At 74.8% G+C, this 40,901-nt stretch carries 38 protein-coding genes and 2 pseudogenes; 20 read left to right on the top strand and 20 right to left on the bottom strand.

Annotated elements, in window-relative coordinates:
* Positions 1-2,030 (top strand): acyl-CoA dehydrogenase family protein (locus FHL80_RS15430; protein WP_216870759.1); only part of this gene is annotated, 2,030 nt, incomplete at its 5' end.
* Between the two features lie 69 nt (positions 2,031-2,099).
* Here the strand turns inward: FHL80_RS15430 and FHL80_RS15425 are convergent.
* Positions 2,100-3,629: an amidase gene (locus tag FHL80_RS15425; protein WP_138734273.1), complete on the bottom strand. Its 1,530-nt coding sequence runs from the start codon at positions 3,627-3,629 to the stop codon at positions 2,100-2,102.
* 103 nt (positions 3,630-3,732) lie between these two features.
* Complete coding sequence (locus tag FHL80_RS15420) at positions 3,733-4,509, bottom strand: alpha/beta fold hydrolase (protein WP_138734272.1); 777 nt, start codon at positions 4,507-4,509, stop codon at positions 3,733-3,735.
* 72 nt (positions 4,510-4,581) lie between these two features.
* Between FHL80_RS15420 and FHL80_RS15415 the strand changes: the two genes are divergently transcribed.
* Positions 4,582-5,295: a trimeric intracellular cation channel family protein gene (locus tag FHL80_RS15415; RefSeq protein WP_246078708.1), complete on the top strand. Its 714-nt coding sequence runs from the start codon at positions 4,582-4,584 to the stop codon at positions 5,293-5,295.
* A 6-nt stretch (positions 5,296-5,301) separates the two neighbouring features.
* Here the strand turns inward: FHL80_RS15415 and FHL80_RS15410 are convergent, their stop codons facing one another.
* The gene (locus tag FHL80_RS15410) at positions 5,302-8,145 is read right to left on the bottom strand and encodes a SpoIIE family protein phosphatase (RefSeq protein ID WP_246078707.1); all 2,844 of its coding nucleotides are present in this window, start codon (positions 8,143-8,145) and stop codon (positions 5,302-5,304) included.
* Positions 8,146-8,327: 182 nt separating this feature from the next.
* On the opposite strand from FHL80_RS15410, the gene FHL80_RS15405 reads away from it, so the two are divergent.
* Positions 8,328-9,419, top strand: coding sequence for an EAL domain-containing protein (locus FHL80_RS15405; protein ID WP_138734271.1), 1,092 nt, complete (start codon positions 8,328-8,330; stop codon positions 9,417-9,419).
* A gap of 89 nt (positions 9,420-9,508) precedes the next feature.
* On the top strand, positions 9,509-9,733 hold the full coding sequence (locus FHL80_RS15400; protein ID WP_138734270.1) for a DUF1059 domain-containing protein: 225 nt from the start codon (positions 9,509-9,511) through the stop codon (positions 9,731-9,733).
* 18 nt (positions 9,734-9,751) lie between these two features.
* On the opposite strand, the gene FHL80_RS15395 is transcribed toward FHL80_RS15400, so the two are convergent.
* A complete protein-coding gene (locus FHL80_RS15395) occupies positions 9,752-10,675 on the bottom strand; it encodes an aldo/keto reductase (RefSeq protein ID WP_138734269.1) in 924 nt (307 codons plus the stop codon).
* A gap of 360 nt (positions 10,676-11,035) precedes the next feature.
* Between FHL80_RS15395 and FHL80_RS15390 the strand changes: the two genes are divergently transcribed.
* From FHL80_RS15390 to FHL80_RS15380, 3 genes are all read left to right on the top strand, one after another.
* The gene (locus FHL80_RS15390; RefSeq protein ID WP_138734268.1) at positions 11,036-11,323 is read left to right on the top strand and encodes an HU family DNA-binding protein; all 288 of its coding nucleotides are present in this window, start codon (positions 11,036-11,038) and stop codon (positions 11,321-11,323) included.
* Positions 11,324-11,487: 164 nt separating this feature from the next.
* The gene (locus FHL80_RS15385; protein WP_246078706.1) at positions 11,488-12,726 is read left to right on the top strand and encodes a serine hydrolase domain-containing protein; all 1,239 of its coding nucleotides are present in this window, start codon (positions 11,488-11,490) and stop codon (positions 12,724-12,726) included.
* 53 nt (positions 12,727-12,779) lie between these two features.
* A complete protein-coding gene (locus FHL80_RS15380) occupies positions 12,780-13,733 on the top strand; it encodes an acetamidase/formamidase family protein (RefSeq protein ID WP_138734267.1) in 954 nt (317 codons plus the stop codon).
* Between the two features lie 59 nt (positions 13,734-13,792).
* Here the strand turns inward: FHL80_RS15380 and FHL80_RS15375 are convergent, their stop codons facing one another.
* Complete coding sequence (locus FHL80_RS15375; RefSeq protein ID WP_138734266.1) at positions 13,793-14,341, bottom strand: DinB family protein; 549 nt, start codon at positions 14,339-14,341, stop codon at positions 13,793-13,795.
* A gap of 13 nt (positions 14,342-14,354) precedes the next feature.
* On the opposite strand from FHL80_RS15375, the gene folP reads away from it, so the two are divergent.
* Positions 14,355-15,227: a dihydropteroate synthase gene (gene folP, locus FHL80_RS15370; RefSeq protein WP_246078705.1), complete on the top strand. Its 873-nt coding sequence runs from the start codon at positions 14,355-14,357 to the stop codon at positions 15,225-15,227.
* On the opposite strand, the pseudogene FHL80_RS26940 reads toward folP, so the two are convergent.
* Positions 15,224-15,630, bottom strand: a pseudogene (locus tag FHL80_RS26940) (mycothiol transferase). The gene folP and the pseudogene FHL80_RS26940 sit on opposite strands and share 4 nt — an antisense overlap.
* A 266-nt stretch (positions 15,631-15,896) precedes the next feature.
* Between FHL80_RS26940 and FHL80_RS15360 the strand changes: the two are divergent.
* The 4 genes from FHL80_RS15360 to FHL80_RS15345 all read left to right on the top strand — a co-directional run bounded on the left by FHL80_RS15360 (position 15,897) and on the right by FHL80_RS15345 (position 19,383).
* The gene (locus FHL80_RS15360; protein ID WP_138734265.1) at positions 15,897-16,277 is read left to right on the top strand and encodes a VOC family protein; all 381 of its coding nucleotides are present in this window, start codon (positions 15,897-15,899) and stop codon (positions 16,275-16,277) included.
* A 24-nt stretch (positions 16,278-16,301) separates the two neighbouring features.
* Positions 16,302-16,727, top strand: coding sequence for a PaaI family thioesterase (locus FHL80_RS15355; RefSeq protein WP_138734264.1), 426 nt, complete (start codon positions 16,302-16,304; stop codon positions 16,725-16,727).
* A 102-nt stretch (positions 16,728-16,829) separates the two neighbouring features.
* Positions 16,830-18,425 carry a 4-coumarate--CoA ligase family protein gene (locus FHL80_RS15350; RefSeq protein WP_138734263.1) on the top strand — a complete coding sequence of 532 codons (1,596 nt, stop codon included), beginning with the start codon at positions 16,830-16,832 and terminating at the stop codon, positions 18,423-18,425.
* Positions 18,418-19,383, top strand: coding sequence for an alpha/beta hydrolase (locus tag FHL80_RS15345; protein WP_138734262.1), 966 nt, complete (start codon positions 18,418-18,420; stop codon positions 19,381-19,383). The genes FHL80_RS15350 and FHL80_RS15345 overlap by 8 nt, the downstream gene beginning before the upstream one ends.
* A gap of 12 nt (positions 19,384-19,395) precedes the next feature.
* Here the strand turns inward: FHL80_RS15345 and FHL80_RS15340 are convergent, their stop codons facing one another.
* Positions 19,396-20,235 carry a hypothetical protein gene (locus FHL80_RS15340; RefSeq protein WP_138734261.1) on the bottom strand — a complete coding sequence of 280 codons (840 nt, stop codon included), beginning with the start codon at positions 20,233-20,235 and terminating at the stop codon, positions 19,396-19,398.
* A 128-nt stretch (positions 20,236-20,363) separates the two neighbouring features.
* Between FHL80_RS15340 and FHL80_RS15335 the strand changes: the two genes are divergently transcribed.
* Positions 20,364-21,353, top strand: coding sequence for an NAD(P)H-quinone oxidoreductase (locus FHL80_RS15335; RefSeq protein ID WP_138734260.1), 990 nt, complete (start codon positions 20,364-20,366; stop codon positions 21,351-21,353).
* Between the two features lie 71 nt (positions 21,354-21,424).
* Here the strand turns inward: FHL80_RS15335 and FHL80_RS15330 are convergent, their stop codons facing one another.
* The gene (locus FHL80_RS15330) at positions 21,425-22,642 is read right to left on the bottom strand and encodes a cysteine desulfurase-like protein (RefSeq protein WP_138734259.1); all 1,218 of its coding nucleotides are present in this window, start codon (positions 22,640-22,642) and stop codon (positions 21,425-21,427) included.
* A gap of 97 nt (positions 22,643-22,739) precedes the next feature.
* Between FHL80_RS15330 and FHL80_RS15325 the strand changes: the two genes are divergently transcribed.
* Positions 22,740-23,285 (top strand): bacterial proteasome activator family protein, encoded by a 546-nt coding sequence (locus FHL80_RS15325; protein ID WP_138734258.1) that lies wholly within the window; start codon positions 22,740-22,742, stop codon positions 23,283-23,285.
* A 7-nt stretch (positions 23,286-23,292) separates the two neighbouring features.
* On the opposite strand, the gene FHL80_RS15320 is transcribed toward FHL80_RS15325, so the two are convergent.
* The 5 genes from FHL80_RS15320 to FHL80_RS15300 are packed head-to-tail and all read right to left on the bottom strand — an operon-like array spanning position 23,293 to position 28,292.
* Positions 23,293-23,640, bottom strand: a complete 348-nt coding sequence (locus FHL80_RS15320) for a glycerol dehydratase reactivase beta/small subunit family protein (RefSeq protein ID WP_138734257.1) — start codon at positions 23,638-23,640, stop codon at positions 23,293-23,295.
* A complete protein-coding gene (locus tag FHL80_RS15315) occupies positions 23,637-25,535 on the bottom strand; it encodes a diol dehydratase reactivase subunit alpha (protein ID WP_138734256.1) in 1,899 nt (632 codons plus the stop codon). Before FHL80_RS15315 ends, FHL80_RS15320 begins: the two co-directional genes overlap by 4 nt.
* Before the next feature lies 1 nt (position 25,536).
* The gene (locus FHL80_RS15310; RefSeq protein WP_138734255.1) at positions 25,537-26,133 is read right to left on the bottom strand and encodes a propanediol/glycerol family dehydratase medium subunit; all 597 of its coding nucleotides are present in this window, start codon (positions 26,131-26,133) and stop codon (positions 25,537-25,539) included.
* A 3-nt stretch (positions 26,134-26,136) separates the two neighbouring features.
* Positions 26,137-27,849 carry a propanediol/glycerol family dehydratase large subunit gene (locus tag FHL80_RS15305; RefSeq protein WP_138734254.1) on the bottom strand — a complete coding sequence of 571 codons (1,713 nt, stop codon included), beginning with the start codon at positions 27,847-27,849 and terminating at the stop codon, positions 26,137-26,139.
* A gap of 11 nt (positions 27,850-27,860) precedes the next feature.
* A complete protein-coding gene (locus FHL80_RS15300) occupies positions 27,861-28,292 on the bottom strand; it encodes a diol dehydratase small subunit (protein ID WP_138734253.1) in 432 nt (143 codons plus the stop codon).
* Between the two features lie 151 nt (positions 28,293-28,443).
* On the opposite strand from FHL80_RS15300, the pseudogene FHL80_RS27095 reads away from it, so the two are divergent.
* Positions 28,444-28,829, top strand: a pseudogene (locus FHL80_RS27095) (GlcG/HbpS family heme-binding protein).
* An 87-nt stretch (positions 28,830-28,916) separates the two neighbouring features.
* Positions 28,917-30,428, top strand: a complete 1,512-nt coding sequence (locus FHL80_RS15290) for a GAF domain-containing protein (protein ID WP_138734252.1) — start codon at positions 28,917-28,919, stop codon at positions 30,426-30,428.
* A 43-nt stretch (positions 30,429-30,471) separates the two neighbouring features.
* Here FHL80_RS15290 and FHL80_RS15285 read toward each other — a convergent pair whose 3' ends face one another.
* Genes FHL80_RS15285 through FHL80_RS15265 form a run of 5 tightly spaced genes read right to left on the bottom strand, consistent with a single transcriptional unit; the run spans position 30,472 to position 34,383 of the window.
* Positions 30,472-31,281 carry an HAD family hydrolase gene (locus FHL80_RS15285; protein WP_138734251.1) on the bottom strand — a complete coding sequence of 270 codons (810 nt, stop codon included), beginning with the start codon at positions 31,279-31,281 and terminating at the stop codon, positions 30,472-30,474.
* Positions 31,274-32,206: an HAD family hydrolase gene (locus FHL80_RS15280; protein ID WP_246078702.1), complete on the bottom strand. Its 933-nt coding sequence runs from the start codon at positions 32,204-32,206 to the stop codon at positions 31,274-31,276. The genes FHL80_RS15285 and FHL80_RS15280 overlap by 8 nt, the downstream gene beginning before the upstream one ends.
* Positions 32,203-33,501: a serine--tRNA ligase gene (serS, locus tag FHL80_RS15275; RefSeq protein ID WP_138734250.1), complete on the bottom strand. Its 1,299-nt coding sequence runs from the start codon at positions 33,499-33,501 to the stop codon at positions 32,203-32,205. The genes FHL80_RS15280 and serS overlap by 4 nt, the downstream gene beginning before the upstream one ends.
* A gap of 49 nt (positions 33,502-33,550) precedes the next feature.
* Positions 33,551-34,012 (bottom strand): MarR family winged helix-turn-helix transcriptional regulator, encoded by a 462-nt coding sequence (locus tag FHL80_RS15270; protein WP_216870757.1) that lies wholly within the window; start codon positions 34,010-34,012, stop codon positions 33,551-33,553.
* Entirely contained in the window at positions 34,009-34,383 is a 375-nt protein-coding gene (locus FHL80_RS15265) for a cupin domain-containing protein (RefSeq protein WP_138734248.1), read from the bottom strand. Before FHL80_RS15265 ends, FHL80_RS15270 begins: the two co-directional genes overlap by 4 nt.
* Positions 34,384-34,526: 143 nt before the next feature.
* Here FHL80_RS15265 and FHL80_RS15260 point away from each other — a divergent pair, with 143 nt between their 5' ends.
* The 3 genes from FHL80_RS15260 to FHL80_RS15250 all read left to right on the top strand — a co-directional run bounded on the left by FHL80_RS15260 (position 34,527) and on the right by FHL80_RS15250 (position 36,700).
* On the top strand, positions 34,527-35,957 hold the full coding sequence (locus FHL80_RS15260) for a GuaB1 family IMP dehydrogenase-related protein (RefSeq protein WP_138734247.1): 1,431 nt from the start codon (positions 34,527-34,529) through the stop codon (positions 35,955-35,957).
* Positions 35,954-36,301 (top strand): metallopeptidase family protein, encoded by a 348-nt coding sequence (locus FHL80_RS15255; RefSeq protein ID WP_138734246.1) that lies wholly within the window; start codon positions 35,954-35,956, stop codon positions 36,299-36,301. Before FHL80_RS15260 ends, FHL80_RS15255 begins: the two co-directional genes overlap by 4 nt.
* A gap of 63 nt (positions 36,302-36,364) precedes the next feature.
* Positions 36,365-36,700 (top strand): GroES family chaperonin, encoded by a 336-nt coding sequence (locus FHL80_RS15250; protein WP_014738361.1) that lies wholly within the window; start codon positions 36,365-36,367, stop codon positions 36,698-36,700.
* A 28-nt stretch (positions 36,701-36,728) separates the two neighbouring features.
* Here FHL80_RS15250 and FHL80_RS15245 read toward each other — a convergent pair whose 3' ends face one another.
* Positions 36,729-37,664, bottom strand: a complete 936-nt coding sequence (locus tag FHL80_RS15245; RefSeq protein ID WP_138734245.1) for a quinone oxidoreductase family protein — start codon at positions 37,662-37,664, stop codon at positions 36,729-36,731.
* A 190-nt stretch (positions 37,665-37,854) separates the two neighbouring features.
* The gene (pheA, locus tag FHL80_RS15240) at positions 37,855-38,814 is read right to left on the bottom strand and encodes a prephenate dehydratase (protein ID WP_138734244.1); all 960 of its coding nucleotides are present in this window, start codon (positions 38,812-38,814) and stop codon (positions 37,855-37,857) included.
* 125 nt (positions 38,815-38,939) lie between these two features.
* Here pheA and FHL80_RS15235 point away from each other — a divergent pair, with 125 nt between their 5' ends.
* The gene (locus tag FHL80_RS15235) at positions 38,940-40,691 is read left to right on the top strand and encodes a GGDEF domain-containing protein (protein ID WP_138734243.1); all 1,752 of its coding nucleotides are present in this window, start codon (positions 38,940-38,942) and stop codon (positions 40,689-40,691) included.
* The last annotated feature ends 210 nt before the right edge of the window (positions 40,692-40,901 follow it).

Raw genomic sequence — 40,901 nt, 5'->3', positions numbered from 1 at the left:
CCGCACCCCTCACCCCGGTCGACCCCGCTCGGCTCCAGGAGGTGCTCGACGGCCGCTGGGCGCAGGTCCGCCGCGATGCCCGGGAGCAGCTCGGCAGCGCGGAGTACGCCCCCGTCCACGGCGAGTCGATGGCCGAGGCCCGGCGGCGCGTGACCGCGCTGACCAGGGAGCTCGCCGCCACCGGCCGCGTCTCCCTCGGCTTCCCCCGCGAGTACGGCGGCGCGGACGACGCCGGCGGTTCGGTGGTGGCGGTGGAGATGCTCGCCTTCGCCGACCTGTCGCTGATGGTCAAGGCCGGCGTCCAGTGGGGGCTGTTCGGCGGCGCCGTCCAGGCGCTGGGCACCCAGCGCCAGCTCGACGCGTACCTGCCGGACATCATGAGCTTCGCCCTGCCTGGCTGCTTCGCCATGACCGAGACCGGTCACGGCTCCGACGTCCAGCAGCTGCGGACGACGTGCAGCTACGACCCGGCCACGCAGACCTTCGACCTGCACACCCCCCACCAGGCCGCCCGCAAGGACTACATCGGCAACGCAGCGCAGGACGGCCGGATGGCGGTCGTCTTCGCGCAACTGGTCACCCGCGGGGAGGGCCGCGGCGTGCACGCGTTCCTGGTGCCGATCCGCGACGAGCAGGGGAACCCGATGCCCGGGGTCACCATCGGCGACGACGGCCCCAAGGCGGGGTTGCTCGGCGTCGACAACGGCCGGCTCAGCTTCGACCACGTGACCGTCCCGCGGGACATGCTGCTGGACCGCTACGGCCAGGTCGCCGCGGACGGCACGTACACGAGCTCGATCGCCAACGAGACCCGCCGCTTCTTCACCATGCTCGGCACACTCGTGCGCGGGCGGGTCAGCGTCGGTGGCTCGGCCGGCTCGGCGACCAAGGTGGCGCTGGAGATCGCGGTCCGCTACGGCGACACCCGCCGCCAGTTCGCCGCCCCCGGCGAGGACCGGGAGGTCGTCATCAACGACTACCGGGTGCACCAGCGCAAGCTGCTGCCCGCGCTGGCGACGACGTACGCGCTGCACTTCGCCCAGGAGGAGCTCGTCTCCCGGATGCACGACGTGCTGAGCGCGGCCGAGGTCGACGAGGCGGCCCAGCGCGAGCTCGAGTCGCGGGCCGCCGGGCTCAAGGTCGCCCACACCTGGCACGCCACCCGGACGATCCAGCTGGCCCGGGAGGCCTGCGGCGGCGCCGGCTACCTGGCGGAGAACCGGCTGCCCGCGCTCAAGGCCGACACCGACGTGTTCACCACCTTCGAGGGCGACAACACCGTCCTGCTGCAGCTGGTCGCCAAGGGCCTGCTCACCGGCTACCGGGACGCCTTCGGCTCGCTCGACGGCTGGGGCCGCGCGCAGTTCGTCGCCGAGCAGGTCCGCGAGACCGTGCTGGAGCGCACCGCCGCTCGCGGGCTCATCCAGCGTCTGGTCGACGCCGTCCCCGGCCGGGACGACGACGTCGCCCTGACCGACCGCGGCTGGCAGCTCCGCGCGCTCGAGGACCGCGAGAAGCACATCCTGGACGGCGCGATCAAGCGGCTGCGCAAGGGCGCGGCGACCCCGGGAACGCGCCCGTTCGACGTCTTCAACGACGTGCAGGACCACGTGCTCGCGGCCGCGCGGGCGCACATCGACCGGATCGTGCTGGAGGCCTTCGTCGCCGGCATCGAGCGCACGCCCGACCCCGCCGCCCGGGCGCTGCTCAGCCGGGTCTGCGACCTGTACGCGCTGAGCACCATCGAGGCGGACAAGGGCTGGTTCCTCGAGCACGGCCGGCTCACCCCGACCCGCGCCAAGGCGCTCACCGGCGCGGTGAACGACCTGCTCGGGCAGCTGCGCCCGCACATGCGGACGCTGGTCGACGCCTTCGCCGTCCCCGAGGCCTGGCTCGGCTGCGCCGTCCTGGCCGAGGAGCCCGGCCGCCAGCAGGCGATGGCCGAGCACGACGCCGCCCTCCGCGCGGCCGGCGTCGAGCCGCAGGAGGACGCCACCGCGACCGACCTGGAGATGGCCCCCGCCCAGTAGAAGGACCCCCTTGCCCCCCACCGCTCGCAAGCTCGCGGCGGGGCCCTGCAAGAGGGCCGTTCCAGCACCTCACCGCGGGGTGGGGAAACCGCCGACAAGCTGCTCGAAGGCGTGCGCCACCTTCAGGCAGGTGGTGTCCTCGAACCGCCGGCCGACGAGCATCATCCCGACCGGCAGCCCCTGGGACAGCCCGGCCGGGACGCTGGTCGCCGGGTGCCCGCTGACGTCGAACGGTGCGGTGTTGACGATCATCTCCAGCGCGCGGGCCACCTGGACCTCGAGCGGGTCATCGGCGGCGGGCAGCGGCGGGGCGACCATCGGCACGGTCGGCATCACCAGCAGGTCGACGTCGGCCAGCGCCCGGTCGTACTGCGCCCGCGCCTCGAGGGCGAGGTTGCGCGCCATCGCGTAGTGCCGGGTCTGCTCCTGCTGCGCCGACCACCGCCCGGCCAGCGCCACCAGGGTCACCGTCGGCGACCACTGGTCGGCCACCTCCCGGCTCTGCCGCCCGTAGTGCGCGATGAGCTCCGGGTCGTAGAGCCCGTCCCAGTTGTGCCCGTAGCCGTTGCCCTCCACCATCTGCCGCGCCGCGCCGTCGGTGGCGATCACGTTCCAGACGTGCAGCGCGTGCCGGTGCCACGGCAGGTCGACCTCGACCACCTCGATGCCCAGCTCCCCCAGCCGGGCCGCGGCGGCGCGCACCGTGTCGTCGACGCCGGGCTCGGAGAGCCCCTCCCAGCCGAAGCCCTGCGTCACCACGCCCACCCGCAGGCCGGCGACGTCCCCGCCGAGCGCGGCCGCGTACTGCTCGGGCACCAGGTCGGCCGGCTGCCGCGGGTCCAGGCCGTCCCGGCCGGCCAGGACGTCGAGCGCCACCGCAGCGTCGGCGACGGTGCGGGTGATCGGGCCGAGGTGGTCGATCGTCACCTCGATCGGGAAGGCGCCGGTGTAGGGCACCAGCCCGTACGTCGGCTTGTGCCCGACCACGCCGCAGAACGCCGCCGGCATCCGGATCGACCCGCCCTGGTCACCGCCGAGCCCGAGGTCCACCTCGCCCGCGGCGACCAGCGCGCCGCTGCCGCTGGAGCTGCCGCCCGTCGTCCGGCTGGGGTCCCAGGGGTTGCGCACCGGCCCGGTCACCGAGGTGTGGCTGCCCCCGGAGAAGCAGAGGTCCTCGCAGACGGACTTGCCGGTGATGGTGGCGCCGGCCGCGAGCAGCCGGCTGACCACGGTGGCGTCCCGGTCGGGCACGAACCCCTCCAGGGTGTGCGAGCCGTTCATCATCGGGACGCCGGCGACCGCGGTGTTGTCCTTCACGGCCACCGTCTTCCCGGTCAGCGGGCCGCCCGGGGCGCCGGTGATCTCGGTGCGCACGTACCAGGCGCCCAGCGGGTTCGCGGCGTCGTCCGGCCGCTGCCCGGCCCGGCCCTCGGGTGCCTGCGGCGCGATGGTCGCGTAGAGCTCCTCGACCGCGTCGTAGGAGATCAGCGAGGCGTCGATGAGGGCCGCGTAGGTCGCCACGGCGTCCTCGCCGGGGTGCATGCCGTAGCTCTCGGCGAGCGCGGTGACGTCCTGGGTGTCCGGCCGGCGGAAGGCCATGGCGTTCTCCTACGGGAGGCCGGGCACCGCGGTGACCGGTCGGGGCGTGCGGTCGCCCGGAAGCTAGCCTGCCCCCGGCACCGCCGCCACCGTCCGCACGCGGTCAGGCACGGAAGGCCTCCCGGAGCACGGGGGCGACCGCCACCGCAGCGACGCCGTGGTGCTCACCGGCGATCACGGAACGTCGTGCGCCGGGCACGGCGGCCACCACCGCGGCCGCCGAGCGCTCGGCCCACGGCGGGCTCGCCCCACCGGCCAGGACCAACGTGGGGACGGCGATCTCCGACAACCGCTCGACCGGCACGAGCCCGCCGTTGGTCAGGGTCAGGTCGTGGACCAGCGTGGGCGCCAGCTCGCACATGTGCTCCCAGCCCGGGCCACTGCGCATCATCGCGACCACCTCGTCCGGCGCACCGGCGCCGGCGAGGAAAGCGGCGGCCGCGCCGTCCCGGTCGCCCGCCGCCACCCGCTCCCGCACCTGCTCCAGCAACTCGTCCGACCTGCCGGCCGGGTCGCCCTCGGCCGGGTACGGCGGTTCGTAGACGACGAGCGCCCCGACCGGCGCCCCCGCTGCCGCAGCCTCCAGGGCGAGCACCCCGCCGGAGGAGTGGCCGTACACGTACGGCGCCCCGCCGACGGCGGTGAGGAGGGCGGCCAGGTCCTCGACCTCGCGCTCCGGCGCGTACGGGTCGGTGTCGCCGCTCGCACCGCGCCCACGGCGGTCGTACTCGACCACGGTGAACGCATCGGCGAGCAGCGCAGCGAGGTCCGCGGTCGTGTTCCGGTCGCAGAACGCCCCGACCACCAGCACCAGCGGCGGCCCGGTGCCGGTCACCTGGTAGGCGATGCTCGTGCCGTCGGGCGAGGTCAGCGTCTCCACGGGGTCCTCCTCGGACGTCGTCGGTGCAGCCAACCAGTTCGACCCCCGCCGAGACCGGATGTCATCGGCGGGATGATGACGCCCGTGGAGATGCTGGCCGCGACGGCCGAGGCGTTGCGGGTGCCGAGCGCGGTCGACCTGGCCGCGATCGTCATCGGTGCGCTCACCGGTGGGCTGCTCGCCGCGCGCGAGGGGTTCGCCGTCTCCGGCGTCCTGCTGCTGGCGGTCAGCGGTGGGCTCGGCGGGGGCCTGATCCGCGACGTCCTGCTGGCCGACGGTCCGCCGGTCGCGATGACCAACCCCGCCTACCTGCCCACCGTCGCGGTCACCGCGACGGTGACCTTCTACTTCTCCGGCTGGCTGTCCCGGCTCACCGGGCTGCTGGTCGTGCTGGACGCCATCACGCTGGGCTTCTTCACCGTCATCGGGGCGCAGAAGGCCCAGCTGGCCGGCCTGCCCAGCGCCTCGGTGGTGTTCATCGGCACGGTCACGGCGGTCGGCGGCGCCGTCATCCGGGACGTGCTGCTGGCCCAGCGGGCCGACATCGTGCAGCCGGGGCCCTACAACGCGGTCGCGGCCCTGCTCGGCGCGACCGCGCTCACCCTGCTGGCTGGGCCGGCGGGGCTGCCGCCGCTGCCGGTCGCCACCATCGTCATCGTCCTGGTCGCCGCGCTGAGAGTGCTGTCGGTGTGGCGCGGCTGGGAGGCGCCGGTCGCCCTGGACCTGCCCGAGCGCGCGCGCAGCCGGCTGGTGGCCCGCCCCCGCCGGCGGCGACGGCGACGCTGACCCGGCTCAGTGCCGGTCGGTTCCCGAACCGGGGACGACGTCGGGGGCCGACGCGATGCCCGGCGGCACCCGCTGCGGTCCGGCCTCGGGTGGGCGCGGCAGGTCCTGCGGGTGCAGGCGCACCGCCAGCAGCGCGACGTCGTCCTCGGTGTCGGGGAGGTACATCCGCTCGAGCAGCTGGTCGCACAGCTGCTGCAGCGGCAGCTCGGTGAGCTCGCCGAGCACGCGGACCAGCTCGACGGTGCCGGCGTCGAGGTCCCGGTCGCGCCGCTCGACCAGACCGTCGGTGTAGAGCAGCAGCGTGCCGCCGCGGTCGATCTCGGCGACCCGGTCGGTGCGCGGCCGGTCCGGCTCCACCCCGAGCAGCAGGTCCGGGGCGTCCCCGTCGAGCAGGACCACCGTGCCGTCGCGGCCGATCAGCACCGGCGGCGGGTGCCCGGCGGACGACCAGCGCACCCGGGTCCGGGCGGTGACCAGCTCCGGGTCGTCCTGCTCCAGCCGGGCGACCAGCGCGGTCGCCATCGCGTCCAGGTCGAGGCCGCGGCTCGCCCGGTCCAGCCCGGTGAGCACCTCGGCGGGCGTGCCGCCGGTGTGGTGCCCGATCCCGCGCAGCAACCCGCGCAGCTGCCCCATGGCCGCCGCCGCCCCGCTGTCGTGGCCGACGACGTCGCCGATCACCAGCACGGTCGCCCCGTCCAGCTGGACGAACGCATCGTACCAGTCCCCGCCGACCTCGGCACCGGCCGCCGCCGGCACGTACCGGACGACGATCTCGCAGTGGTCCGGCGCCGGCGGCGCGGTGAGCATGCTGCGCTGCAGGACCTCCGCCAGCTGGCGCTGCTGGCCGAACAGCCGGGCATGCTGCAGCGCGACACCCGCCCGGCGGCCCACCTCCAGGGCCGTGTCGATCTCGGCCCGGGTGAGCGGGCCGCGGTCGGTGGCGGTGTAGAGCCCGAGCACCCCCAGCACCTGCCCCCGGGCGACGAGCGGGACGGCCAGCCCGGCGGTCGGGCCCAGCCTGGTCAGGGCGCGGCGGGCGGCCGGGTCGTCGAGGGCGCGCTCGATGAAGTCGGCGTCCATGGCCGGGAGCACCACCGCCTGCCCGGTGCGCAGCACCGCCCGGGCGGCGGCGTGCTCGGTCATCCCGGCGACCATGATGCGCACGTACTGCTCCAGCTCCGCGGCCCGGTCCGGGTCGCGGTGTGCGCTGGCCATGTCCCGCATCCGGCCGCGCTCGTCGTCGACCAGCACCCAGCACCAGTCACCGAGGGCGGGCACGACCTGCTGGGCGAGCTGGCCGATCTGCTCGGTGATGTCCAGCGTCCCGGACAGCACCCGGCCGGTCTCGGCGAGCAGCTGCAGCCGGGCGTTGGCTGCGGTCATCTCGGCCACGGCCGCGGCGCGCTCTGTGTCGGCCTGCAGCCGGGAGACGCTCAGCGCGATCTGCGCGGTCAGCGCCTCCAGCACCTCGAGGTCGTCTCCGTCGAACGGGTGCGGGTCCGCCCAGATGGCCACGAAGGCGCCGAGCAGCCGGCCCTCCACCCGCAGCGGCAGCGCAGCCAGCGCCTGCGCGTTCAGCACGCGGGTCAGCTCGGCCATCGCCGGGAACCGCTCGACCGCCTCCTCCGGACTGCCCAGCAGCACCCGCTCGCCGTGCCGGGCCACCCACTGGGTGGGCAGCTGGTCGTCCAGGGCGATCTCGACTCCGTCCGGCGGCGCTTCGACGCCCGCCTCGGCCGCCGCGATCTCGACGACGTCCATCAACCGCAGGCCCATGTGCAGCCGCAGGGAGCCCGAGCCCGGGTCGAGGACCGCGAGCGCGCCGGTGCTGGCACCGAGGACCTCGGCACCGTGCAGCGTGATCTGGGCCAGCTGGTCGATCCGGGTCGCGCCGGCCAGGGCGGCGGCGACCTCGGCGATCGCGGTCGTGCGCTGCAGTGAGGAGAGCCGGCGGCCCGCCTCCTCGCGGGCGTTCGTGACGTCGACCGTCGTCCCCAGGAACCGGATCGGCTCCCCGCGCGGGTCGCGCACCACCCGACCACGCGACACCGCCCAGCGCACCGCACCGTCGGCGCGCAGCACCCGCATCTCCGCGACGAACTCACCGCTGCCGGTGAGCGCCGCGCGCATCGCCTCCCGCAGCTGCACGTGGTCGTCGGGGTGGATCTGGGCCAGCAGGTCGTCCTCGCCGGCGTGCTGGACCGGCCCGTCGAGGCCGAAGATCGCCGCGTTGCGCTGGTCCCAGTGGACCGAGCCGGTGCGCAGGTCCCGTTCCCAGATGCCGACCGACCCGGCCTCCAGGGCGACGTCCAGCCGGGCCAGCGAGGCCCCGACCGCCGACTGCGCAGCAGCCAGTTCCAGCTCGGCGACGACCGAGGCGGAGAGCTGCTCGAGCAGCGCCGCCGCGTCCTCGGACCAGCTGCGCGGCTCGGGGTCGTACACCGCGAGGACCCCGACGACGTGCCCGGACGCCGCCACCAGCGGCGCACCCAGGTAGGCCTGGACCTGGCCGGAGACCACTGCGGGCAGCTGCGCGACCCGGTCGTCGCGGCGCGCGTCGGGGATGTCGAGCGGCACTGCCCGGCGCACGGTGATGGCCGACAGCGCGCCGGTGAGCAGGGCTGGTCCGCCTACGACACCGGCCGGGAGCCCGTGCCCGCCGACGACGACGTCGTGGTCGGTGAACAGGGTGACCTTGGCGTGGCCGGCGCCCACCAACCGGGCGGCGAGCGCGGAGAGCCGGTCGAAAGCGGCCGGTCCGGAGACCTCGTCGAGCAGCCGGCGGGCCGCCGCCACCCGGTGCGGGTCGGTCACCGGATCGAGCGCTGCTGTCGTGCTCGTCGCGGGCACGCTGGCCGACCTCCCCTGCCTCCGCCGGCTCGGGCCGGGACGCGCTCCGGCCCGGGGGCCGGTCACCACCGGGCGGTGGACCGCTCCATGCTGACACGGCCCGCGCCCCGGACCGGGTACCGCTCGCCCTCCCTCTCGGGGAGCCGCTCAAGCTCCTCGCGCTGACGACCGATCTGGGAGGTGTGACCGCGACCCTCCCCGACCGCTGGGACTGCCGCCCGCTGCTGGCCGGCGAGGACGACCTGACCATCGTCTTCCAGCCGATCGTCGACCTCGCCTCGGCCACCGTCGCCGGCTACGAGGCGCTGGCCCGCTTCCCCGGGACCGCCTCCCCCGACGTCTGGTTCGCCGCCGCCGCGGAGGCGGGGCTCGGGGCCGAGCTGGAGGCCCTGGCCATCCGGCGCGCGCTGGCGTTCCTGCCCGACCTGCCGCCGAACACCTTCCTGAGCGTGAACGTCAGCCCGCACCTGCTGGGCACCGCCCCGGTCGCCGCCGCCTTCGCCGAGCCGGTCACGCTGCGCCGGGTCGTCGTCGAGCTGACCGAGCACCTGCCCACCCCCGACCTGGCGGCGTTGCGGGAGCAGACCGCCGCGCTGCGCGGCCGCGGTGCGCTGATCGCCATCGACGACGCCGGGTCCGGCCACGCCGGCCTGCAGCAGCTCGCCGAGGTGCGCCCGCAGCTGGTCAAGCTCGACCGCGCGCTGGTCGCCGGGGTGGACAGCGACCCGGTGAAGGCCGCGCTGGCCGAGATGGTAGGCACCTTCACCAACCGGGTCGACGCCTGGCTGCTCGCCGAGGGCATCGAGACCGTCGGTGAGCTGGCCGTGTTCGCCCGGCTCGGTGTCCCGCTGGCCCAGGGCTGGCTGCTCGGCCGCCCGGCCCCGCACTTCGCCCCGCTCAGCCCCGAGGTCGCCCAACTGGTCCGCAACCAGGTCGCCCGCGCCCAGCTCGCCGAGAGCGTCGCCAGTCTGCTGCGGCCGATCCGCCAGCGGGAGGCACTCGACGGCGACGACGGCCCGGCGCCCTACGTCGTGCTGGACCGGACCGGGGTGCCCACCGAGCTCGTGCTCGCCGACCCGCGCACCGGCGGCTCCTACCGCGCGCCGGTGTCGCTGCGGGTGCACCCGTCCGCCGGGGTCACCGAGACCCTGCAGCGCGCGCTGACCCGCCGGCCCGTGCACCGCTTCGACCCGGTGCTGTGCACCGACCGCAACGGCGCCGTCCTGGGCGTCCTGCGGGTCGAGGACCTGGCCTCCGCGGCCGCCACCCCCTGAGCTCCCGGGGCCGTGAACCCGCCCCGGTGCACCACCGCAGCCGCCGCCGGCAGCAGGGTCCCCGCACCACCCGAGCACCTGGAGCCACCATGGAGGTGTTCGCCTGCGGGGACGTCGTCCCCGGCTGCACCACCACGTCCACCGGCCCGGACGACGACGCCGTCCTCGCCCAGGTCGCGGCGCACGCGACCGCCGACCACGGGTTGGGCACCGTCCCGGTCGAGCTCGTCGAGCACGTCCGCGCGGCCATCGTCCTGGTCCAGCGACGACCCCCGCTGTCCCCCTACTCCGCTTCCCTCGCGAGCTCGGGGTGAGCCTCGGGAGGGGGCCGATCAGGCGCTGGCGGCCGTCAGGCGCTGGCTCTGGTCGTCGGTGAGCACCAGGTCCAGCATCGGCAGCAGGTCGGCCAGCTGGTCGACCGAGCGGCCGCTGGCAATCGGCGCGGTGACCGTCGGCTGGTCGGCCAGCCAGCGCAGCGCCACCGCGGCGCCGGTGACGCCGTGCGCGTCGGCGACCTCGGACAGCGCGGCCAGCACCCGGTCGCCCTTCTCCCCCACGTACTGCGAGGCGCCCTTGGCGCGCGGGGAGTCGATCGTCTCGCCGGCCCGGTACTTGCCGGTCAGGAAGCCGCGGGCCAGCCCGAAGTAGGGCATCGAGCCCAGCCCGTGCTCGGCGACGACGTCGGCCAGCTCCGCCTCGTAGGCCGGCCGCTCCATCAGGTTGTAGTGCGGCTGCAGCGCCACGTACCCGGCCACGCCGAGCCGCTCCGAGGTCTCCAGCGCCTCGGTCAGCCGCTTCGCCGAGTAGTTCGACGCCGCGATGTGCCGGACCTTGCCCGACCGCACCAGCTCGTCGAACGCGGTGAGCGTCTCCTCCAGCGGCGTCGTCTCGTCGTCGTAGTGGGCGTAGTAGAGGTCGATCGTGTCGACCTGCAGGTTGCGCAGCGACCGCTCGGCGGCGTCCCGGATCTCCGGCGCCGACAGCGGGTGCTCCTTCTCCCCCGGGCTGGCCTTGGTCGCCACGACCACCCGGTCGCGCATGCCGCGCTCGGCCATCCAGCGACCGAGGATCTGCTCGGAGACCCCGTGGCCGTACATCTCGGCGGTGTCCACGAACGGTGACTGGGTGCTGGGGACGGCGTCCACGAAGCGGTCGAGCAGCGCGAACGACGTCGGCTCGTCCGCCGTCCACCCGAACACGTTGCCGCCCAGGCAGAGGTCGCTGACGGTCAGGTCGGTACCGGGGAGCTGAGGCATGAGGTCCACGCTAAGTCGGCCGGCTGTGCCTCGCTCATCCGGCACCCAGGACGTGGCCGAGACACCCGGATCGGGAACGATCGGGGTCCACGAGCAGGAAAACCGCGGGAAACCGGGGCCCCGGCTGGCCAGGAGTGATCTCCGCATGGAAATGTGCCCGCCGTTGCTGGTCGACAGCGTGGTCGACCAGATCCGCCCGCCGTACCCCCGCCGCGCACCTGGTGCGCACCGGGACGGCACGGTGGATGCCCCGGGGTCCACCTAGGACGACCGGGGGAGCGACCGGTCCGCCGGTCGCGACACCAGACTGCGTCCGCCCCGGAGGGGGCGGTCCGCTGACATCCAGTGAGAGGGACCCAGATGAACAAGTCCGAACTCGTCTCCGCCATCGCCAAGCGCGCCGACGTCCCCTCCGCGACCGTCGACCAGGTGCTCAACGGCCTGCAGGAGGAGCTCGTCGAGGCCATCACCCGCGGCGACAAGGTCGCCGTCCCCGGGCTGATCACCGTCGAGCGCGGGCAGCGTTCGGCCCGCACCGGCCGCAACCCGCAGACCGGTGAGTCGATCGAGATCGCCGCGGCGCACACCGCCAAGGTGACCGCCGGCTCCAACCTCAAGAAGGCCGCTGCCGCCGTCCCGGTGAACTGAAGGACCTGACTGCCCCCCGCGACACGCTCCGCGCGCCGCGGGACCCTGCAGCCAGGCCGAACTGAGATCGTCCGACGCCCCCGTCGCGCTCCTGGCACACCGTGTCAGGATGCGCGGCGGGGGCGCCGGTCATCGGGGAGCGGGCCCACGACGCGGGGGTGTCCGTGACCGCTGTGCAGACCGACCTGTCCGTGACCACCGACCCGGCCGAGGTCGGTCTGGACGCCGAACGGCTGCGGCGGGTGGACCGCCGGCTGGCCCGCTGGGTCGACGAGGGCCAGCTGCCCGGGTTCCTGGTGACGGTCGCCCGGCACGGCCGGCTCGTGCACGTCGGCCGGTACGGCCACGCGGACGTCGAGGCGGGCCGGCCGGTCACCGACGACACCCGCTGGCGCATCTACTCGATGACCAAGCCGGTGACCTCGGTGGCGGCGATGTCGCTGTACGAGGAGGGCGCCTTCGAGCTGAACGACCCGATCAGCCGCTGGCTGCCGGAGTTCGCCGAGACCCGGGTGTACGCCGCCGGGCCGGCGCAGAAGCCGGTGACCGTGCCGCTGATGGAGCCGATCCGGGTCCGCCACCTGCTCTCCCACACCTCCGGGCTGACCTACGGCTTCCACCACGCGCACCCGGTCGACGGGCTCTACCGGCTGCGCGGCCACGAGTGGGGCACCCCGCCCGGCGCCGACTCCGCCGAGGTCACCCGGCAGTTCGCCGCGATGCCGCTGCTGTTCCAGCCGGGCAGCGAGTGGAACTACGGGGTGTCCACCGACGTGCTCGGCCGGCTGGTCGAGGTGGTCGCCGGCAAGCCGCTGGACGAGGTGTTCGCCGAGCGGGTGTTCGGGCCGCTGGGGATGACCGAGACGTCGTTCGGGCTGCGCCCCGAGGACGACGTGGACTCCCTCGCCCAGCTCTACGGCCCCGGCGTCGTCCCGCTGCCGGCGCCGTTCGCCGAGGCCGCACACCGCAAGCCGGCGTTCCTGTCCGGCGGTGGCGGGCTGGTCTCCACCGCCGGGGACTACCTGAGGTTCGTCGAGATGCTGCGCGCCGGCGGCCTGGCGCCGTCCGGGGAGCGGGTGCTCGGCTCCCGCACGCTGGCGCACATGGTGCGCAACCACCTGCCCGGCAACGCGGACCTGGAGACCTTCGGCCGGCCGCTGTACGCCGAGGTCCCGTTGCGCGGGGTCGGTTTCGGGCTGGGTTTCTCCACGGTGATCGACCCGGTCCGCTACGGCGGCGTGGCCAGCGTCGGCACCTACAGCTGGGGCGGGGCGGCCTCGACCGAGTTCTACGTCGACCCGGTCGAGGACCTCACGGTCAGCTTCTACACGCAGCTGCTGCCCTCGAGCACCCTGCCGATGCGCAACCACCTCCGCCCGCTCGTCCAGCAGGCCCTCGTCTAGAGCCCTCCGGGACTCACTCTCCGCGCGGAAAGTGAGTCCCGGAGGATCAGGGCATGGAGCCGAGCCACGTCCTGCTGCCCGACGCGCGCACCCTGCACGGCTCCTGGGACCCCGACCGCCCGCCCGCGCTGACCGTCGAGCCGGGGTCGACGGTGCGCTTCGGCACCCTGGACTCCGGCTGGTGGACCGGTCCGCACCCCGGCGGCCCCGGGAGCGACCCCGCTGCCGGGCGGGAGCGTCACCCGCTGCACGACCCCGCGCACGGGCACGCGCTGACCGGTCCGGTCGCCGTCCGCGGCGCCGCGGTCGGGCAGGTGCTCACCGTGCGGATCGACGACGTCGTCCCCGGCCCGTTCGGGACGACGTACGTCGGGATGCGGTCGACCCCGCTCAACGAGCGGCTCGGCGTCACCGCCGCCCCCACGGTGCACGCCTGGGACCTCGACCCGGTCGCCGGCGTCGGCCGCAACCAGGCCGGGCACTCGGTGGCACTGCGGCCCTTCCTCGGCGTGATGGGCGTGCCCCCGGCCGAGCCCGGCCAGCACTCCACCATCCCGCCGTACTGGCACGGCGGGAACATCGACTGCCGGGAACTGGTCGCCGGCGCGACCCTCCACCTCCCGGTGACCGTGCCCGGAGCGCTGTTCTCGGTCGGTGACGGGCACGCCGCGCAGGGGGACGGCGAGGTCAGCGGGACGGCGATCGAGTGCCCGATGGACCGCGTCGACCTGACCCTGGACGTGCTCCCCGACCTGTTCGGCGCACCGCTGCGCACGCCGGTGGCCAGGACCCCCGCCGGCTGGGTGACCATGGGCGTGGCCGACGACCTGGACGAGGCGATGGCGATCGCGCTGGACGCCATGCTCGACGTGATGGCCGGGCTGCACGGCATCAGCCGCTCCGACGCCCTCGGCCTGGCCAGCGTGGTGGTCGACCTGCGGGTGACCCAGGTGGTCAACCAGGTGGTCGGCGTGCACGCCGTCCTCCCCTGGGGCGCACTCCGCTAGGCCCCCTTGCAGGGTCCCGCCGCGAGCCTGCGAGGGGCGGGGGGCAAGGGGGTCCTTGCTCAATCGCCGACGGCGCCGTCGATGCGCTCGCGGAGCAGGTCGGCGTGGCCGTTGTGCCGGGCGTACTCCTCGATCATGTGCAGGAAGACCCAGCGCAGCGACACCTGCTGACCGTGCCGCAGCCCGGCGCCGACGTCGTCCAGCGAGTCGTGCGCACCGGCCAGGCCACGGCTGACCTCGCACTCGGCGACGAAGGCGGCCAGCTCCCGGGCCACGGCGGTCGCGCTGTCGGGGTGGTCGGGGTCGCGGCCGACGCCGTCGAAGTCGCCGTCCTCGTCGTCGGGTCCGTAGTACAGCGGCGGCGCCTGCTCGCCGGCGACGACCCGGCGGAACCAGCTCCGCTCGACCTCGGTCATGTGCCGCAGCAGCCCACGCAGGCTCATCGACGACGGTGGGACCGACCGCTCGCCCAGCTGCTCGGGGGTGAGGCCGGCGCACTTGACCAGCAGGGTGGCGCGGTGGAACTCGAGCCACGCCTCCACGGCGGCGCGCTCCCCGTCACGGTAGGGCGGGTCGACGCGGTCGGGCGCGGGCGGGAACTCGGTCACCGGGACAGCATGCTTGGCTGGTCCAGTGCTGCGACTGGGTGCCCTGGACGTGCCGGACGGCGGGCTGGCCGTGATGGCGATCGTCAACCGCACCCCGGACTCCTTCTACGACCGCGGCGCGACCTTCGAGCTGGACGACGCGCTGACCCGGGTGGACCAGGTGGTCGCCGAGGGCGCGGACATGGTGGACGTCGGCGGGGTCAAGGCCGCCCCCGGCGCCGAGGTGGACGCCGCCGAGGAGATCCGGCGCACCGTCGACCTGGTCGCCGCCATCCGCGCGGCCCACCCCCTGCTGCCGATCTCCATCGACACCTGGCGCGCCGAGGTGGCCCGGGAGGCGCTGGCCGCCGGCGCGGACGTGGTCAACGACGCCTGGGGCGGGGTCGACCCGCAGCTGGCCACGGTCGCCGCGGAGGCCGGCGCGGGCATCGTCTGCACCCACGCCGGCGGGCTCCCACCCCGGACCCGACCGCACCGGGTCACCTACGACGACGTCGTGGCGGACATCGTCGCGCGGACGACGGCGCTCGCCGAGGCCGCGGTCGCGGTCGGTGTCGACCCCGAGCGGGTGCTGGTCGACCCCGGGCACGACTTCGGCAAGAACACCCGCCACTCGCTGCAGGCCACCCGCCGGCTCGACGAGCTGGTGGCGACGGGCTGGCCGGTCCTGGTGGCGCTGTCGAACAAGGACTTCGTCGGGGAGACCCTCGACCTGCCCGTGGAGCAGCGGCTCACCGGCACCCTGGCGGCGACCGCGGTCAGCGCCTGGCTGGGTGCCCGGGTGTTCCGGGTGCACGACGTCGCCGCGACCCGGCAGACGCTGGACATGGTGGCGTCGATCCGCGGCGACCGGCCGCCCACCCGCACCACCCGCGGCCTGGCCTAGCGGACGGCGGCCTGCTCGGCGACGGCCTGCACCCGGGCGCGGTGCTCGCCCCACCGGCCCGGGTCCTCGCCGACCGAGCTGCCGAACTCCGCCCGGTCCCCGACCGCGCCGTCGACCAGCTCCCGCAGGACGTCGGCGTGCCCGGCGTGCCGGTGCGTCCCCGCGGTGAGGTGCACCAGCACGCGGTGCAGGCTCGGGTGCCGCCGCTCCTCCGGCCACCAGGGCACCAGCCCCCCGTGTCCAGGTCCAGCGCAGCGACGGTCGCGTCGCCGTGCGCCCACACCCGGCGGTACAGCGCGACCAGCTCCTCCCGCGACTCCCCGGGGGTGGCCCACATGTCGGCCTCGGGCTCGGCGTCGTCCTCGTTCCAGGGCAGCGGCTCGGGGAACGGCCGGCCGAACACCTCGCCCAGGTAGCCGGCGTCCACGGCGGCGAGGTGCTTCACCAGTCCGAGCAGCAGAAGGACCCTCGTGCCCCCACCACTCGCGGGCTCGCGGCAGGCCCCTGCACGAGCGCCGTCGCTGCAGGTAGCCGAGCAGGTCCGCCTCCAGGTGGCCCATGCCCGGGAGGATGCCTGCCGGGGTGGCCGCGGGCCAGCCCCTTCTCAGGTCCAGCGGCCGGGACGAAACTGTCGCCACCGGGGGACCGCCTGCACCGGGAGGAGCTGTCATGAGCGGTCGTGTCGTGCACTTCGAGATCCCCTTCGACGACGGGGAGCGGGCCCGGGGCTTCTACCGCGAGGCCTTCGGCTGGGAGCTGCAGTCGATGCCCGAGATGGGGTACACGCTGGTCAGCACCGGCCCGAACGGCGAGCAGGGTCCCAGCGAACCGGGGTTCATCAACGGCGGGATGATGAGCCGGACCGACAGCCCCTCCCCCGCCCCGATCCTGGTGGTGGACGTCGACGGCATCGACAAGGCGCTGGCCCGCATCGGGGAGCTCGGCGGCACGGTGCTGGTGCCGCGGCAGCCGGTCGGCGACATGGGCTTCAGCGCCTACGTGCGCGACCCCGAGGGCAACGTCGTCGGGCTGTGGGAGACCGCGGGCTGAGGAGGCCCCAGTAGCTTCACCGGCATGACCGCCACGGGGTTCCTCACCGCCGACGAGCTCAACGCGATGCTGCCCGGGACGCTGCCGGGGCTGCTGGGCATCGTGGTCGACACCCACGAGCCCGGCCGGCTGACCAGCCACCTCGACGTCCGGTCCGATCTGCTGGCCCCCAACGGCTACCTGCACGCGGGCACGGTGGTCACCCTGGCCGACACCAGCTGCGGCCTGCCGACCCGGGCACTGCTGCCCGAGGGGTCCAGCGGGTTCACCACCCTGGAGCTGAAGAGCAACCACCTCGGCACCGCCCGGGAGGGCCGGATCGACGCCGTCGCCACCAACGTGCACGCCGGCCGGACGACGCAGGTCTGGGACGCCGTGGTCACCGACGCCTCGACCGGGAGGACGCTCGCGCTGTTCCGCTGCACCCAGTCGGTGCTCTGGCCACGCTGAGCCAGGGTCCGGGAATCGGACCTACTCGCCGGTAACCCGGGTGTGGCGGGCGACACGCCGGGTGTGAGACTGGCGTCACCGCACCTGAGCCGAGGAGGACCCGTGGCGTTGGCCAGCCGCTTTCCCGATGTCGAGATCCCGGAGGTCTCCGTCCCGCAGTTCGTGCTGGCCGGTGCCACCGAGCGCGCCGACCGCCCCGCACTGGTCGACGGGCTCTCCGGCGAGACCATCACGCACGGCGAGCTCGCCTCCCACGTCGAGCGGATGGCTGCGGCACTGGCCACCCGGGGCATCGGCAAGGGCGACGTCGTCGCCGTCTTCAGCCCCAACACGATCTGGTACCCGGTGGTCTTCCACGGGATCGCCGCCGCCGGCGCCGTCATCAGCCCGGTCAACGCGCTGTACACGCCCGAGGAGATCGCCTTCCAGCTGAAGGACTCCGGGGCGAAGATGCTGGTCACCGTCTCGCCGTTCCTCGACCGGGCGCTGGCCGCGGTGCAGAGCTCGCCGGTCGACGAGGTGATCGTGATGGACGGCGCCGAGGGGCACGCCTCGCTGCGCGACCTGCTCAGCACCGACGCCCCCGCCGTGCAGGTCGACATCGACCCGGCCGAGGACCTGGTCACGCTTCCCTACTCCAGCGGCACCACCGGGCTGCCCAAGGGCGTCATGCTCACCCACCGCAACCTGGTGGCCAACGTCAGCCAGTCCCGGCCGATGGCCGCCGTGCAGGACGACGAGCGGATCATCGCCGTGCTGCCGTTCTTCCACATCTACGGGCTGACCGTGCTGATGAACCAGGGCCTGCAGTGGGGCGGGACCGTGGTGACGCTGCCGCGCTTCGACCTCGAGCAGTTCCTCCGCGCCATCCAGGACCAGCACATCACCCGGGCCTTCGTGGCCCCGCCGATCGTGCTGGCGCTGGCCAAGCACCCGCTGGTCGACCAGTTCGACCTCTCCTCGCTGCGCTCGATCACCTCCGGTGCGGCACCGCTGGACGCCGACCTCGCCCAGCTCGCCCAGGACCGGCTCCGCAAGGGCGGCGCCGAGGAGGTCACCGTCGCCCAGGGCTACGGCATGACCGAGCTGTCACCGGTCTCGCACACCACACCCGAGGTCGGCCACGAGCCCGAGGGCGCCGGCCCGACCCCCAAGGGCACGGTCGGCTACGCGCTGCCCAACACCGAGTGCCGGCTGGTCGACCCGGCCACCGGCGAGGACGCCGCCCCGGGCGAGCGCGGTGAGCTGTGGGTCCGCGGCCCGCAGGTGATGAAGGGCTACCTGAACAACGCGCAGGCCACCGCGGACACCCTCGACGGCGACGGCTGGCTGCACACCGGCGACGTGGCGGTCGTCGACGACGAGGGGCGCTACACCGTCGTCGACCGGGTCAAGGAGCTGATCAAGTACAAGGGCTACCAGGTCGCCCCGGCCGAGCTGGAGGCCGTGCTGCTGAGCAACCCGGAGATCGCCGACGCCGCCGTGATCGGGGTCCAGGACGCCGACAGCGGCGAGGAGCTGCCCAAGGCCTTCGTCGTCCGGGCACCCGGCTCGGAGATCACCGCCGAGGCCGTCCAGGCGTACGCGGCGCAACGGCTGGCCCCGCACAAGAAGATCCGGCTGGTCGAGTTCATCGAGCAGGTGCCGAAGTCCGCGGCCGGCAAGATCCTCCGCAAGGACCTCAAGGCCCGTGCCTGAGTCCGGCGTGCGCACCCCCCTGGACCTCCGCGTCCGGCTGGCCGGCCGAGCCTTCGGCCGGTTCTCCGTCGCCCAGATGGACGACGCCCGGCTCGCTCGCGTCAAGCAGCAGCGGATCGGCCACAACCCCCTGACCGACCTGCTCTTCGGGGCGGTCGCCCGCGACGTGGAGCTGGCCGACGAGACGGCGGCCGGCGCCGAGGGCCAGCTCCCGGTGCGGGTCTACCGGCCGCACCGGGCAGCTCCGGAGCCGTTGCCGCTGGTGGTCAACTTCCACGGCGGAGGGTGGACGGTCGGTTCGCTCGACGCGGCGGACTGGTTGTGCAGCAACGTCGCCGTCACCCTGCCGGCGGTCGTGGTGTCCGTCGACTACCGGCTGGCGCCCGACCACCGCTGGCCTGCGGCCGCCGAGGACTGCTACGCGGCGCTGGTCGACCTCGTCGGGAGGGCCGGCGCGCTGGGCGCCGACCCCACCCGCGTCGCGGTCATGGGCGACAGCGCCGGCGGCAACCTGGCGGCGGTCGTGAGCCTGATGAGCCGCGACCGGTCCGGACCGTCGATCCGTTTCCAGGGTCTGCTCTACCCGGCGACGGACCTCACCCTGGGCAGCCCGTCGATCGAGCAGAACGCGGACGCGCCGATCCTGACCCGGGCCGACGTGGTGGCCTTCCGCGACCACTACCTGGGCGACCAGGACCCCCGCCAGCCCTACGCGTCACCGCTGCACGCCGCCGACCACGAGGGGCTGCCGCCGGCGCTGGTCCAGGTGGCCGAGCACGACCCGATCCGGGACGACGGCGTGCGGTACGCGGACACGCTGCGGGCGGCCGGGGTGCCGGTGCGGCTGACCGAGTACACCGGGATGCCGCACGGGTACCTCAGCTTCCCCCGGCTGTGCCGCAGCGCCCCGCAGGCGCTGGCCGAACTCGTCACCGAGCAGCGCGCCGCCCTCGGCTGACGGGCGGCCCGGTCAGGTGACCTGGTCCCGGGAGGAGCCCCGGACCGGGTCGCTGCTGGGGTCCGTGCGGGGTGCGGGCGGCTGCCAGGGAGGCGGCGGACCGGCCGTGGCCGGCGGCGCCGACGGGGGGAGCTGCCCGCGTGCACGGGGCCGGCGCACCGCCAGCAGGATGATGGTGACCGCGACCAGGGTGAGCACCGCGCCGCCGATCAGCACGCCCCACGCGATGCCGGTCAGCGCGGGCAGTTCTGCGCCCACCCGCAGGTCGGCGGAGACCCCGGCCGACCCGTCGGCGTTCATCACCACGACCGTCCAGTCGCCGTCCGCCGGCTCCCAGGTCAGCTGCTGGCGCCCGGGTCCGCTGGTCTGCTCGGTCCAGAAGGGCTGCTGCCCGGGCGGCCCCGCGGGCGCACCGCCGGCCACCTCCCGGTCGATCGCCGCGCCGTCGTTGCCCAGGTCGTCGAGGACCGCGCGCTGCACGTCGCCGAGGTAGGAGGCCACCTGGTCGCTGGGGCCGATGCCGATGAAGAGGTCCGGCCCGCTGCCGGTGGCCCGCACCATCGCCGTCCCCAGCGCGGCGGAGACGGGCACCCAGTCCGCGTCGGTGCCGAGGTCGATCCGGTCGCTGGTCAGGGCGTACCCGTCGGTCGAGACGTCCCCCGAGGGGGACAGCAGGAAGCCGTCGCCGGTCCGCTGGGACTGGTCGGCCCACAGCAGCACCCCGCCGCCGGCAAGCAGGCCCAGCGCCGGGACCAGGAGGAGCAGGCCCAGGACGAGGGCCACCACCCGCCCAGGGCCCCAGCGGTTCGGGGGCGGTTGCGGTGTCCAGGCGGCGACCGGGTCAGCGGACATGGGGACCTCCGGTGGCCCGCCGTGCCGCGGGACCGCGGCTGACGCCGGCGGACCGGTCCAGCGTGGCACCGGCACCCCGGCCGGGCCAGCCCTCTCGCCACGCCGCGCTCCCCTTCTAGGGTCGGGGCATGCGTGCAGTGACGATCAGCGAGCCCGGCGGCCCCGAGGTCCTCGGCTGGGACGAGGTGCCCGATCCGGTGTGCGGTCCAGGTGAGGTGCTCGTCGACGTGGTCGCCGCCGCGGTGAACCGTGCCGACCTGCTGCAGCGGCAGGGGCACTACCCGCCGCCGCCGGGGGCCTCGGAGGTCCTGGGCCTGGAGTGCAGCGGCATCATCGGCGAGGTCGGCGAGGGCGTGACCGGCTGGTCGGTCGGGGACGAGGTGTGCGCGCTGCTGGCCGGCGGCGGGTACGCCGAGCGGGTCGCCGTCCCGGCCGGTCAGCTGCTCCCCCGCCCGGCCGGCGTGGAGCTGGCCACCGCGGCGGCGCTGCCCGAGGTCGTGTGCACCGTGTGGTCCAACGTGTTCATGCTCGCCGGGCTGCGGGCCGGCGAGGTCTTCCTGGTCCACGGCGGCGGCAGCGGGATCGGCACGATGGCCGTCCAGCTGGCCGTCCGGGCCGGCGCGCGGGTGGCCACCACCGCCGGCAGCCCCGAGAAGCTGGCCTTCTGCCGCGAGCTGGGCGCCGAGATCACCGTGAACTACCGCGACGAGGACTTCGTGCAGGTGGTGCGGGACGCCACCGACGGGCACGGGGCGGACGTCGTCCTGGACATCATGGGCGCTGCGTACCTGGCCCGGAACGTCGACGTGCTGGCCACCGGCGGCCGGCTGGTGGGCATCGGCATGCAGGGCGGCACCCGGGCCGAGCTGGACCTCGGGAAGCTCATGCGCAAGCGGGCGTCGGTGGCCGCGACGACGCTGCGCTCCCGCCCGGTGACCGGCCCCGGCGGCAAGGCGGAGATCGTCGCCGCGGTGCGGCACGACGTCTGGCCCGACGTCGAGCGCGGCGTCGTCCGTCCGGTCGTGGACCGCCGGCTGCCGATGTCCCGGGCCGCCGACGCCCACGCCCTGGTCGAGGCCAGCGACCACATCGGCAAGGTCCTGCTCCTGCCCTCGTGACGTCCCAGGCACAGGAGGCTCTGCACCCGGTCTGCGCCATGGAACCGGGTGCAAAGCCTCCTGTGCCGGGCTCAGCGGAGAGCGGCGACGCTGTCGATCACGTGGTCGACCTCGTCGACCGTGTTGTAGTGCATCAGCCCGAGGCGGACGGCGCCGCCGTCCTCGTTCGCCCCGATCGCGTCGAAGAGCTCCCGGGAGTAGAAGTCGCCGTCCCAGGCGCAGACCCTGCGGCGGGCCAGCTCCCGGGCGACCTGCCGAGGGCGCATCCGCGGCAGGGTGAACGACAGGGTCGGGGTGCGGTACTGCGGCGAGCCGAGCACCTGCACGTGGGCCATCGACCGCAGCGCCCGGTCCAGCCGGTCGAACAGCGCGTCCTCGTACCGGCCGACGGCGGACAGCGACACGGCCAGCCGCTCCCGGCGGGTGCCCGGGGTCCCCGGGCACAGCCCCGCGAGGTGGTCGACCGAGGCGGCGACGCCGGCGTACAGCTCGTACGGCGGGGAACCCTGCTCGAACCGGTCGGGCACGCGGTCGGGCGCGGGCACCAGCTTGTCCGGGCGGAGCTCACCCAGCAGCCCGGGGTGGGCGACGACCGCGCCGACGTGCGGGCCGCCCCACTTGTAGGCCGACAGCGCCACGAAGTCGGCCTCCAGCTGGGCGATGTCCAGCAGCATGTGCGGCGCGGCGTGCGCGGCGTCGACGAAGACCAGGGCGCCGGCCCGGTGGGCGCGCAGGCCGATCGCGGTGACGTCGGGGCAGGTGCCGATCGCGTTGCTGGCCGCGGTCACCGCCACCAGCCGGGTGCGGTCGGTGAGCAGCTCGTCGTACTGCCAGTCCGGCAGCTCCCCCGTCTCGATGTCGACCTCGGCCCACCGGACGACCATGCCGATCTCGTCGGCGATCTGCAGCCAGGGCCGGATGTTGGCGTCGTGGTCCAGCCGGCTGACCACCAGCTCGTCGCCGCGCCGCCAGTGCTTGCCCAGCGCGCGGGCCACCGCGTAGGTCAGCGAGGTCACGTTGGGGCCGAGGACGACGCCGGCCGGGACGGCGCCCACCAGGTCGGCGACGGCGTTGCGCGCACCCGAGACCAGCTGCTCGGCGCGGGCGGAGGAGGCGAACACCCCGCCGCGGTCGGCGATCGGCACCCGCATGGCCGAGGACACCGCGCGCACCACGGACTCCGGCACGAGCGCGCCGCCCGGGCCGTCGGTGTGCACCAGCCCGTCGGACAGCCCCGGGAACAGCCCCCGGACGCGAGCCACGTCCAGTTGTCCCGCCCCCGACGACATGCCGGGAGCGTAGCCAGTCCCCCTGGGTCGCCCGCCGGGGCGACGGCACGGCCGGGCGGGCCGCCACCCCGCGCGCGGGCCGGGGCAGGATGGGGGCATGACAGCACCCCGTCCCGGTGAGCAGCAGCCGCAGCAGGTCCTCGTCGTCGGTCCCGACGGCCAGCCGGTCGGCGCGATGGCCGTGCCGCAGGGTGACGGCTCGGACGGCGGGCCGACCGGCATCGGCGACCTGGTCGAGCAGCCCGCCAAGGTCATGCGGATCGGCACGATGATCAAGCAGCTGCTCGAGGAGGTGCGGGCGGCGCCCCTGGACGACGCCAGCCGCAACCGGCTGCGCGACATCCACGCCTCCTCGATCCGCGAGCTCGAGCAGGGGCTGGCGCCGGAGCTGCGCGAGGAGCTGGAGCGGATCACGCTGCCGTTCAACGGCGACGAGACGCCGTCCGACGCCGAGCTGCGGATCGCCCAGGCGCAGCTGGTCGGCTGGCTGGAGGGCGTCTTCCACGGCATCCAGACCGCGCTGTTCGCCCAGCAGATGGCCGCCCGGGCACAGCTCGAGGAGATGCGCCGCCGGGCGCTGCCGGCGGGTTCGTCGGACCAGGGCCAGCCCGAGGCGCGGCACGGCGGCGGCCAGTACCTCTGACCCCGGCTCAGCCGAGCGGGAGGTTCTTCACCACCCGCGCGCCGGTCCGGCCGATCCGCCGCCGGTCCGGCGCGGGAGCGTCAGCGCCGAGCGTCGCCGGGGGGTGGTCCAGCGGCAGCTTGCCGTGGTGGACGGCGGTCGCACCGGCCGCGTCCACGCCGATCCCGACCTCGAGCCGGGAGGCCTGCGCCGCGGCGTGCGCCAGCCCGGTGGCGGTCAGCCCGTCCGGGGCGTCCACCACCTCGGCCGGCACGCCCTCCTCCTCCACGCCGGCGCACACCTCGCGCACCACCGCCGCCGGAGCGCCCGGGTGCCGGTACACCAGCACCGCCGGCCGCTCGCCCGTCCCGCTCACCGGACCGGTGCTGCCGGCCCGGACCGCACCGGTTCGGCGGCGTAGGCCCGGACCAGGCCGGAGGCGACCGCGTTGCGCGGCCCCTCGGTGCCCAGCACGTTGCCCGTGCCGCAGACGATCCCGTACGGCGCGAGCGCGTCGGCGATCATGTCCGGGATCTCGAAGTCGAGCGCCGAGCCGCCGAGCAGGACGACGAACTCCAGCGCCCGGATGTTGCCGCCTGGGGCCACCTGCCGGAGCGCCCGCAGGGCGTTGACCACGAACACCCGGCGCTTGGCCTCCCGGCGCAGCCGGCGGACGTGGTCGAGGCCGTGCCGGGTGGGCACCGGCGCCGGTCCCTCGGGGCTCAGCACCACCACCCGTGCGTACACGTGCGGCGGCAGCGGCTGGTCGAAGAACTGCACCGTGCCGTCCTCGTGCCGGACGTGGAAGAAGCTCTCGACCTTCGCCAGCGGGAACCGCTTGACGCCCTCGGCGACCTCCCGGTCCCCCAGCGCCAACTCGGAGTCGATCAGCTTGGTGACCAGTTCGCCGGCTCCGGCGACGTGCACGGCGGTGCACTCGCCCTCGCGGGTGAGCAGCGCGGCGTCGGTCGAGCCGCCGCCCAGGTCCAGGACGGCGACCGGCCGGTCGACGCCCGGTGTGGTCAGCGCACCGTTGACGGCCATCTCACCCTCGACCCCACCGATCACGGCAGCGGCGCCGAGACCCTCGGAGACGAGGTCGGCCACCAGCTGCATGCGGCTGCGGCTGGTGCGCACCATCGCCGCCAGCGCGACGGCGTTCTCGAGGGCGACCTCCCCGGCCAGCCCGCCGCGCACCTCCGCCGGCACGAACGTGTCGACGGCGAGCACGTCCCGGATGGCGATCTCGGACACCGGGACCGCAGGCTGCCCCGGGGTGTCCATGACGTCGGCCATGGTGTCGCGGACCTGGGCCAGCATCCCGCCGACGTGGGTCCCCGGTTCGCCGTGCGCGTCGTCGAGCGGTTGCGCCCGGGCGACCGCCTCCATGATCGCCTCCGCCCCCGCGTCGACGTCCACCCGCAGCGTCTTGCCCGCACCGCGCAGCACCAGCTCACCCACCGGGATCCGCCGGTCGGTGACGTCCCCGGACGGGGTGCGGACCACCACCGCCGAGCGGTTGCCGGTCAGCGCGCGGGCCACCGGGGAGACCTGCCGGGTCTGCGCCGGGTCCAGCTCGAAGACCGTGGCCAGGCCGTAGGAGTTCGACAGGGTCCGGATGGTGCGGCCCGGCGGGGCGACCTCCACGGCGGCCAGCATCCCCAGCGGGACCTTCTCCACGGCAGCGACCTCGTCGACGACGGGCACCGGCCGGGTCAGCCGGTTGGTGACCAGGACGGCGTCGTCCCCCGCCAGGATCGCGGCCACCACCTCGGCACCGCCGGCGACCGCGGTGTTGATGGCCGCGGCGGCGTCGTCGAAGTCCCAGCCGGGCGGCACCACGCAGACCACCGGCTGCCCGGGCTCGGCCGTGCCGAGCCCGGCGATCGACACGGTGGTGCCCACCCCGAGGCCCTCTCCGCCCGGGGTGGTCGGGTTGTGGCCGATCATCGTCGACTCGGTGATGATCGTCTCGGTGATCGTCTCCATCGCCAGGCCGCTGATCACCGGCGTCGCCTCGTTCAGCAGCACGGTGGCCACCCGGTCCGCGCCCCGGCCACCCCGCGCGAGCGCGCCCCGGATCGCCGTCAGGGCACCCGCCGTGTTGGCGGGGGTGCCCTTGACGCCGGTGGTCCGGGTGAGGTCGGTGCCGAGGTAGGAGACGGACCCGTCGGGTCCGACCTCCGCCAGGCACGCCTCGGTCGTGGAGTTGCCGATGTCGACGCCGACGACCAGCCGGGTCCCCGTGGGTCCGTCGTCCCGCGTGCTCACCTCAGCCAGCGGTGCCCGGTCCGAAGACGGCCTCGACCTCCACCGGCCCGCGGTCGGCCTCGATGCACTCGAACTCCTTCAGGTGCAGCAGCGCGGCCTTGGCCTGCCAACGGGGGCGCGCCATCTGGTCGTTGCGGGTGGGCACCGGCTGGGGCGACTCCCCCTTGGCGTACTGCGCGGCGTTGGAGCCGATCATGCGGAACACCGGCGCGTCGAGCAGTGGCGACTGGGGGAACAGCTCCAGGTTGCTCAGCCGGGCGAGGTCCTTCTGGTGGATCATCGTCGTCCCGCGGGACAGGATCCCCACCGAGATGCCCGACCCCGACATCTTCGCCGCGATGTGCGAGATGGCCGCCAGGTCGGCGGTGTCCCGGACCCGGATCAGCCGGGCGGTCACCCCCTGCTCCTCGATGCCGGCCATCAGCTGGCGCAGCACCTCGGCGTGCGGGACGTCGACGATGGTCTTGCTGAAGTGACCGGCGAACGCCGGGGACAGGGCCACGACGACCTCGTCCGGTCGGGTACCGCGCCGGGCCGGCCCGATCTCCCGGAGGGTGACGGTGCGCTCGGGCGGGGCCGTCGTCGTCGGGGTCGTCATGGCTCAGCCCACCTCGGTCTCGGGGTTCGTCGAGGACGTGACGTGGCGCAGCTTCTTCAGCTGCTCCCAGCGCTCGCCCTCGAGCCGGTAGCCGGTGCCCGGACCGGCGTAGTCGTTGGGGTCGTTGATCGCCGACAGCGGCACGAAGTCGGCGGTGAGGATGGCGGAGGTCTGCAGCAGGTCCCCCGACACCCGCTGGCGCAGGACGGTCAGCAGGTTCTCCGCGACGTCGTGGAACCCGGAGGACTCGAGCGCCTTCACCAGCTCCAGCCCGGTGATCCCGCGCTCCATCACCGACTGCGCCCCCTTCAGGTCCGAGAGCACGTCGCGGAACGGGTAGTCGTTCGAGGAGTTGGCGTAGGTGGCCGCCACGACCTCGTCGTCGGTGATCGGCGGCAGGTCCAGGTGGGCGAAGACCGCCTGGAGGGCCCGCGCCGCCTTCTCGCGCGCCTGCAGGATCTCGTCCTCGCGGACGTGCCGGAGGCCGCCGTCGACCTGGAAGTCGCGTTGGATGGTGTTCCAGTCGTCGAAGTCCTCGGTGTCGAAGTTCGAGCCGGCGAACATGTTGTCCGCGTTCGGGACCGAGGAGTACCCGGAGCACACGAAGTCGGTGCCGGGCAGCAGCTGTGGCATCGCGCGCGCGGTCCGACGCATCGCCGAGTGCGAGAACGACTGGTCGTTGCCCGACGCGCACTCCAGGTCGACCATGCTGGCCACCAGGTTCTCCGCGGCCACCGCGCGCAGCCCGCCCGGCACCGCACCCGGCACGCCGATGCAGCTGATCGAGCCGTTCTGCAACCCCTGGACCCCGGCTCCCTTGGCCATCAGGATGCAGCGGATCTCCAGGTACAGCATGGACTTGCCCTCGGCGTTGCCCATCTGCACCTCCGACCCGGTGCCCGAGGTGAAGCGCATCTTGATCCCCCGGGAGGCATAGGCCCCGGCCAGGAACGCCTTGGACCACGGGGTGTCGTCCCCGTCGATGAACACCGACTCGGTGCCGTAGATCGAGATGGTCTCGGCGTAGGCCGTGATGCCGCGCATGCCCAGCTCGAGCTCGGTCGCCTCCTCCAGCGCGCACTGGGTGAGCACGCCACCCCGGCCGACCTGGGCACCCACCTGCAGCGCGATGGCCACGAGCGGGGCGTACCGCAGGACGCCCAGCGTCGTCTCCAGCTCCGCGAACCCGCGCAGCGCACCCTCGGCGGCGTCCGCGGCGACCTGGATGGGGTTGTCCCGGGCGCTGGTCGAGTGCCCCTGGTTCGCCGGGGTCCGCCGGGCCCGCATCTTCTGCATGCCCTGCATGATCTCGACGACGTTCATCAGCTTCACCACGTCGAGGACCTTCGCCGGGGTGAGTCCCCGGGTCACCGCCAACACCTCGTCCCGGGAGACGCTCGGGTCGATCAGCATGCGCGCGACCTGGGCGGAGGGGAGGGCGTTGGACTCCTCGGCGGAGGTCACGTCGATCGCGTGGTTGGCGATGAAGGTGTCCATGAAGTCGAAGTCGTCGCGCAGCTTGCCGTCGAGCTCCACGATGCGGCCGTCCTCGACCCGCACGCTGGGTGCGGGGTCGAAGGCGCTCTCCATGGCGACGAGGCCCTTCTCGGGCCACTCCTCGACGAACCCGTCGAGGTTGACGGAGCGGGCCTCGAGGATCTCGGTCCGCAGCGACTGCTGGTGCCCGGTGGACTGCCGGGGCGCGGTGCTGGTCATCGGGTCTCTCCTCAGTCGTCGTCGCCGGTCGGGCGGGCGAGCAGGTCACGTCGCTCGTACACCTCGGCGGCCTCGCGGACCAGCGCCGCGCAGACGGGCGCCGAGTAGGTGGTCTCCAGCCGGTCGGCCAGCTCGGCCAGCGCAGCCCCGGTGGAGGCCCGCGGCCGGAGCGCGTTGTACATGGCCAGCACGTCGGCGTCGGGGATGGCCGTCATCTCCGCGGCCCGGCGGAAGTTGCCGGCGAGCTGCGGGCGGCCGCTCGCCTCGGCCAGCTCGGCCTGCAGCTGCAGCGTCTCCGGTGAGATGCGCAGGTCCTCGGCGGACAGCTCGCCGGAGACGACGGCGTCCATCGTGAGCGCGGTGATCGGTTTGCCGGTCGGGGTGTGCAGCAGCTCCGGCCGGTTGATCGACAGCGGGTAGTCGTCCCGGGTCAGCGCAGTCATGCGGACAGCTCCTCGGTGTCTGGACGTGTGCCGCCACGGTGACACGCGTCACGTTGCCTGTTCGTTGCCCGCCGGCGGACCGGCCTGCCGCGGGCCTTGTCCACGGGTTCGGCCGCACGGTCTGCTGCCGCCATGAGCACCTCTGTGAGCCATGCGCAGGCGCGTCGGATCCTGGACGCCGGCATCGCGAGGCCGACGAGATCGGCCAGCCGATGACATCGCGGTCGTCGACGACGGCGGGCACCTGGTGGCCTTCGGCCGGATGGACGGCGCGATCCGGGCCAGCATCGACATCTCCACCGCAAGGCGGTGACATCGGTGCTGATGGACCTGCCCACGTCGGCGCTGACCGACCCGGTCCAGCCCGGCGCCGAGCTCTACGGCCTCGAGCACACCGCGGGCGGCATGGTCGCCTTTGGCGGCGGCGTCCCGCTGCACCGCGACGGCGAGCTCGTCGGCGCGGTGGGGGTCAGCGCCGGCTCGGTGGCGCAGGACGTCGCGGTGGCCTCGGCCGCGGCGGCGGCGCTGGACGGCTGACCGGGCGCGGCCGGTTGCCGGGAGCGGCGCCGCTGGGCCAGGATCCACCCCAGAGGGGCGGCGCCGCCGGCGAGGCGCCGGACGGCGATGGCAGCAGAGCGGGCACGGCACAGGGGCTCACCGGCGCCCGGGGTACCCGGTGACCAGCGGGCGCACGCCCGCGAGCTGGCCGAGGTCTTCGACGCGGTGCTGGGCGACCGCCCGAGCCGGCGGGCTCCGCGCCCGGTCGTCTCGGAGTCCTGGCAGCGCAGCCTCGCTGCGCACGTCGACCCGGACCGCCGGACGCCGCCGGTGGTGTTCGCCGCCGACCGGCTGCCCGACCTGCGGGCGGCGCACCCGCTCAGCGCGTGCCTGCCGGTGCTGCGCAGCACGCTGGGGGGCATCGCCGACGACGCGATGCACGTCATGCTGGTGACCGACGCCGACGGGCACATCCTGTGGCGGGACGGCGCCGCGGCGGTGCTGTCCCACGCCGACAGGGTGGGGCTGGTCCCGGGAGCGCGGTGGAGCGAGAGCGCCATCGGCACCAACGCGATGGGCACGGCGCTGGCGGTGGACGCTCCGGTGCAGATCCACTCCGCGGAGCACCTGGTCCGGACCTACCACGGCTGGACCTGCGTGGCCGCCCCGGTGCACGACCCCGAGACCGGCGCGATCCTCGGCGCGGTCGACGTCAGCGGCCCGCTGCACACCGTGCACCCGGCGCTGCTGCAGCTGGTGTCGGCCACCGCCCGGCTCGCCGAGGCCGAGCTCCGGGTCCGGCTGGCCGTCGCCGACGAGCAGCTGCGGATGCGGCTGCTGCCGCACCTGACCGGGCTCGGCGGCGCGCCCGGGGCGCTGGTCAGCCCCACCGGCCGGGTGCTCGCCGCGCAGCCGTGGGGCTGGTGGCCCGACCGCGTCCCGGTGCCCGCGGTCGACCACCCGGTGCAGGTCAACGGCCGCGAGGTGGTGGTCGAGCCGCTGGACGGCGCCTCCCTGCTGCGCGTGGTCCCGTCGGGTCCGTCGGCACCGCGCGGCCCGCTGCCCCGGCTGGCCCTGCGGCTGCTCGGCAACGGGGTGCCGAACGTGCTGGTCAACGGACGAGCGGTGCCGCTGACGCTGCGGTTGGCCGAGGTGCTCGCCGTCCTCGCGCTGCACCCGGGCGGGCTGACCGGCGAGCGGCTCGCCCACCTTGTCTACGGGGACTCCGGGAACCAGACGACGGTGCGCGGGGAGGTGCGCCGGCTGCGCGCCCTGATCGGCCCGGAGCTGCTGCACACCCGGCCTTACCGGCTGGTGACGACCGTGGTCAGCGATGTCGCACAGGTGCAGGCCGCGCTGCAGGCCGGCCGCGCGGAGGCGGCGCTCGCCGCCTGTCCCGGGCCGTTGCTGCCGGGGTCGGACGCCCCGGCGATCCGGGAGCTGCGGGACGAGCTGGGAGCCGGGCTGCGCCGGGCGGTGCTCGCCACCGGTGACCTGGAGCTGCTGCAGGCCTTCACCGCGCACCCGCTCGGCCGCAACGACCTCGAGGCCCACGACCTGCTCGTGGCCAGCCTCCCGGTACACGACCCCCGCTGGCGTCGGGCCGCCGCCCGGCGCCAGCAGCTCCACGCCGACTGACGACGGCCCCCTCGGGGTCGGCAGGGTCCCGGCGTCCCGGAGGTCAGCCCGGGAGCCCCGCGAGGAAGGCCGCGACGCCGTCGGCGTCGTTCGCGTCGGTGACGTCGGTCGCCGCGGCGAGGACGTCGGGGTGCGCGTGCGCCATGGCCACCGCGCGCCCGCCGCCCTCCCGGACCCAGTCGAACGCGGCGAGGTCGTTGGGCATGTCCCCGAAGTAGACGACGTCGCCGGGGCCCAGGCCGCGGGCCGCGGCCAGCCGGGCGAGTCCGGTGGCCTTGGTGACCCCGCGCGCGGAGATCTCGGCGAGCGCGTCGGCGGAGGAGTTGGTGACCGTGGCGGTGTCGCCGACGACCTCGGCGACCAGCTCGACGAACTCGTCCCGCGGCAGGTGCTCGTGCCGGGCCAGCAGCTTGGCCACCGGCTGCGCCACCAGCTCCGGCAGGGTCGCCTCCGCGACCCCGGGGGCGTCGACGTCCCAGCGCGGCTTGTAGACGGGCTCGTGCCGGAACTGGTCGCCGTACTCGACGGCGAACCAGGTGTCGGGCTGGCGGCGACGGAGCTCGTCGGTGATCGCACGCAGCACGTCGGGGGTCAGCGGGTGCTCCTCGAGCACCGTGAACCCGCCCAGGTCCAGCAGCACCGCGCCGTTGCAGCAGATGGCCGTGCCGCCGCCCAGCCGGTCCCGCACGCCGAGCATCCAGCGCGGGGGCCGCCCGGTCGCGAGCACCAGCGGCACCCCGGCGTCCGCCCAGCGCCGCAGCTCCGCGAGGGTCCCGTCGCTGATCGTCTCGTCGCTGCGCAGCAGCGTCCCGTCGAGGTCGCTCACGATGAGCCGGGGGCGCCAGTCAGACATGCTCGACCCCCAGTGCCAGCACGGCCTCGACGTAGCGGGCCACGCCGTCGGCATCCGAGCCGCTGGTCCGGTCCGTGGCAGCGGCCAGCACCGAGGGGTGGGCGTTGGCCATCGCGACCGCCCGGCCGCCGGCCCGGGTCACCGCCTCGATCATCGGCAGGTCGTTGGGCATGTCGCCGAAGACCAGGACGTCGCCGAGCGCGACACCGTGGTGCTCGAGCGCCACCGCGAGCCCGGTGGCCTTGGTGACCCCCGGCGGCAGCACCTCGATGAAGCCCAGGCCGGCGTGGGTCAGCTCGGCGACCGCCGGGTCGACCACCCGGCGGGCGAGCCCGAGCAGCTCGTCCTCGCCCAGCCTCGAGGAGCGCAGGAAGACCTTGAGCACCGCGCCGACCGGCAGCACCTCGTGCCGCGGCAGCAGGTGCGCGGGCTCGGGGTAGGGCCAGTCGAAACCGTGCTGCACCCGCAGCGGGCGCAACGCCTCGGCCTGCTCGGCAGCGTCCTCCACCGCCACAATCAGCTCGCCGGCGACCTCCTCGATGGCGGCAATGACGGCGGTGGCGTCCTCCCGCGACATGCCGACGGTCCGGAGCACCTGGGTGCGGTCGAGGTCGACGACGTACCCACCCTGGGCCAGGACGGCGATGCCGGTGCCACCCAGCGCGGCGCGGACGCTGTCCAGCAGCCGGGGGCCGCGGCCGGTGACCCCGACGAACGGCACCCCGGCGGCCCGGCAGGCGTCGATCGCCGCCCGGGTGCGGGGGCTCACCTCGCCCTCGGAGGTCAGCAGCGTCCCGTCCAGGTCGCTGGCGACCAGCCGCGGCCGCCAGCCACCCAGCTCGACGGCGAGGTGCGACAGCTCCACCAGCGTCCCCGCACCCGACTCGGGGACGAAGGCCGGCTGCACCGGCTGGCTGCTGGTCACGCGGCGGGCCCGGCGACCGCGGCGAGGGACATGCCCGGGGTGAGCACGGCGTGCCCGCCCAGCCACGGCCGCAGGGCCACCGGGACGTGCACCGACCCGTCGGCCTGCTGGTGCACCTCGAGCAGGCAGGCGATGGTGCGGGCGATCGCGCACAGCGTGCCGTTCAGCGTGGCCGCGGGCTGCGGCTTCCCGTCGGCGTCCCGGGTGCGGATCTGCAGCCGGCGGGCCTGGAAGGTGGTGCAGTCCGAGGTGCTGGTCAGCTCCCGGTAGGTGCCCTGGCTGGGGAACCACGCCTCGATGTCGAACTTGCGGGCGGCGCTGGTGCCCAGGTCACCGGCGGCGATGTCGACCACCCGGTAGGGCAGCTCGAGGGCGGAGAGGAACTCCTCCTCCCACTGGAGCAGCCGGCGGTGCTCGGCGGCGGCCTCCTCGGGCGCGCAGAAGCTGAACATCTCGACCTTGTCGAACCAGTGCACCCGGATGATGCCGCGGGTGTCCTTGCCGTAGGAGCCGGCCTCGCGGCGGAAGCAGGAGGACCAGCCGGCGTACCGCCGGGGCCCGGCGGAGAGGTCGAGCACCTCACGGGCGTGCATGCCGGCCAGCGCGACCTCCGACGTCCCGACGAGGTACAGGTCGTCCCGCTCGATCCGGTACACCTCCTCGTCGTGCTCGCCGAGGAAGCCGGTGCCCTCCATCGCCTCGGGCTTGACCAGCGCCGGGGCCACCACCGGGGTGAACCCGGCGGCGACCGCGCGGGTGATCGCCAGCTGGGCGAGCGCGAACTCCAGCAGCGCGCCGGGGCCGGTGAGGAAGTAGAAGCGCGCACCGGAGACCTTGGCCCCGCGCTCCATGTCGATCGCGCCGAGCGCCTCACCGATCTGCAGGTGGTCCTTGACCTCGAAGTCGTAGGTCGGCACCTCGCCCACGGTGCGCAGGGTCACCGCGTCGTCCTCGCCGCCGGGCGGCACGTCGGGGTGGACGACGTTGGGGATGCGCAGGTGCAGGGCGTGCAGCGCGGCGTCCGCGGTGCGCTCGGCATCCTCGGCCTCCTTCACCGCCGCGGCCAGCGCCTTGGCCTTCTCCAGGACGGCGGGGCGCTCCTCCTTCGACGCGCCGCGGACCGCCTGCGACGCGGCCTTCTGCTCGCCGCGCAGGTCGTCGGCGGACTTGACCGCGGCCCGGCGCTCGGCGTCGGCGGCCAGCAGGGCGTCGACCAGGGACTCGTCGGCACCCCGGGCACGCTGGCTGGCGCGGACGAGCTCGGGGTTCTCGCGGACGAGGCGCAGGTCGATCACACCGGTGATGGTAGGTGCCGGGTGCGCAGCGCCCGGGCACCCACCGGGATCAGCCGACGGCCCGGACCGGCGGGAGCCGCCCCCCGGTCGTGCTGCTCAGCACCGCGGTCAGGTCCGCGCGCAGCCCGGCCAGTCGTTCCTCGCCGAGGACCGCCGCCCAGGTCCGCTCCAGGTCGGCGTACACCTCCTCCACGGCGGTCAGCAGCTGACGGCCGCGGTCGGACAGCTGCACCCGCTTCCCCCGGGCGTCCCCCGGGTCCGCGTCCCGCTCCACGTAACCGACCGCCACCATGGCGTCGACCAGCTTGGAGACCGCCTGCTTGCTCGTGCCGAGGGTGGCCGGCAGGTCGCGCAGCAGGACGGGTGTGTCGCGCAGGGCCAGCAGCACGAAGCCGAACGCGGGCCGGACGTCGGTCCAGCCACGCCGGGGCAGCTCGTCGTGCAGCCCGTCGACGAGCGCCCGGTAGCCCAGGGCGAACAGCCGGGCCAACGGCACCTCCGGCTCGCTCACTGCGCCCACGGCGGGACGAACGGAGCACCGCCGGGAAGCTGCGCCCGGCCGCCGACCGGGAGGCAGCACAGCGCACGCAGCGGCTCGTCGCCGGCGGCGGCGAGCGCGAAGGGGACACCCGGGGGGACGACGATGGCATCCCCGGGGCCGGCGGTCGCCCGCTCGTCACCGATCCGGACGTCCGCGCGCCCGTCGAGCACGACGAAGACCTCCTCCCGGGTCAGCTGGTGCGGCGCCCCCTGCGCACCGGGCGCGATCTCCACCGCCCAGACGCTGCTGTCGGTGGACCCGCGGCTCGGGGTCGCGAGCGAGGTGAACCGGACGCCTCCCACCTCGTGCGTCGGTTGGCTGGGCGCCGGGACGACGGCCATGTCGGACTCCTTGTCAACGTGGTTGACGAACGATGCCCAGTCTGCCCGCTGCGCGGCCAGATCGTCAACTGGCTTGACGAATTGCCAGGACGGTCGTCCCGTGCGACGACCGAGGAGCCGCCGTCGTCGGGGACACTGGCGGCATGCGCTTCCTCGGTGACGCCCGCCCGGCTCACGACCTGACCTACGCCGACGTCTTCATGGTGCCGGCGCACTCGACGGTCGGTTCCCGCCTCGAGGTGGACCTGACCACGCCGGACCGGGTCGGGACGACGATCCCGATCGTGGTCGCCAACATGACGGCGATCTCCGGGCGGCGGATGGCCGAGACGGTGGCCCGCCGCGGCGGGCTGGCCGTGCTGCCGCAGGACATCCCGATCGACGTCGTCGGCGAGGTGGTGTCCTGGCTCAAGGCCCGGCACCCGGTCTACGACACCCCGATCACCCTCGGCCCGACCTCCACCGTCGCCGAGGCGCTGTCCCTGATGGGAAAGCGCGCGCACGGCGTCGTGGTGGTCGTGGAGGACGGGCGGCCGGTCGGCATCGTCACCGACGGCTCCTGCGCGGAGGTCGACCGGTTCACCCAGCTGGCGCAGGTCATGACCGATCCGCTCACCATCCCGGCCGGCACCGACCTGCCCAAGGTCTTCGACGTGCTCTCCGACGAGCGGGTCAAGGCCGCCCCGGTGGTCGACGGCGACCGGCTCGTCGGGCTGGTCACCCGGAAGGGCGCGCTGCGCTCGGCCATCTACGCCCCGGCCCTGGACGCCTCCGGCCGGCTGCTCACCTCCGCGGCCGTCGGCATCAACGGCGACGTCGCCGGCAAGACCGAGGCGCTGCTCGCGCACGGTGTCGACGTGCTCGTCGTCGACACCGCCCACGGCCACCAGGAGAAGGCGGTCGAGGCGGTGCGCGCCGTCCGGTCGGTCGCCGGCCGCACGCCGGTCGTCGCCGGCAACGTGGTCACCGCCGAGGGCACCCGCGACCTGGTCGAGGCCGGCGCGGACGTCGTCAAGGTCGGCGTCGGGCCCGGCGCCATGTGCACCACCCGGATGATGACCGGCGTGGGGCGCCCGCAGTTCTCCGCGGTCGAGGAGTGCGCGGCGGCCGCCCGCGAGCTGGGCAGGCACGTCTGGGCCGACGGCGGGGTGCGGCACCCCCGCGACGTCGCGCTGGCGCTGGCCGCCGGCGCGGCGAACGTGATGGTCGGATCCTGGTTCGCCGGCACCTACGAGAGCGCCGGCGACCTGTACGACGACGGCACCGGACGCCGCTACAAGGAGAGCTTCGGGATGGCCTCGGCCCGCGCGGTCAAGGCCCGCACGTCGGGCGCCTCGGGGTTCGAGCGCGCCCGCGCCGGGTTGTTCGAGGAGGGCATCAGCTCCTCGCGGATGTACCTCGACCCCGCCCGCCCCGGCGTCGAGGACCTGATCGACGGGATCGTGGCCGGCGTCCGCTCGTCGTGCACCTACGCCGGGGCGCGCACCATCGACGAGCTGCACGAGCGCGCGGTGCTGGGGGTGCAGAGCGCGGCCGGCTACGAGGAGGGCCGCCCGCTGCCGACGAGCTGGTGAGGGCGCTCCCGCTGCCGCGGTTCGAGGAGCTGGTCGCCGACGCGCTCGACGAGGTGCCGGCCGGGCTGATGGCCCTGCTGGACAACGTCGTCGTGCTGGTCGAGGACCGCAACCCCGACGAGCCGGACCTGCTCGGGCTCTACGAGGGGTACGCCCTCACCGAGCGCGGCGCCGACTACGGCGGCTCGCTGCCGGACCGGATCATGATCTACCGCGAGGCCATCTGCGACGTCTGCGAGGACGAGGACCAGGTGGCCGAGGAGGTCACGATCACCGTCGTCCACGAGATCGCGCACCACTTCGGCATCGAGGAGGACAAGCTCCACGCCCTCGGCTGGGGGTAGTGGCCCCGACTCCGCTCTCGGCGCCGGAAGTGAGGAGGGAGCGGCCGGGTAGCGTTGTCGGACGTGCCTGGGGACGACGCCGCGGCCGGTGGCCTGCCGATCAAGATGCTGCACGACCGCCTGCTGGTCTCGCTCCGCAAGGAGGACGGCGACCGGCGGTCCAGCGGCGGCATCCTGATCCCGGCGACGGCGCAGGTGGCGAAGCGGCTGGTCTGGGGCGAGGCGCGGGCCGTCGGCGCCAACGTGCGCCAGGTCAAGGTCGGCGACCAGGTGCTCTTCTCCCCCGAGGACCAGCACGAGGTCGAGGTGCACGGCGAGGACCTGATCATCCTGCGCGAGCGCGACGTGCACGCCGTCGCCGCGGAGCGGATCGAGGAGTCCACCGGCCTCTACCTCTGATGGCCCCCTCCAGAGGCTCGCCCCGAGCTCAGGGGAGCAGCGCCAGCTTGCCGCCGGGGTGGCCGCTCTGCAGCAGCTCCAGGGCGGCGACCGCCTCGGTCAGCGGGAACGTGCGTGCCACCGGGACGACGAGCTGACCCTCGCCGGCGAGCTCGATCAACCGGGCGCGCACCGAGTCGCGGTAGGCCAGGCTCGACGGCATCGCGCCACCGATGGCCAGGATCCCGGCGTCCCCCGCCCGGCCCATCGCGGCGATCGTGACGATCCGCTGCCGGTCGGCGACCAGCTCCAGCGACACGTCGACGGCCTCGTCGGTGCCCACGGCGTCCAGCGCCGCGTCGACGCCCTGCGGCGCCAGCGCCCGCACCCGGTCGGCCAGGCCCCCGCCGTAGCGCACCGGCTCACCCCCGAACCGGCGGACGACGTCGGCACGGTCCTCGCCGGCCGTGCCGACCACCCGCGCGCCGAGGAGCCGGGCCTGCTGCAGCCCGCTGACACCGACCGCTCCGGACGCACCGTGCAGCAGCACCGTGTCGCCCTCGCCCACGCCGGTCACGTGCAGCATCTCCGCGGCCGTGGCCCCGGCCAGCAGCAGGTTCGCAGCCTCCTCCGGAGCCAGCGACGCGGGCCGGGCGAACACCGCCGACGCCGGGACGGTGACCTCGGTCGCGTACCCGCCGGAGATGCGGAACGCGAGCACCTCGTCACCGACCTCCCCGCCGCCGGAGGCGATCTCGGTGTCCGGTCCCAGCGCGGTCAGCCGGCCGGCCACCTCGGACCCGATCGGGATCGGCAGCGAGCTGCGGTCACCCGGGCGGGCGACGCGCTTGGCGTCGGCGGGGTTCATCCCGGCCGCGGAGACCGTGATGGTCACCTCACCCGGCCCCGGCGGTGGGACGTCCACGTCCACCAGCTCGAAGACGTCCAGTCCGCCGAAGTCCGTCGCCACCCAGTGCTGGGCCATGCCGGTCTCCTCCGTGTCCGCGTCGGGTGTGCCGGATAGCACCTCATCGCACGGAGGTGGTGCAGCGACACGCCGGTGCACCGGGTGTGTCCGATGTGACGAACTGTTCCACCGCAAGCTGTTGCTTTGTGTCGACAATGGCGCACACTCGGTGACCATGGCGACCAGCTCGGGATGCACGACAGCGGTGTCACACCGCCTGTCCCTCCCGCACCCGGGTCAGCCAGGCCTGCGCACCGGCGAACGCGTCGTCGCCGACCCGCTCGTCCACCGGCTTGCCGGGCTGGCTGTCGGCCCGCGGGTAGGAGCCGAGGAAGCGCACCTCGGCGCAGAGCCGGTGCAGCGCGGCGAGCGCGTCGCCCACGCGCGCGTCGGCCACGTGCCCCTCGCAGTCGATCGAGAACGAGTAGACCCCGAGCCGCTCGCGGGTGGGCCGGGACTCGATCCGGGTGAGGCTGATGCCGCGCACGGCGAACTCGGCGAGCAGGTCCAGCAGCGCACCGGTGCGGTCGGCGATCACCGCGGTGACCGTGGTCTTGTCCGCCCCCGTGGGGGCGGGCAGCGCTCCCGGCTGCTCGACCAGCACGAACCGGGTGACCGCGCCGGGGTGGTCGGCCAGGTCGGCCACCAGCGCGTCCAGCCCGTAGCGCTCGGCGGCGATGGCCGCGCAGACGGCGGCGCCGTGCTCGCCGGCGGCGACCCGGCGGGCGGCGTCGGCCGTCGAGGCGGTGGGGACGACGTCGGCGTCGGGCAGCACCTCGGCGATCCGCGCCCGGCACTGCGCCAGCGCGTGCGGGTGGCTGGCCACCGAGCGCACGTCGGCCGGCGTGGTGCCGGGACGCGCGGCGAGCACGAAGCCCACCGGCAGGAACACCTCGCGGGTGACGACCAGCGGGTCGCCGTCGACCAGGCCGTCCATCGTCGCCGGCACCGAGCCCTCGACGGAGTTCTCCAGCGGCACCAGCGCCGCCCCGACCTCGCCGCTGCGCACCGCGGCGAGCGCGGCACCGACGCTGGGCTGCGGCTCCGCGACCCAGTCGGTGCACCCGGCGGACCGGGTGAGGGAGGCGAGCGCGGCCTCGGCGAAGGTACCCTCGGGCCCCAGATAGGCGAACCTCGTCGGCGCTGCGCTGTGTCCTGCACTGGGCATCCGGTGAGGGTAGTGCGGCCGTTCCGGAGACCGACCCGCGTCGGGCTCCCGGGGCGGGGGGAGCTGCCTCGCCACCGGCCGGACACGTGCGGGATGCGTGACCTGACAGCTGAGTGGAGGGACGCGTGAGGCCCGGCACCGTCGACGGCCAGCTGCTCGAGGACGCCCGCTGGCGGCTGCTGTCCGCCAGCGACCCCTCCGACGCCCGGGTCTTCTCCGCCGAGCTCGCCGACGTCGCCGACGCGCTGGCCGGCTCCGGCGAGCCCTGCTGGGACGCCTGGTCGGCGGCGTTCACCGCGCGCGCCGCACTGCTCGACGGCGACGTCGCCGGCTCGGCCACCGGGGTCGCCACCGCCCGCGCCCTCCTGGAGCGCTGCTCCCCGACGGCCGAGCGGGCCCTGACGCTGGCCTACCTGGCGCACGTGGAGGTCACCGCCGACCGGCTCGACGTCGCCCTGCACCTCGCCGTGGACGCGAGCCTGCTGGCCGACCAGGTGTCCGCCGAGGACCCCAGCCGGCCGCTGCACCAGGCGCACCTCTGGCTGTCGCTGGCGCTGACCCGGCTCGACCTCGAGGAGCTCGCCGTCGCCCAGGCGCTGCGCGGTGTCCGGGTGGCCGGCGCGCTGCCCGACCTCGGCGACCGGTGGCAGCTGCTGCGGCTGTGCGCCCAGCAGCACGCCGAGCTCGCCCAGACCGTGCACCGCCGCGGCGACGCGACCCGTTCCCGCGAGCTCGCCGACGTCGCGGTCCGCTGTGCCACCAGCGCCCGCGAGCTGCCCTGGGAGCCGGCGGACTCCGACAGCGACCTGCTCGACGTCGTCCAGGCCTGGGCGATCGCGCTGCGCGGCGAGCTGGAGGACGCCCTCGGTCCGCTGCGCCGGGTGCGCCGGCACCTGCAGTCCGGCGACGCCGCGCTGTGGCTGGTGGGCTACACGGACCTCGCGCTGTCCCGGCTGCTCAGCTGGCTCTGCGTCCGGGACGCCGACCTCGGGCGGCTGCACGGCGAGGAGGCCGTCGAGCTGCTGGTGACCGCCTCGGGTGCCTTCGCCGCGGCCGGTGACCGGCGGCGGTACCGGCAGTGCCTGCTCGAGCTGGGCCAGGCGACCGCGGCGGTCGGCTCGACCGTCGAGGCGATGCACTGGCTGGACGCCTACCGGGCCGAGACGAGCCGGGCCCAGCTGCACGGCCGGGAGCTGTGGGCGGAGATGTTCGTCCGGCGCAGCCGGCTCCGGGAGGCCGAGCGGCAGACCGCCGTGCTCCGCCGGCACGCGCTCGAGGACCCCCTGACCGGCCTGGGCAACCGGCGCAGCGCCGAGCGCCGGCTGGGCGACCTGCGCACGGACCGGGAGACGGTGTCGCTGGCGGTGGTCGACGTCGACGGCTTCAAGGCGGTCAACGACGAGCACTCGCACCTGCACGGCGACGCGGTCCTGCGCCGGGTCGCCGAGCTGCTCCGCCAGCACTGCCGGACCGGCGACGAGGTGTTCCGCTGGGCCGGCGACGAGTTCCTCGTGGTGCTGCCGAACACGGCCGAGCCGCAGGCGGTGGTCGCCACCGAGCGGCTGCGCAGCGCCGTCGCCGACGCGGACTGGGCCGCCCTGGACGTCGGCCGGGGGGTCACGGTCAGCATCGGCCTGGCCACCTCGACCGGGGCCCGGAGCTGGCGCGAGCTGTTCGACGCCGCCGACCTGCACCTGTTCGCCGCCAAGCGCAGCGGCCGCAACCGGGTCCGGGCCGGCGGCCAGCCGCCGGCCGCACCGGCGGACGGCGGCGCCACCCGACCCGCGGGGTCCGTCGACGAGCTGGTGGCCGAGGTGCTCGGCGGCACGCGCCGGCGTCCCGGCTGGGCGTTCGAGGACAACGAGGTCGCCTCATGAGCCTGCGCCGGGCCCGGAGCGCAGGTGAGCCGGACGGGCTCCGTCGGCGTGCCAGCGCCCCGGTGCGTGACATGGCCGGGACCAGCAGGCAGGCTGCCCTGGTGCCACCGGGACCCCTGCACCAGCAGGTGAGCTCCGCGTTGGCGAACTGGCAGCTGGACACGGCCGAGGCGCTGCTCGCCGAGGTCGACGGCGCCCTGCCACCCACCC

It is taken from the genome of Modestobacter excelsi (genome assembly GCF_005930495.1).
GTDB lineage: Bacteria > Actinomycetota > Actinomycetes > Mycobacteriales > Geodermatophilaceae > Modestobacter > Modestobacter excelsi.
This window is presented reverse-complemented; position numbering and strand designations above follow the sequence as displayed.

What these genes read in the sequence shown, in the direction of transcription:
- FHL80_RS15395 (WP_138734269.1), bottom strand. Translation starts at nt 10,675, where the DNA reads ATGCCTCAGCTCCCCGGTACCGACCTGACCGTCAGCGACCTCTGCCTG.
- FHL80_RS15285 (WP_138734251.1), bottom strand. Translation starts at nt 31,281, where the DNA reads ATGTCTGACTGGCGCCCCCGGCTCATCGTGAGCGACCTCGACGGGACG.
- FHL80_RS15265 (WP_138734248.1), bottom strand. Translation starts at nt 34,383, where the DNA reads ATGGCCGTCGTCCCGGCGCCCAGCCAACCGACGCACGAGGTGGGAGGC.
- FHL80_RS15325 (WP_138734258.1), top strand. Translation starts at nt 22,740, where the DNA reads ATGACAGCACCCCGTCCCGGTGAGCAGCAGCCGCAGCAGGTCCTCGTC.
- FHL80_RS15290 (WP_138734252.1), top strand. Translation starts at nt 28,917, where the DNA reads ATGGCAGCAGAGCGGGCACGGCACAGGGGCTCACCGGCGCCCGGGGTA.
- FHL80_RS15390 (WP_138734268.1), top strand. Translation starts at nt 11,036, where the DNA reads ATGAACAAGTCCGAACTCGTCTCCGCCATCGCCAAGCGCGCCGACGTC.
- FHL80_RS15330 (WP_138734259.1), bottom strand. Translation starts at nt 22,642, where the DNA reads ATGTCGTCGGGGGCGGGACAACTGGACGTGGCTCGCGTCCGGGGGCTG.
- FHL80_RS15245 (WP_138734245.1), bottom strand. Translation starts at nt 37,664, where the DNA reads ATGGCCCAGCACTGGGTGGCGACGGACTTCGGCGGACTGGACGTCTTC.
- FHL80_RS15310 (WP_138734255.1), bottom strand. Translation starts at nt 26,133, where the DNA reads ATGACGACCCCGACGACGACGGCCCCGCCCGAGCGCACCGTCACCCTC.
- FHL80_RS15355 (WP_138734264.1), top strand. Translation starts at nt 16,302, where the DNA reads ATGACCGCCACGGGGTTCCTCACCGCCGACGAGCTCAACGCGATGCTG.
- FHL80_RS15305 (WP_138734254.1), bottom strand. Translation starts at nt 27,849, where the DNA reads ATGACCAGCACCGCGCCCCGGCAGTCCACCGGGCACCAGCAGTCGCTG.
- FHL80_RS15340 (WP_138734261.1), bottom strand. Translation starts at nt 20,235, where the DNA reads ATGTCCGCTGACCCGGTCGCCGCCTGGACACCGCAACCGCCCCCGAAC.
- FHL80_RS15260 (WP_138734247.1), top strand. Translation starts at nt 34,527, where the DNA reads ATGCGCTTCCTCGGTGACGCCCGCCCGGCTCACGACCTGACCTACGCC.
- FHL80_RS15360 (WP_138734265.1), top strand. Translation starts at nt 15,897, where the DNA reads ATGAGCGGTCGTGTCGTGCACTTCGAGATCCCCTTCGACGACGGGGAG.
- pheA (WP_138734244.1), bottom strand. Translation starts at nt 38,814, where the DNA reads ATGCCCAGTGCAGGACACAGCGCAGCGCCGACGAGGTTCGCCTATCTG.
- FHL80_RS15335 (WP_138734260.1), top strand. Translation starts at nt 20,364, where the DNA reads ATGCGTGCAGTGACGATCAGCGAGCCCGGCGGCCCCGAGGTCCTCGGC.
- FHL80_RS15380 (WP_138734267.1), top strand. Translation starts at nt 12,780, where the DNA reads ATGGAGCCGAGCCACGTCCTGCTGCCCGACGCGCGCACCCTGCACGGC.
- FHL80_RS15300 (WP_138734253.1), bottom strand. Translation starts at nt 28,292, where the DNA reads ATGACTGCGCTGACCCGGGACGACTACCCGCTGTCGATCAACCGGCCG.
- FHL80_RS15425 (WP_138734273.1), bottom strand. Translation starts at nt 3,629, where the DNA reads ATGGCCTTCCGCCGGCCGGACACCCAGGACGTCACCGCGCTCGCCGAG.
- FHL80_RS15400 (WP_138734270.1), top strand. Translation starts at nt 9,509, where the DNA reads ATGGAGGTGTTCGCCTGCGGGGACGTCGTCCCCGGCTGCACCACCACG.
- FHL80_RS15415 (WP_246078708.1), top strand. Translation starts at nt 4,582, where the DNA reads ATGATGACGCCCGTGGAGATGCTGGCCGCGACGGCCGAGGCGTTGCGG.